Annotated in this window: 48 protein-coding genes and 1 tRNA gene (2 of these 49 cut by a window edge); 35 read left to right on the top strand and 14 right to left on the bottom strand. The window is 73.9% G+C overall.

The features are described from left to right. Window positions 1-297, top strand: the end of a protein-coding gene (locus tag ACI79Y_RS05450) for a hypothetical protein (RefSeq protein ID WP_457157491.1). Its footprint begins 369 nt before the window's first position; 297 of the gene's 666 nt are visible here — the last part of the coding sequence; its start codon lies off the left edge, out of view; the stop codon is at window positions 295-297. A gap of 64 nt (window positions 298-361) precedes the next feature. Here ACI79Y_RS05450 and ileS read toward each other — a convergent pair whose 3' ends face one another. Further along, the gene (gene ileS, locus ACI79Y_RS05445) at window positions 362-3,526 is read right to left on the bottom strand and encodes an isoleucine--tRNA ligase (RefSeq protein ID WP_457157490.1); all 3,165 of its coding nucleotides are present in this window, start codon (window positions 3,524-3,526) and stop codon (window positions 362-364) included. Window positions 3,527-3,622: 96 nt separating this feature from the next. On the opposite strand from ileS, the gene ACI79Y_RS05440 reads away from it, so the two are divergent. Further along, window positions 3,623-5,134 (top strand): potassium/proton antiporter, encoded by a 1,512-nt coding sequence (locus ACI79Y_RS05440; protein WP_457157489.1) that lies wholly within the window; start codon window positions 3,623-3,625, stop codon window positions 5,132-5,134. Between the two features lie 36 nt (window positions 5,135-5,170). Here the strand turns inward: ACI79Y_RS05440 and ACI79Y_RS05435 are convergent, their stop codons facing one another. Beyond that, complete coding sequence (locus ACI79Y_RS05435; RefSeq protein ID WP_457157488.1) at window positions 5,171-6,655, bottom strand: malate:quinone oxidoreductase; 1,485 nt, start codon at window positions 6,653-6,655, stop codon at window positions 5,171-5,173. A gap of 255 nt (window positions 6,656-6,910) precedes the next feature. Here ACI79Y_RS05435 and lspA point away from each other — a divergent pair, with 255 nt between their 5' ends. From lspA to ACI79Y_RS05405, 6 genes are all read left to right on the top strand, one after another. Beyond that, on the top strand, window positions 6,911-7,528 hold the full coding sequence (gene lspA, locus ACI79Y_RS05430) for a signal peptidase II (RefSeq protein ID WP_457157487.1): 618 nt from the start codon (window positions 6,911-6,913) through the stop codon (window positions 7,526-7,528). Between the two features lie 37 nt (window positions 7,529-7,565). Further along, window positions 7,566-8,528 (top strand): RluA family pseudouridine synthase, encoded by a 963-nt coding sequence (locus ACI79Y_RS05425; protein ID WP_457157486.1) that lies wholly within the window; start codon window positions 7,566-7,568, stop codon window positions 8,526-8,528. Between the two features lie 12 nt (window positions 8,529-8,540). Then, on the top strand, window positions 8,541-9,362 hold the full coding sequence (locus ACI79Y_RS05420; RefSeq protein WP_457157485.1) for a CPBP family intramembrane glutamic endopeptidase: 822 nt from the start codon (window positions 8,541-8,543) through the stop codon (window positions 9,360-9,362). Further along, window positions 9,359-9,814, top strand: a complete 456-nt coding sequence (locus ACI79Y_RS05415; RefSeq protein WP_457157484.1) for a GNAT family N-acetyltransferase — start codon at window positions 9,359-9,361, stop codon at window positions 9,812-9,814. Before ACI79Y_RS05420 ends, ACI79Y_RS05415 begins: the two co-directional genes overlap by 4 nt. A 225-nt stretch (window positions 9,815-10,039) precedes the next feature. After that, on the top strand, window positions 10,040-13,603 hold the full coding sequence (gene dnaE / locus ACI79Y_RS05410; protein ID WP_457157483.1) for a DNA polymerase III subunit alpha: 3,564 nt from the start codon (window positions 10,040-10,042) through the stop codon (window positions 13,601-13,603). Window positions 13,604-13,753: 150 nt separating this feature from the next. Continuing rightward, entirely contained in the window at window positions 13,754-14,440 is a 687-nt protein-coding gene (locus ACI79Y_RS05405) for a DUF2567 domain-containing protein (RefSeq protein WP_457157482.1), read from the top strand. A 67-nt stretch (window positions 14,441-14,507) separates the two neighbouring features. On the opposite strand, the gene ACI79Y_RS05400 is transcribed toward ACI79Y_RS05405, so the two are convergent. After that, a complete protein-coding gene (locus ACI79Y_RS05400; RefSeq protein ID WP_457157481.1) occupies window positions 14,508-15,425 on the bottom strand; it encodes an LON peptidase substrate-binding domain-containing protein in 918 nt (305 codons plus the stop codon). Between the two features lie 147 nt (window positions 15,426-15,572). On the opposite strand from ACI79Y_RS05400, the gene hisD reads away from it, so the two are divergent. From hisD to hisH, 5 genes are read left to right on the top strand one after another with little or no spacing between them, the layout of a single operon-like run. Further along, on the top strand, window positions 15,573-16,874 hold the full coding sequence (gene hisD, locus ACI79Y_RS05395; RefSeq protein ID WP_457157480.1) for a histidinol dehydrogenase: 1,302 nt from the start codon (window positions 15,573-15,575) through the stop codon (window positions 16,872-16,874). Then, on the top strand, window positions 16,871-17,992 hold the full coding sequence (locus tag ACI79Y_RS05390; protein WP_457157479.1) for a histidinol-phosphate transaminase: 1,122 nt from the start codon (window positions 16,871-16,873) through the stop codon (window positions 17,990-17,992). Before hisD ends, ACI79Y_RS05390 begins: the two co-directional genes overlap by 4 nt. Continuing rightward, window positions 17,989-18,585: an imidazoleglycerol-phosphate dehydratase HisB gene (hisB, locus tag ACI79Y_RS05385; RefSeq protein ID WP_457157478.1), complete on the top strand. Its 597-nt coding sequence runs from the start codon at window positions 17,989-17,991 to the stop codon at window positions 18,583-18,585. The genes ACI79Y_RS05390 and hisB overlap by 4 nt, the downstream gene beginning before the upstream one ends. Window positions 18,586-18,588: 3 nt before the next feature. Continuing rightward, window positions 18,589-18,765, top strand: coding sequence for a hypothetical protein (locus ACI79Y_RS05380; RefSeq protein ID WP_457157477.1), 177 nt, complete (start codon window positions 18,589-18,591; stop codon window positions 18,763-18,765). Window positions 18,766-18,817: 52 nt separating this feature from the next. Then, a complete protein-coding gene (gene hisH / locus ACI79Y_RS05375; protein ID WP_457157476.1) occupies window positions 18,818-19,456 on the top strand; it encodes an imidazole glycerol phosphate synthase subunit HisH in 639 nt (212 codons plus the stop codon). Window positions 19,457-19,476: 20 nt separating this feature from the next. Here the strand turns inward: hisH and ACI79Y_RS05370 are convergent, their stop codons facing one another. Genes ACI79Y_RS05370 through ACI79Y_RS05360 form a run of 3 tightly spaced genes read right to left on the bottom strand, consistent with a single transcriptional unit; the run spans window position 19,477 to window position 21,605 of the window. Continuing rightward, the gene (locus ACI79Y_RS05370) at window positions 19,477-20,181 is read right to left on the bottom strand and encodes a class I SAM-dependent methyltransferase (protein ID WP_457157475.1); all 705 of its coding nucleotides are present in this window, start codon (window positions 20,179-20,181) and stop codon (window positions 19,477-19,479) included. Between the two features lie 40 nt (window positions 20,182-20,221). Beyond that, window positions 20,222-20,989, bottom strand: coding sequence for an SDR family NAD(P)-dependent oxidoreductase (locus ACI79Y_RS05365; RefSeq protein ID WP_457157474.1), 768 nt, complete (start codon window positions 20,987-20,989; stop codon window positions 20,222-20,224). Window positions 20,990-21,005: 16 nt separating this feature from the next. Further along, window positions 21,006-21,605, bottom strand: a complete 600-nt coding sequence (locus tag ACI79Y_RS05360; RefSeq protein WP_457157473.1) for a nitroreductase family protein — start codon at window positions 21,603-21,605, stop codon at window positions 21,006-21,008. 60 nt (window positions 21,606-21,665) lie between these two features. Here ACI79Y_RS05360 and priA point away from each other — a divergent pair, with 60 nt between their 5' ends. The 3 genes from priA to hisF are packed head-to-tail and all read left to right on the top strand — an operon-like array spanning window position 21,666 to window position 23,583. After that, complete coding sequence (gene priA, locus ACI79Y_RS05355; RefSeq protein ID WP_457157472.1) at window positions 21,666-22,391, top strand: bifunctional 1-(5-phosphoribosyl)-5-((5-phosphoribosylamino)methylideneamino)imidazole-4-carboxamide isomerase/phosphoribosylanthranilate isomerase PriA; 726 nt, start codon at window positions 21,666-21,668, stop codon at window positions 22,389-22,391. Then, window positions 22,388-22,792, top strand: a complete 405-nt coding sequence (locus ACI79Y_RS05350) for a RidA family protein (RefSeq protein WP_457157471.1) — start codon at window positions 22,388-22,390, stop codon at window positions 22,790-22,792. The genes priA and ACI79Y_RS05350 overlap by 4 nt, the downstream gene beginning before the upstream one ends. Next, window positions 22,789-23,583, top strand: coding sequence for an imidazole glycerol phosphate synthase subunit HisF (gene hisF, locus ACI79Y_RS05345; RefSeq protein WP_457157470.1), 795 nt, complete (start codon window positions 22,789-22,791; stop codon window positions 23,581-23,583). The genes ACI79Y_RS05350 and hisF overlap by 4 nt, the downstream gene beginning before the upstream one ends. A gap of 137 nt (window positions 23,584-23,720) precedes the next feature. Here the strand turns inward: hisF and ACI79Y_RS05340 are convergent, their stop codons facing one another. Further along, the gene (locus ACI79Y_RS05340; RefSeq protein WP_457157469.1) at window positions 23,721-24,350 is read right to left on the bottom strand and encodes a TIGR03085 family metal-binding protein; all 630 of its coding nucleotides are present in this window, start codon (window positions 24,348-24,350) and stop codon (window positions 23,721-23,723) included. Between the two features lie 170 nt (window positions 24,351-24,520). On the opposite strand from ACI79Y_RS05340, the gene ACI79Y_RS05335 reads away from it, so the two are divergent. The 16 genes from ACI79Y_RS05335 (at window position 24,521) to ACI79Y_RS05260 (ending at window position 46,840) form a co-directional block, all read left to right on the top strand. After that, window positions 24,521-26,326 carry an ABC transporter ATP-binding protein gene (locus ACI79Y_RS05335; RefSeq protein ID WP_457157468.1) on the top strand — a complete coding sequence of 602 codons (1,806 nt, stop codon included), beginning with the start codon at window positions 24,521-24,523 and terminating at the stop codon, window positions 26,324-26,326. A 5-nt stretch (window positions 26,327-26,331) separates the two neighbouring features. Beyond that, a complete protein-coding gene (locus ACI79Y_RS05330; RefSeq protein ID WP_457157495.1) occupies window positions 26,332-28,173 on the top strand; it encodes an ABC transporter ATP-binding protein in 1,842 nt (613 codons plus the stop codon). A gap of 149 nt (window positions 28,174-28,322) precedes the next feature. Further along, window positions 28,323-28,730, top strand: coding sequence for a hypothetical protein (locus ACI79Y_RS05325; protein WP_457157467.1), 408 nt, complete (start codon window positions 28,323-28,325; stop codon window positions 28,728-28,730). Beyond that, window positions 28,714-30,369, top strand: coding sequence for an FAD-binding dehydrogenase (locus ACI79Y_RS05320; RefSeq protein ID WP_457157466.1), 1,656 nt, complete (start codon window positions 28,714-28,716; stop codon window positions 30,367-30,369). The genes ACI79Y_RS05325 and ACI79Y_RS05320 overlap by 17 nt, the downstream gene beginning before the upstream one ends. Then, window positions 30,366-31,055 (top strand): hypothetical protein, encoded by a 690-nt coding sequence (locus tag ACI79Y_RS05315; protein ID WP_457157465.1) that lies wholly within the window; start codon window positions 30,366-30,368, stop codon window positions 31,053-31,055. Before ACI79Y_RS05320 ends, ACI79Y_RS05315 begins: the two co-directional genes overlap by 4 nt. Before the next feature lie 49 nt (window positions 31,056-31,104). Next, a complete protein-coding gene (gene hisI, locus ACI79Y_RS05310; RefSeq protein ID WP_457157464.1) occupies window positions 31,105-31,488 on the top strand; it encodes a phosphoribosyl-AMP cyclohydrolase in 384 nt (127 codons plus the stop codon). Next, complete coding sequence (locus tag ACI79Y_RS05305) at window positions 31,475-32,989, top strand: anthranilate synthase component I (RefSeq protein WP_457157463.1); 1,515 nt, start codon at window positions 31,475-31,477, stop codon at window positions 32,987-32,989. Before hisI ends, ACI79Y_RS05305 begins: the two co-directional genes overlap by 14 nt. After that, complete coding sequence (locus ACI79Y_RS05300) at window positions 32,986-33,594, top strand: Trp biosynthesis-associated membrane protein (RefSeq protein ID WP_457157462.1); 609 nt, start codon at window positions 32,986-32,988, stop codon at window positions 33,592-33,594. The genes ACI79Y_RS05305 and ACI79Y_RS05300 overlap by 4 nt, the downstream gene beginning before the upstream one ends. Before the next feature lie 214 nt (window positions 33,595-33,808). Further along, the gene (gene trpC, locus ACI79Y_RS05295) at window positions 33,809-34,618 is read left to right on the top strand and encodes an indole-3-glycerol phosphate synthase TrpC (RefSeq protein WP_457157461.1); all 810 of its coding nucleotides are present in this window, start codon (window positions 33,809-33,811) and stop codon (window positions 34,616-34,618) included. Window positions 34,619-34,672: 54 nt separating this feature from the next. After that, on the top strand, window positions 34,673-36,064 hold the full coding sequence (trpB, locus tag ACI79Y_RS05290) for a tryptophan synthase subunit beta (RefSeq protein WP_457157460.1): 1,392 nt from the start codon (window positions 34,673-34,675) through the stop codon (window positions 36,062-36,064). Then, the gene (gene trpA, locus ACI79Y_RS05285) at window positions 36,061-36,861 is read left to right on the top strand and encodes a tryptophan synthase subunit alpha (protein ID WP_457157459.1); all 801 of its coding nucleotides are present in this window, start codon (window positions 36,061-36,063) and stop codon (window positions 36,859-36,861) included. Before trpB ends, trpA begins: the two co-directional genes overlap by 4 nt. Further along, window positions 36,858-37,895, top strand: coding sequence for a prolipoprotein diacylglyceryl transferase (gene lgt, locus ACI79Y_RS05280; RefSeq protein ID WP_457157458.1), 1,038 nt, complete (start codon window positions 36,858-36,860; stop codon window positions 37,893-37,895). Before trpA ends, lgt begins: the two co-directional genes overlap by 4 nt. A 394-nt stretch (window positions 37,896-38,289) precedes the next feature. Beyond that, window positions 38,290-42,954 (top strand): glutamate synthase large subunit, encoded by a 4,665-nt coding sequence (gene gltB / locus ACI79Y_RS05275; protein WP_457157457.1) that lies wholly within the window; start codon window positions 38,290-38,292, stop codon window positions 42,952-42,954. After that, window positions 42,947-44,434, top strand: a complete 1,488-nt coding sequence (locus ACI79Y_RS05270) for a glutamate synthase subunit beta (protein WP_457157456.1) — start codon at window positions 42,947-42,949, stop codon at window positions 44,432-44,434. The genes gltB and ACI79Y_RS05270 overlap by 8 nt, the downstream gene beginning before the upstream one ends. Before the next feature lie 94 nt (window positions 44,435-44,528). Continuing rightward, window positions 44,529-45,944 carry a pyruvate kinase gene (pyk, locus tag ACI79Y_RS05265; protein ID WP_457157455.1) on the top strand — a complete coding sequence of 472 codons (1,416 nt, stop codon included), beginning with the start codon at window positions 44,529-44,531 and terminating at the stop codon, window positions 45,942-45,944. Further along, window positions 45,941-46,840 carry an acyl-CoA thioesterase gene (locus tag ACI79Y_RS05260; RefSeq protein ID WP_457157454.1) on the top strand — a complete coding sequence of 300 codons (900 nt, stop codon included), beginning with the start codon at window positions 45,941-45,943 and terminating at the stop codon, window positions 46,838-46,840. The genes pyk and ACI79Y_RS05260 overlap by 4 nt, the downstream gene beginning before the upstream one ends. An 18-nt stretch (window positions 46,841-46,858) precedes the next feature. Here ACI79Y_RS05260 and ACI79Y_RS05255 read toward each other — a convergent pair whose 3' ends face one another. Both ACI79Y_RS05255 and ACI79Y_RS05250 read right to left on the bottom strand, forming a co-directional pair. Further along, a complete protein-coding gene (locus ACI79Y_RS05255) occupies window positions 46,859-48,484 on the bottom strand; it encodes a pyridoxal-dependent decarboxylase (protein WP_457157453.1) in 1,626 nt (541 codons plus the stop codon). A 123-nt stretch (window positions 48,485-48,607) separates the two neighbouring features. Then, a tRNA-Leu gene (locus tag ACI79Y_RS05250) sits at window positions 48,608-48,681 on the bottom strand. Between the two features lie 69 nt (window positions 48,682-48,750). On the opposite strand from ACI79Y_RS05250, the gene ACI79Y_RS05245 reads away from it, so the two are divergent. Together ACI79Y_RS05245 and ACI79Y_RS05240 are read left to right on the top strand one after the other, a co-directional pair. Next, on the top strand, window positions 48,751-49,362 hold the full coding sequence (locus ACI79Y_RS05245; protein ID WP_457157452.1) for an ANTAR domain-containing response regulator: 612 nt from the start codon (window positions 48,751-48,753) through the stop codon (window positions 49,360-49,362). 311 nt (window positions 49,363-49,673) lie between these two features. Next, window positions 49,674-51,014, top strand: a complete 1,341-nt coding sequence (locus ACI79Y_RS05240; protein ID WP_457157451.1) for an ABC transporter substrate-binding protein — start codon at window positions 49,674-49,676, stop codon at window positions 51,012-51,014. 338 nt (window positions 51,015-51,352) lie between these two features. Here the strand turns inward: ACI79Y_RS05240 and ACI79Y_RS05235 are convergent, their stop codons facing one another. The 5 genes from ACI79Y_RS05235 to ACI79Y_RS05215 all read right to left on the bottom strand — a co-directional run bounded on the left by ACI79Y_RS05235 (window position 51,353) and on the right by ACI79Y_RS05215 (window position 56,201). Next, entirely contained in the window at window positions 51,353-52,240 is an 888-nt protein-coding gene (locus ACI79Y_RS05235; RefSeq protein WP_457157450.1) for an ABC transporter ATP-binding protein, read from the bottom strand. Beyond that, window positions 52,237-53,280: an ABC transporter ATP-binding protein gene (locus tag ACI79Y_RS05230; RefSeq protein ID WP_457157449.1), complete on the bottom strand. Its 1,044-nt coding sequence runs from the start codon at window positions 53,278-53,280 to the stop codon at window positions 52,237-52,239. The genes ACI79Y_RS05235 and ACI79Y_RS05230 overlap by 4 nt, the downstream gene beginning before the upstream one ends. Continuing rightward, window positions 53,270-54,268 carry a branched-chain amino acid ABC transporter permease gene (locus ACI79Y_RS05225; RefSeq protein WP_457157448.1) on the bottom strand — a complete coding sequence of 333 codons (999 nt, stop codon included), beginning with the start codon at window positions 54,266-54,268 and terminating at the stop codon, window positions 53,270-53,272. The genes ACI79Y_RS05230 and ACI79Y_RS05225 overlap by 11 nt, the downstream gene beginning before the upstream one ends. A 3-nt stretch (window positions 54,269-54,271) precedes the next feature. After that, on the bottom strand, window positions 54,272-55,504 hold the full coding sequence (locus ACI79Y_RS05220; protein WP_457157447.1) for an ABC transporter permease subunit: 1,233 nt from the start codon (window positions 55,502-55,504) through the stop codon (window positions 54,272-54,274). A gap of 274 nt (window positions 55,505-55,778) precedes the next feature. Continuing rightward, a complete protein-coding gene (locus tag ACI79Y_RS05215; protein ID WP_457157446.1) occupies window positions 55,779-56,201 on the bottom strand; it encodes a PaaI family thioesterase in 423 nt (140 codons plus the stop codon). 67 nt (window positions 56,202-56,268) lie between these two features. On the opposite strand from ACI79Y_RS05215, the gene polA reads away from it, so the two are divergent. Next, window positions 56,269-57,671, top strand: partial view of a DNA polymerase I gene (gene polA, locus ACI79Y_RS05210; protein WP_457157445.1) — the 5' portion only. 1,339 nt of this gene lie beyond the right edge of the window; the window shows 1,403 of its 2,742 coding nt (coding positions 1-1,403); its start codon is at window positions 56,269-56,271; the stop codon falls past the right edge of the window.

Here is a 57,671-nt window from a genome sequence, read left to right as displayed (position 1 = left end):
ACCCGCTGGGGGGACGGGCCGCCGCCGGCCGCCCCCGCCGAGCAGGTCGCCGCGTCGGGCGAACCGCCCCCGGAGGACGTCGAGTTCTCCGACCTGCTGCTGATCATGGACCTGACCGACGAGGTGCTCGTCGTCGACGAGCACCCGCGCTACCACGTGGCGGGCTGCCCCCGGCTGGCCGCCGTGGCGACGATCCCGATCCCGTTGCTGCAGGCACGGAACGACGGGTTCACCCCGTGCGGCGTCTGCACGCCGGACCGGGCGATGGCCCGACGGGAGCGGGCCCGCCGGGGCTGACCCTGATGGCCCCCTGCAGGGCCCCCTCGCGAGCCTGCGAGCGGCGGGGGGCAGGGGGCCATCGTCAGGCCTTGGCGATCCAGAACCGCGAGCCGGCCGGGCCCTCGAGGCCCGGGCCGGTGCCGGGGACCTGCGCGTGCACCGCGGTGGCCAGCACCTCGCCGGCCCAGGTGCCGCCGGACTCGGCCAGCGCCTCGGCCAGGCCGTCCTCGCCGGTCCACCAGACCTCGATCCGGTCGCTGACGGCCAGGCCGCTGGACTTGCGGGCCTCCTGCACCAGCCGGACCACCTCGCGGACCAGCCCGGCCCGCTCCAGCTCGGGGGTCAGCGTGAGGTCCAGGGCGACGGTGAGCCCGCCGGCCGCCGCGACCGTCCACCCCTCCCGCGGGGTCTCGGTGACCACCAGGTCGCCGTCCTCGAGGGCCACCTGGGCGCCCTCGACCGGGACGGTGGCGGTGCCGGCGCGGTAGGCGGCGACCAGCTGGGCGGCGTCGGCCGCGGCGACCGCCTGCGCCACCGCCTGCACCTGCTTGCCCAGTCGGCGTCCGACGGCGCGGAAGTCGACCTTCACCGAGACGTCGACCAGCTCGCTGCCGACGGCGCCGGAGAGCTCCACGACGTCGACGACGTTGAGCTCCTCGGCCACCTCGGCCACGAGGTCCGGCGGCAGCTGCGACCAGCCGGGGGCGGAGACGAGCGCCCGGGCCAGCGGCTGGCGGGTGCGGACCTTCGACGACGTCCGCGCCGACCGGCCGAGCTCGACCAGCCGACGCACCAGGGCCACCTGCTCGACCAGGGCGTCGTCACGCGCGTCGGCGTCGACCGCCGGCCAGGAGGCCAGGTGCACCGAGTCCGGCGCGACGTCGTCGACCCGGCCGGGCAGGACGGCGCTGCGCCACACCCGCTCGGTGATGAACGGGGTGAAGGGCGCCATCAGCCGGGTCAGCCCGTCGAGCACCTCGTGCAGCGTGCCCAGGGCGGCCGGGTCGCCGTCCCAGAACCGCCGGCGGCTGCGCCGCACGTACCAGTTGGACAGGTCGTCGACGAAGGTCGCCAGCAGCCGCCCGGCGGTCTGGGTGTCGAACTGCTCCAGGGCGTCGGTGACCCCGGCGGTGACCGACGCCAGCTCGGCCAGCGCCCAGCGGTCCAGCAGCGGGCGCTCCGCGCGGGGCGGGGCCGGTGCCGCAGCCGCGTCCCAGCCGTTGGTCTCGGCGTAGAGCGTGAAGAAGCTCGCGGTGTTCCAGTACGTCAGCAGGACCTTGCGGACCACCTCGGACAGCGTCTCGTGGCCGACCCGGCGGGCCGACCACGGGGAGCCGCCAGCGAGCATGAACCAGCGGACGGCGTCCGCGCCGTGCCGGTCCATCAGCGGCATCGGCTCGAGGATGTTGCCCAGGTGCTTGCTCATCTTCCGGCCGTCCTCGGCCAGGATGTGGCCCAGGCACAGCACGTTCTCGTACGAGCTCTGCTCGAACACCAGCGTGCCCACGGCCATCAGCGTGTAGAACCAGCCGCGGGTCTGGTCGATCGCCTCGGCGATGAACTGCGCCGGGTAGGCCGCCTCGAACTCCGCCTGGTTGCGGTGCGGGGCGCCCCACTGGGCGAACGGCATGGAGCCGGAGTCGTACCAGGCGTCGATCACCTGGCGGACGCGCCGGTAGGTGCCCTCCTCGCCGGGCACGGTGAAGGTCACCTCGTCGATGAACGGCCGGTGCGGGTCCAGGTCCGAGAGGTCGGTGCCGGTGAGCTCGGAGAGCTCGGCCAGCGAGCCGACGGCGATCATCCGGGTCGGGTCGGCGTCGTTGCGCCAGATCGGCAGGGGGGTGCCCCAGTACCGGTCGCGGGACAGCGCCCAGTCGACGTTGTTGCGCAGCCAGTCGCCGTACCGGCCCCACTGGATGTTCTCCGGGTGCCAGTTGGTCCGCTCGTTCTGCGCCAGCAGCTGGTCCTTGACCTGGCTGGTGCGGATGTACCAGGACGGCTGCGCGTAGTACATCAGCGGGGTGTGGCAGCGCCAGCAGTGCGGATAGCTGTGCTCGTAGCGCAGTTCCCGGAACAGCACGCCGCGGTCGCTGAGGTCCTGCACGAGCGTCGGGTCGGCGGCCTTGAAGAAGCGCCCGCCGACCAGCGGCACCTCGGGCGTGAAGTGGCCGGTCGGGTCGATGGGGTTGACGACCGGCAGGCCGTATCCGCGGCACACCGCGAAGTCCTCGGCGCCGAAGGCGGGGGACTGGTGCACCAGCCCGGTGCCGTCGTCGGTCGTGACGTAGTCGGCCAGGACGACGTAGTGCGCGTCCCCCTCGGGGAAGTCGACCAGCTCGAACGGGCGCTGGTAGTGCACCCGCTCCCAGTCCCGGCCGGTGGTGCGCGCCAGCACCTCCACGGGGTTGTCGGGGCCGGCCTCGCCCAGCACCGCGGTCAGCAGTGGCTCGGCGACGACGAAGGTGCCGGCGGCCGTGCGGGCGACGACGTAGGTGACGTCGGGGTGCACGGCGACCGCGGTGTTGGACGGCAGCGTCCAGGGGGTGGTCGTCCAGACCAGCAGGTCGGCCCGGCCGGCCCACTCGCCGTCGGTGACCGGCAGCCGCACGTAGACCGACGGGTCGACCAGCGTCTCGTAGCCCTGGGCCACCTCGTGGTCGCTCAACCCGGTGCCGCAGCGCGGGCAGTACGGGGCCACGCGGTGGTCCTCCACCAGCAGGCCCTTGCCGAAGACCTGCTTGAGCGACCACCAGACGCTCTCGATGTAGCTGGCGTCCATCGTCCGGTAGGCGGTCGACATGTCGACCCAGTAGCCCATCCGGCTGGTCAGCTCGGCGAAGGCGTCGACGTGCCGCTCGACGGACTCCCGGCACTTCGCGTTGAACTCGGCGATGCCGAACCGCTCGATGTCGGGCTTGCCGGCGAAGCCCAGCTCCTGCTCGACGGCGATCTCCACCGGCAGGCCGTGGCAGTCCCAGCCGGCGCGGCGGGGCACGGAGAAGCCCTGCATCGTCTTGAACCGGGGGAAGACGTCCTTGAACGCCCGCGCCTCGATGTGGTGCGTGCCCGGCCGGCCGTTCGCCGTCGGCGGTCCCTCGTAGAAGACCCAGGACGGCGAGCCCGCCCTGTTCTCCATCGACCGGGCGAAGACCTTGTCGGCCTCCCACTGCTCGAGGACCTCGTGCTCGAGGGCCGGCAGGTCGACCTGCGGGGGAAGGGCCCGGTAGGGCCCGGAAGACGCACTCACGGCACCAGTGTCTCAGCTCCGGGACCCGTTCCTGCGACAGCGGCTGCACGGGCCGGTGCCCGCGGTACGGGAGACTCACCGCGTGGGGGCGCGCCGATGAACACGACGGTCACGGTCGCCCTTGCCGTCGGCGCCCTGGTGGTGCTGGTGGCGGCCGTCGCCCTGCGCCTGGCCGACCGCATCGGCCTGCCGTCGCTGCTGCTGTACCTCGCGCTGGGCGTGGCGCTGGGGGAGAGCGGTGCGGGCATCCAGTTCGAGGACGTCGAGCTGACCCAGACCCTCGGCGTCGCCGCCCTCGTGGTCATCCTCGCCGAGGGCGGGCTCACCACCCGGTGGAGCGACGTCCGGCGGGCGATCGGCCCCGGGATCACCCTCGCCACGGTGGGCGTGGCGGTCAGCGTGTCGTTGACCGCGGCGATCGCGGTCTGGCTGCTCGGCTACGGCTGGGGCTTCGCGCTGCTGCTGGCCGCGGTGATCAGCTCCACCGACGCCGCGGCGGTGTTCGCCACGCTGCGCCGGCTGCCGCTGCCCCGGCGGCTGGCCGCGTCGCTGGAGTCCGAGAGCGGCCTCAACGACGCCCCGGTCATCCTGCTGGTGCTGGCGCTGTCCGCGGGGCTCACCGGCGGGCAGGTGAACCCCTGGTACCTGGTGCTCGCCGAGGTGGTGGGGCAGCTCATCGGCGGCGCCGTGATCGGCCTGGCCCTCGGCTTCGGCGGTGCCTGGCTGCTCAAGCGGGTGGCGCTCCCGCTGGCCGGCTTCTACCCGCTGGCCACCCTCGCGCTCTGCGTGCTGGCCTACTCCGCCGCCACGCTCGCCCTGACGTCGGGGATCGTCGCCGTCTACCTCTGCGGGCTGGTGCTGGGCAACTCCGCGCTGCCGCACCGGGCGGCGAGCATCGGGTTCGCCGAGGGCATGGCCTCGCTGGCCCAGATCGGCCTGTTCGTGCTGCTGGGGCTGCTGGTCTCGCCGTCCCGGCTGCCCGAGGCGGTCCTGCCGGCGCTGCTGGTGGGCGGGGTGCTGCTGCTCGTCGCCCGGCCGGTCTCGGTGCTGCTGAGCCTCAGCTGGTTCCGGATGCCGCTGCGGCAGCAGGCATTCATCTCCTGGGCGGGGCTGCGCGGTGCCGTCCCGATCGTCCTGGCCACCTTCCCCGTGGCCGCCGGGGTGCCCCGGGCGGCCGGCCTGTTCGACACCGTCTTCGTGCTCGTGGTCGTCTTCACCGTCATCCAGGGCTGGGGTCTGCCCGCCGTGGCCCGGCTGCTGCGCATCGCCGCGCCGGTGACCCCGCGCGACGTCGACGTGGAGTCCGCGCCGCTCGAGGAGTTCGACGCCGAGATGATGCAGCTGCGGGTCTCGGACACCTCGCGGCTGCACGGCGTGTACCTGCCCGAGCTGCGGCTGCCCGAGGACGCCGCCGTGGTGCTCGTCGTCCGCGAGGGCCGGCCGTTCGTGCCCGACCGGTCGACCCGGCTGATGCACGGGGACCAGGCGCTGCTGGTCTCCGCCCGCGGCTCGCGCCAGGAGGCCGAGCGCCGGCTGCGCGCGGTCAGCCGCGCCGGGCGGCTCGCCACCTGGCGGGGGGAGTCCGGCCAGCCGACCGAGGAGGACTGACGGCCCCGCTGCCGGGTGGGGCCGCGGGGCCCTTCGTCAGCCCTGCAGCTCCAGGGTCTTCGTCGTGTCCGCGCGGACCTCGGCCAGCAGCTCCGGCTCGTCGGACAGCTTCCGCCCGTAGGAGGGGATCGCCTCCTGCAGCAGCGGTCGCCAGCCGTCGATCCGGTCGGGGAAGCAGCGCTCCAGCAGGGTGAGCATCGCCGAGGTCGCCGTGGAGGCGCCGGGGGAGGCGCCCAGCAGGCCGGCGATGGAGCCGTCCGCGCCGACGATGAGCTCGGTGCCGAACTGCAGCACACCGCGGCCGGCCTCGTCCTGCTTGATGACCTGCACCCGCTGGCCGGCGGTGATGAGCTCCCAGTCGCCCTGCTCGGCGGTCGGCACGAACTCCTCCAGTGCGCGGAAGCGCGCCTTCTCCGACTGCAGCACCTGGCCGATGAGGTAGCGGGTCAGCGGGATGTTGGCCCAGCCGGCGCCCAGCATCGAGCCGAGGTTGCCCGCCCGCACCGAGCGCGGCAGGTCCCACATCGACCCGGCCTTGAGGAACTTGGGCGAGAAGCCGGCGTAGGGGCCGAACAGCAGCGCCTGCTCCCCGTCGATGAGCCGCAGGTCCAGGTGCGGCACCGACATCGGCGGGGCGCCGACCTTCGCCTGCCCGTAGACCTTGGCCTGGTGCTGGGCGACCAGCTCGGGGTTGCGGGTGCGCAGGAACTGACCGCTCACCGGGAAACCGCCGAAGCCGCGGATCTCCGGGATGCCGGCGCTCTGCAGCAGCGGCAGGGCGCCACCACCCGCGCCGACGAACAGGAAACGGCTGCGCACGGTGCGCTTGCGGCCGGTGGACAGGTCCTTGACCGTGGTGGCCCACCGGCCGGCCGAGTCGCGCCGCACGCGCTGCACCCGGTGCTGCAGGTGCAGCTGCACGCCGCGGGACACGCCGGACTCGACCAGCAGCCGGGTCAGCGCCCCGAAGTTGACGTCGGTGCCGGCCAGCGAACGGGTCGCGGCGACGACCTCGCCGGGGGAGCGCTGCTTCATCATCAGCGGCACCCAGGAGTCCAGCTCGGCCGGGTCGTCGGAGAACTCCAGGCCGGCGAACAGCGGCTGCGGCGCCAGCGCCTCGTAGCGGTTGCGCATGTACCGGTGGCCGTCGGTGCCCGTGACGAAGCTGATGTGCGGCACGGAGGTGATGAAGGTCTTCGGCGAGTCGGTCAGCCCGGTGCGCACCAGGTGCGACCAGAACTGCCGGGACACCTGGAACTGCTCGTTGATGCCGACGGCCTTGGCCGGGTCGACCGTGCCGTCGGGGCGGGCCGGGGTGTAGTTGAGCTCGCACAGCGCCGAGTGCCCGGTGCCGGCGTTGTTCCACGGACCCGAGCTCTCCCCGGCCACCTCGCTGCCGGCCTCGAAGACCTCGACGGTCCAGTCGGGGGCGACGATGCCCAGCAGTGCGGCGAGCGTGGCGCTCATGATGCCGCCGCCGACGAGGACGACGTCGGGGTTCGCGGAACCGTCCGTGCTCAAGGTCTTCTCCCGTGCAGTGCAGATGGGTGCGTCTGTGCCCATCGTCGTCCGCCGTCCCCGGGTCGACGTCCCGCGGGGGGTGTCCACCCCGAACTGAGGGTGAGAGATGAGTCACAAGGCGGGTCGGGACGTCTCGTACCGTCCCGGTTGCCCTCCGAGCCTGACAGACGGCGCCGCCTCGCCGTCGGGCGGCGGGACGCCGCTATCGTCGTCCGGGACGTGGCCGCCCGGGCCGCGACCGGGAGGACGGCGACGGTGTCCGAGCAGCCCGAGCGGCCGACGGCCGACCCCGTCCCGGCCGCGGACCCGTCCGCGCCGGCTCCTGAGGACGCCGGGCCCCGGCGGTCCCGCGCCCGCCTGCTGGCGCTCGTCGCGGCGGGCGTGTTCGTCCTCGACCTGGCGACGAAGCTGCTGGTCGTCGCGACCCTGTCCGACCGGGAGCCGCTGCGGCTGCTCGGTGGGGCCCTCTACCTCACCGAGGCCCGCAACACGGGAGCGGCGTTCTCCTTCGCCGAGGGCGCCACGGTCGTCTTCACGCTGATCGCCGTGGCGGTCGTGGTCGTCATCGTGCGCATCGCGCGGCGGCTCTACTCGACCGCGTGGGCGGTCGCGCTCGCGCTGGTGCTCGGCGGTGCGCTGGGCAACCTCGTCGACCGGGTGTTCCGCGACCCGGGCTTCCTCCGCGGCGGCGTCGTCGACTTCATCTCGCTGTTCGACCCCTACGGCGACGTCTGGCCGATCTTCAACGTCGCCGACTCCGCGATCGTCTGCGGCGGCGTGCTCGGTGCGCTGCTGGCCTTCCGCGGCGTGGAGTTCGACGGCCGCCGCAGCGACGACCGGCCCGCGGAGGGCAGCGACGGCACCCCCGGCTGAGCGCGCTGCCGCCGGACCGTCGGCGGCAGCGGTCACAATGGACGCCGTGACGAGCAGCCCCGCCCCGGCGCCCCGGGGTGAGACCCGCGCCCTGCCGGTGCCCGACGGGCTGGAGGGGCAGCGTGTCGACCAGGCCCTGTCCCGGCTGTTCGGGGTCTCCCGTGCCGTCGCCGCCGACCTCGCCGACGGCGGCTCGGTCCTCGTCGACGGGCGGGCCCGCGGCAAGGGCGACCGGCTCGTCGCGGGCAGCTGGCTGGAGGTCGAGCTGCCCCCGCCGCCGGGTGAGCCGGTGGCGCCGCGGCCGGTCGCCGGGCTGACCGTCGTGCACGACGACGAGGACGTCGTGGTGGTCGACAAGCCGGTCGGCGTGGCCGCGCACGGCAGCCCCGGCTGGGACGGCCCGACCGTGACCGGCGGGCTGGCCGCGGCGGGCTACCGGATCAGCACCAGCGGCGCGGCCGAGCGGCAGGGGATCGTCCACCGGCTGGACGCCGCGACCACCGGGCTGATGGTGGTGGCCAAGAGCGAGCGGGCCTACACGCTGCTCAAGGCCGCGTTCAAGGAGCGGACCGTCGACAAGGGCTACACCGCACTGGTGCAGGGCCACCCCGATCCGTCCAAGGGCACCATCGACGCCCCGATCGACCGGCACCCCAAGCACGACTGGCGCTTCGCCGTCGTCACCGGGGGGCGCCCGTCGGTCACCCACTACGAGGTGGTGGAGGCGTTCCCCGCCGCCAGCCTCGTCGACATCCACCTGGAGACCGGGCGCACCCACCAGATCCGGGTGCACTTCTCCGCGCTGCGCCACCCCTGCGTCGGGGACATGACCTACGGCGCCGACCCGACGCTCGCCGCCCGGCTGGGGGTCTCCCGGCAGTGGCTGCACGCGCGGCGCCTCGGCTTCGCCCACCCGGCCGACGGCCGCTGGGTCGAGTTCACCAGCGACTACCCGGCCGACCTCGCCGGCGCCCTGGCGGTCCTGCGTGCCGAGAACTGAGCTGCCGCGCTCGTGACGACGGTGCCCGACCTCCCCGACGCCTTCGCCGACCTGGGGCCGGCGCAGCTGGCGTCGGCGATGATCGCCGTCTACCTGGTGGTGGGGGAGCCGTTCGTCGGCTGGGTCCTGCACCGGCGCTTCGAGAGCCGGCTGCGCACCGACCCGGCCGCCCGCCGCTCCTTCTACCGGCGGCTGCTGGTGCTGGAGTGGGGGCTCGCGCTCGTCGCCGCGGTCGTGTGGCTGGCCGCCCCCGGCGTCGGCGCCGCCGCGGTGGGCCTGGTGTGGCCGCAACGCTGGCCGGGCCCGGTCTCCTGGATCGCGGTCCTGGCCCTCGCCGCGCTGGTCGTGGTGTCGGTCCGGGCCCTGCGCGCCGGTGCGCTGGTCGGGCCGCCGCCGGACGTGGTCCGGCCGCACGTCCCCGGCAGCCCCCGGCACGCCGAGCCGACCGGGCAGGCGACGGGGCAGGCGACGGTCGCCCTGCTGCCGCGCAGCCGGTCCGAGCGGCGGCTGTTCGCCCTGGTCGGCGTCACCGCCGGGGTCTGCGAGGAGTGGCTGTACCGGGGCTTCTTCCTGGCCGTGGTCGCCGCCGCGCTGCCCGGGCTGCCGTTCGCCCTGCTCGTGCTGGTCGCGGCCGTCGCCTTCGGCCTGGCGCACGCCTACCAGGGGGTCTCGGGGGTGGTCACCACCGGCGTGCTCGGCGGGGTGCTGGCCGCGGTCTACCTGGAGACCGGGTCCCTGCTGCTCCCCGTGCTGCTGCACGCCCTGATCGACCTGCGGTTCCTGCTCGTGCCGGCGTCCGCGCTGCCGCCCGGCCCGGCGGTGGCGGCCCGGTGAGCGCGCCCACGGCGTCGCTGGCCACCGCGGCCGACCTCGCCGAGGTCCGCGCGCTGCGGCACCGGGTCTTCGTCCTCGAGCAGGGGGTGCCGGCCGAGCTCGAGCGCGACGCCGCCGACGCCACCGCGGTGCACGGGCTCAGCCGGGACGACACCGGCCGGCTCGTCGCCACCGGCCGGCTGCTGCCCGACGCCGCGGGCCCCGGGCGGGCGGTCATCGGCCGGATGGCCGCCGACGCCGGGGTGCGGGGCCGCGGGCACGGGGCCGCGGTGCTCGCCGCGCTGCACCGGGCGGCCGCCGAGCTGGGTCAACGGGCGGTCGAGCTGCACGCCCAGGTCAGCGCCCGCGGGTTCTACGAGCGGGCCGGCTACGTCGCCGTCGGCGAGGAGTACGAGGAGGCCGGGATCAGGCACGTCACCATGCGGCGGTCGCTCACCCCGGGCCAGCCGTGACGGAGCGGTCCGCGTCACCGAAACAAGTTCCTGTCGGTGCTCGCTGGTAGACCTCCGCGATGCGAGGATCGGAGTCGCCGGACGCCGTTCCCGAGCACCTCGACACCCCAGCACCACAGCACCGCCCGGAACGGCCTTCCCCGCCGGTCACCAGCTCGACCCGCCGCCCCTGCCCACCTGCTGGTGGTCAGGCGGCTGCACGACCCGTGAGGAGCACCCCGCACCGTGAGCAGCGCCCCGTCAGAGAACTTCGTGCACCTGCACGTGCACACCGAGTACTCGATGCTCGACGGGGCCGCGAAGCTGGGCGAGGTGACCACGGCCGCCGCCGAGGAGGGCATGCCGGCGCTGGCGATGACCGACCACGGCAACGTGTTCGGCGCCTACGACTTCTACAAGCAGGCGAAGTCCGCCGGGGTGAAGCCGATCATCGGCATGGAGGGCTACTACACCCCCGGCTCCCGGTTCGACCGCGCTCCGTTCGACTTCGGCGACAAGCTGATCGACGAGGAGGGGGACGGCGGGTCCAACCGCGGCAAGGCCGCCTACACCCACATGACCCTGCTCGCCCGCACCACCGAGGGCATGCACAACCTGTTCCGGATCTCCTCGCTGGCCAGCCTGGAGGGCCAGTACCGCAAGCCGCGCTTCGACCGCGACCTGCTGGAGAAGTACGGCAAGGGCCTGATCGCCACCACCGGCTGCCCCTCCGGTGAGGTCAACATGTGGCTGCGCGCCGGCAAGGTCGACCGCGCCCGCCAGGCCGCGGCGGACTTCCAGGACATCTTCGGGCGGGAGAACTTCTACGCCGAGGTGATGGACCACGGGCTGGCCATCGAGAAGAAGACCAAGCCCGCGCTGCTGGAGATCGCCAAGGACCTCGGCATCCCGCTGCTGGGCACCAACGACCTGCACTACACCCGCCGGGAGGACGCCGACGCGCACGACGCGCTGCTGTGCATCCAGACCGGCTCGCGGCTCAACGAGCCCAACCGCTTCAAGTTCAACGGCGACGGCTACTACCTCAAGTCCGCCGCCGAGATGCGCGCGCTGTTCCGCGACATGCCCGAGGCCTGCGACAACACGCTGCTGGTCGCCGAGCAGTGCGAGGTCAGCTTCACCGAGGGCGCCGACCTCATGCCCCGGTTCCCGCTGCCGGAGGGCGAGGACGAGACCTCCTGGTTCGTGAAGGAGGTCGAGCGCGGGCTGCACAAGCGGTACCCGAACGGCATCCCCGACCACGTGCGCAAGCAGGCCGACTACGAGGTCGGGATCATCACCCAGATGGGCTTCCCGGGGTACTTCCTCGTGGTCGCCGACTTCATCAACTGGGCCAAGGACAACGGCATCCGGGTCGGACCCGGCCGTGGTTCGGCCGCGGGCTCGCTGGCCGCGTACGCGATGGGGATCACCGACCTCGACCCGCTCCAGCACGGGCTGATCTTCGAGCGGTTCCTCAACCCCGAGCGCGTCTCGATGCCCGACGTCGACATCGACTTCGACGACCGCCGCCGCGGCGAGGTCATCCAGTACGTCTCGCAGAAGTACGGCGAGGAGCGGGTCAGCCAGATCGTCACCTACGGCACCATCAAGGCCAAGGCCGCGATCAAGGACGCCGCCCGGGTGCTCGACCGGCCCTACTCGGTGGGCGACGAGCTGACCAAGCTGATGCCCCCGGGCGTGATGGGCAAGGACATCCCGCTGTCGGGGATCTTCGACCCCGAGCACGACCGCTACAAGGAAGCCGGGGAGTTCCGGGCCCGGTACGAGTCCGACCCGGGCGCTGCCGAGGTCGTCGACCAGGCGCGCAAGCTCGAGGGTCTGAAGCGGCAGTGGGGCGTGCACGCGGCCGGCGTGATCATCGGCCGGTACCCGCTGATCGACAGCATCCCGATCATGCGCCGGGAGGCCGACGGCGCGATCATCACGCAGTTCGACTACCCGACCTGCGAGACCCTCGGCCTGCTGAAGATGGACTTCCTGGGCCTGCGCAACCTCACGGTCATCGATGACGCGCTCCGGAACATCGTCATCAACGGCAAGGAGCCGGTCGACCTCGACGAGATCAGCAAGGACCTCACCGACCCGAAGACCTACGAGCTGCTGTCCCGCGGGGACACCCTCGGCGTCTTCCAGTTCGACGGTGGCCCGATGCGGTCGCTGCTGCGGCTGATGCGCCCGGACAACTTCGAGGACATCTCGGCCGTCGGCGCGCTCTACCGGCCCGGCCCCATGGGCGCGAACTCGCACACCAACTACGCGCTGCGCAAGAACGGCCAGCAGGAGATCACCCCGATCCACCCGGAGCTGGCCGAACCGCTCGCCGAGATCCTGGGGCAGACCTACGGCCTGATCGTGTACCAGGAGCAGGTCATGGCGATCGCGCAGAAGGTCGCCGGGTACTCGCTCGGCAAGGCCGACCTGCTGCGCCGGGCGATGGGCAAGAAGAAGAAGTCGGTGCTGGACGCCGAGTTCGTCGGCTTCGAGGCCGGGATGAAGGCCAACGGCTTCTCCTCCGCCGCGGTCAAGACGCTCTGGGACATCCTGGTGCCCTTCGCCGACTACGCCTTCAACAAGGCGCACTCGGCCGCCTACGGCCTGGTCTCCTACTGGACCGCCTACCTGAAGGCCAACTACCCGGCCGAGTACATGGCCGGGCTGCTGACGAGCGTCGGCGACGACAAGGACCGCCGCCCGGTCTACCTGGCCGAGTGCCGCCGGATGGGCATCAAGGTGCTCCCGCCGGACGTCAACGAGTCCTCCTGGGACTTCACCGCGGTCGGCAACGACATCCGCTTCGGCCTGGCCTCGGTGCGCAACGTGGGCACCAACGTGGTCGAGTCGATCGTGCGGGCGCGGGAGGAGAAGGGCGCGTTCAAGGACTTCGCCGACTTCATGCGCAAGATCGACACGGTGGCCTGCAACAAGAAGGTGATCGAGTCCCTGGCCAAGGCCGGTGGGTTCGACTCGCTCGGCCACTCCCGCCAGGGCATCGCGGCGATCCACGCGCAGGCCGTCGACTCCGCGATGAGCCTCAAGCGCAAGGAGGCCGAGGGGCAGTTCGACCTGTTCGGCAGCTTCGGTGACGGGGACGGCGACGTCGCCGACCCGCTGAGCGCCGCGCTGGACATCCCGATCCCCACCGCCGACTGGTCCAAGGCCGAGCGGCTGGTGTTCGAGCGGGACATGCTGGGCCTCTACGTCTCCGACCACCCGCTGCACGGGGTCGAGCACGTGCTCACCTCGCACGCCGACACGGCGATCGCCGAGATCGTCTCCGGTGGGGTCGAGGACGGCGCGAACGTCACCATCGCCGGCATCCTCACCGCCGTCGGGCCCCGCACCAACAAGCAGGGCGCCCCGTGGGCCATCGCGACGCTGGAGGACCTGGAGTCCGGCATCGAGGTGCTGTTCTTCCCCAAGACCTGGCAGCAGGTGCAGGACAAGGTGGCCCGCGACCAGATCGTGGTGGTGAAGGGGCGGATCAGCCGCCGCGACGACACCCCCTCGCTGTTCGGCTCCGAGGTCATGATCCCCGAGCTCACCGAAGGGCCGCGGGGCCCGGTGCTGGTCTCCATGCCCGCCACCCGGTGCACCCCGCCGGTGGTGGAGCGACTGCGTGAGGTCCTGGGGAGCCACCCCGGCACCACCGAGGTGCAGCTCAAGCTGCTCAACGGTGGCCGGGAGACCGTCCTGCGGCTGGACCAGGGCCTGCGCGTGCAGCCGAGCACCGCGCTCATGGGCGACATCAAGGCGCTGCTGGGCCCCACCAGCGTCGCCCTGCTGTGAGGAAGGGGGAAGGACCCTCCTGCCTCCCACCACTCGCAGGCTCGCGGCGGGTCCCTGCCGGAGGGCCTGGCCTCATGCCTCGCAGGCTCGGCACGAGCCTCGGGACGGGGCCGTGGGGGCCGGCGGCGGGCCGCGGGTGAGGATGGATCGGTGACCACCTCCACCCCCGGCCCCGTGCCGCCGTCGTCGTCGTGGGCACCGCCGGCCGGGGGTGGCGTCCCCCTCGCGGCCCACCGGGCGGGCGTGCCCGGGCTGCGCGACGGCCGCGCCGACCTGCCCGCCGCGCTCCTCGCGGTCGGGGCGCTCGCCGTCGCCGGGCTGCCCGTGGGCGGGCTGTGGCTCTGGCTCGCCCCGCGGGCGGAGTTCCGGGTCACCGACACCGAGGTGGTGCCGGTCGGCCCGGCGCCGTCCAACGAGCTGTTCATGGCCGATGACGGCGTCTTCGTCCTGCTGCTCGCCGGGCTGGGCCTGGTCGCCGGGGTCGCCGGCTGGCTGTGGCGGCGCCGGCGCGGCGTGATGCTGCTGGCCGGCCTGGCCACCGGCACGCTCGCCGCCGGGCTGGTCGCCTGGCAGCTGGGGGAGCGGCTGGCCCCCGGGCCGACCGAGGAGGAGCTGGGCCGGGTCGGCGCGACGGTCACCACCGGCCTCGAGCTGGGGGCGACCGCTGCCCTGGCCGTGGGCCCGTTCGTCGCCGTGCTGGCCTACCTGGTGGCCGCCGCGCTCACCGCGCGCGACGACCTGGGCCGTGCCGAACCGGCCGACCAGCCGGTGGCCCAGCTGCCGCCGGGCGGCCGGCCACCACTGCCACCGGTCCCGCCACCGCGCCCGCGGGCCTGACGCCTCGCTGGCCCCGTCCCGGGGCTCGCCCCGAGCTGGCGAGGGGTGAGGTGGACGGGGTCCTTGGTCAGTTGGGGGTCATCGGGCTGGCGAACTGGGCCAGCGGTACGGGCACCGCCCCCAGCGCGCGCAGCAGGGTGAGCTCGCGGCGGAGCAGCCGGGACTCCATGGTCAGCCGGCGGCGGGTCGCCGACTCCGCGAGCAGCGCCTGGCGGTCGTCGGTGGTCAGCAGCGCCGCCGAGGCGACCAGCCAGGACAGCCCCCGGGCGTCGTCGCTGGCCTCACGCACGGCCGCCGCGGTCGGGTCGGGGTCCTCGTCCTCGCCCTCGCCCTCGTCGGCGTTCCCGGTGAGCGCGTCGAGCACGTCCTCCGGGAGCGCGCCGACGCCGCCACCCTGGCGTACCGCGACATCGGCGACGTAGCGGGCGAACAGCTCCCGGACGTTGCCCGCCAGCAGTTCCAGCGAAGCACGGGCGACGTCGGTGACCAGCTCGTCAGCGCGGTCGTCCGCGGGCGCGTCGACCGGGCCGGCAGCGGTCTGGGCCGCCGGATGACCCTCGCCGGCGGCCTCGGAGTCCCCGGCCGCCTCCTCGGCGGCCTCTTCCTCGACCAGCCACTCGACCTCGGCGCGCAGGTAGGGCGGCTCGCCGCTGTCCGGGTCGGGGAGCAGCACGTCGAGCAACCGGAAGCGCTCACCGCCCACGGCCACCACCCGGTAGCCGCCGTCGGGCCGGGGGGAGATGAGCCGGAGGACCGCGGTGCAGCCCACGTCGAACAGCGCCTCGGCCGGCGCGACCTGCTCGACCTCCCAGCCCTGGCGGATCGCGACCACGCCGAACCGGCGCTCGGGCCCCTCGGGCAGCGCGCCCAGTTCGGCGACCAGCCGGCGGTACCGCGGCTCGAAGATCTGCAACGGCAGCACGACGCCCGGGAACAGGGGGGTCCCCAGCGGGAACAGCGGGATCACCGCACGGCTCTCGCCCACACCGGGAGCCTAGGGGCACGGCGGACCGGGGACCTGACCACACCGGGCGGCTGCACCCCGGTGGAGGCCCCCGACCGGCTCCACCGGGGGCGTCGTACCCGCCGACTACGCTTGGCAGGCCGTTCACCGCTCCCCGGAGGTGCCCCCGTGCTCGCCCGCATCGACCTGCGTGGGTCCGCGCTGCCCGGGCAGCGCGAGCTCGCGCACCTGCTGCCCCGCGCCGCCACCGACATCGACTCGGTCCTCGCGGTCGTGCGGCCGATCTGCGAGGACGTGCGCCTGCGCGGTGCCCAGGCCGTCCGCGAGATCACCGCCCGGTTCGACGGCGTCGACGCCGAGGACTTCACCGTTCCGCAGGCCGCCCTCGACGAGGCGCTGGCCGGCATCGACCCCACCCTGCGCGCCGCGCTCGAGGAGTCGATCGCCCGGGTCCGCAGGGTGCACGCCGACCAGCGGCGCACCGACGTCACCACCGACGTCGTCCGGGGCGGCACGGTCACCGAGCGCTGGGTGCCGGTCCGCCGCGTGGGGCTCTACGTCCCCGGCGGGCTCGCGCCGCTGCTGAGCTCGGTGGTGATGAACGTCGTCCCGGCGCAGATCGCCGGCGTCGAGTCGATCGCGGTGGCCACCCCGCCGCAGCGGGACAACGGCGGCCTGCCCGACCCGGGCGTGCTCGCCGCCTGCGCGCTGCTGGGCGTCACCGAGGTGTACGCCGTCGGCGGGGCCCAGGCGATCGCCGTGTTCGGCTACGGCGCCGGCGACTGCGCGCCGGTCGACATGGTCACCGGCCCGGGGAACGTCTACACGACGGCGGCCAAGCGGCTGCTGCGCGGGCTGATCGGCATCGACTCCGAGGCCGGCCCGACCGAGGTCGCCGTGCTGGCCGACGACACCGCCGACCCGGTGCACGTCGCCGCCGACCTGATCAGCCAGGCCGAGCACGACCCGCTGGCCGGTGCGGTGCTGGTCACCACCAGCGAGCAGCTCGCCGACGCGGTCGTCGACCTGCTCCCCGCACAGGTGGCGGCCACCAAGCACAGCGACCGGATCACCACGGCGCTGGGCGGCAGCCAGTCCGGGGTCGTCCTCGTCGACGACCTGGACGCCGGCCTCGCCGTGGTCGACGCCTACGCCGCCGAGCACCTGGAGATCCAGACCCGGGACGCCCGCGCGGTGGCACTGCGGGTCCGCAACGCCGGCGCGGTGTTCGTCGGGCCGTGGGCGCCGGTGTCGCTGGGCGACTACGCCGCCGGCTCCAACCACGTGCTGCCCACCGGCGGCTGCGCCCGGCACTCCAGCGGGCTGAGCGTGCAGACCTTCCTGCGCGGCATCCACCTGGTCGAGTACGACGAGCAGGCGCTGGCCGAGGTGGCCGGGCACATCGACGCCCTGGCCAACGCGGAGGACCTGCCGGCGCACGCGGCCGCCGTCCGGGCCCGCGGCCGATGACGTCCCTGGACGACCTGCCGCTGCGCCCGGAGCTGCGCGGCCGCACGCCCTACGGCGCGCCGCAGCTGGCCGTGCGGCACGCGCTGAACACCAACGAGAACCCGTACCCGCTGCCCGCGCCGCTGCTGACCGACCTGGCCACCGCGCTCGCCGAGGCTGCGCCCGGGCTCAACCGCTACCCCGACCGCGACGCCACCGCGCTGCGGGCCGACCTCGCCACCTACCTGACCCGCACCAGCGGCGTCCCGGTCGACCCGGCGCAGGTGTGGGCGGCCAACGGCTCCAACGAGGTGCTCCAGCAGCTGCTGCAGACCTTCGGCGGCAGCGGGCGGACGGCGCTGGGGTTCACCCCGTCGTACTCGATGCACCCGATCATCAGCGCCGGCACCGCGACCCGCTGGGTCGACGGGCACCGGCGTGCCGACTTCACCATCGACCCCGCCCGGGCCGCGGCCCAGGTGCGCGAGGTCGCCGCCGACGTCGTCTTCGTGACCAGCCCGAACAACCCCACCGGCACCGCCGTCGCGCTGGACACGATCGCCGAGCTGTACGACGCCACGTCCGGGGTGCTGGTCGTCGACGAGGCGTACACCGAGTTCGCCCGCGCCGGCACGCCCTCGGCGCTCACCCTGCTGGCGGGGCGGCCGCGGCTGGTGGTCAGCCGCACCATGAGCAAGGCCTTCGGCATGGCCGGGCTGCGGCTGGGCTACCTGGCGGCCGACCCGGCGGTGGTCGACGCCGTCCAGCTGGTCCGGCTGCCCTACCACCTCAGCTCGCTCACCCAGGCCGCCGCCCGGACGGCGCTGGCGCACACCGACGCGCTGCTGGCCACCGTCGACGCGGTCAAGGCCGAGCGCGACCGGATCGTCGCGGCGCTGCCCGGCCTGGGGCTGACCAGCGTGCCCAGCGACGCGAACTTCGTGCTCTTCGGCCGGTTCGCCGACGCGTCCGCGGCCTGGCGGGCGCTGCTGGACCGGGACGTGCTGGTCCGCGAGGTCGGGCTGCCCGGCTGGCTGCGGGTCACCGCCGGCACCCCCGAGGAGACCGACGCGTTCCTCACCGCGCTGGGTGAGATCGCCGCCGACCACCGCACCACTGAGGGAGACTCGAGCTCATGAGCCGCACTGCACGCGTCGAGCGGGCCACCAGCGAGACCAAGCTCGTCGTCGAGCTCGACCTGGACGGCACCGGCACGTCCGACGTCGCCACCGGGGTCGGGTTCTACGACCACATGCTCACCGCGCTGTCCAAGCACAGCGGCATCGACCTGACCGTGCACGCCGACGGCGACCTGCACATCGACGCCCACCACACCGTCGAGGACGTCGCGATCGCGCTGGGCCAGGCCTTTGCCGAGGCACTGGGCGACAAGCGGGGGATCACCCGCTACGGCGACGCGACCATCCCGATGGACGAGGTGCTGGTGCAGGCCGCCGTCGACCTGTCCGGCCGGCCGTACTTCGTGCACGCCGAACCCGAGAACATGACGCCGATGATCGGGCCGGACTACCCGACGTCGCTCACCAAGCACGTCCTGGAGTCCTTCGCGTTCAACGCCCGGATCACCCTGCACGTGCGGGTGCTCTACGCCGGTCGCGACGCGCACCACATCGTCGAGGGCCAGTTCAAGGCGCTCGCCCGCGCGCTGCGCACCGCCGTGGCCATCGACCCCCGGGTCAGCGACGTCCCTTCCACCAAGGGCGCGCTGTAACCGGTGAGCTTCGGGATCGTGCTGCTGATCGTCGGCGGCTTCCTGCTCGGCGGCGCCTACAGCATCTTCAAGGCCGACTCCGACACCGACGGGCGGACCGGCGTGCAGGTGGCGTTCGCCGTCCTGCTGCTGGTCGCCGCCGTGCTGGCGACGGCCGCGGGCGTGCTCCGGCTGGTCTGACCCGCCGGGAATGCCGACGGTCCGCCCGCGGCTGCTGGGTAGCGTGAGTGCTGTGAAGAAGGTCGTCGTGCTCGACTACGGGTCGGGCAACCTCCGCTCGGCGGAGCGGGCGCTGTCCCGCGTCGGTGCCGACGTCACGGTCACCGCCGACCCCCAGGCGGCGCTGGACGCCGACGGGCTCGTCGTCCCCGGCGTCGGCGCGTTCGCCGCCTGCATGGACGGGCTGCGTGCCGTCGACGGCCCGAAGGTGATCGGCCGGCGGTTGGCCGGCGGCCGGCCGGTGCTCGGCATCTGCGTCGGGATGCAGATCCTCTTCGAGCGCGGCGTCGAGCACGGCCAGGACGCCGACGGCTGCGGCGAGTGGCCCGGCGTGGTCGAGCCGCTGCAGGCGCCGGTGCTGCCGCACATGGGCTGGAACACCGTCCAGCCGCCGGAGGGCTCCACCCTCTTCGCGGGGCTGGCGGACCAGCGGTTCTACTTCGTGCACTCCTACGGCGTCCGCGAGTTCCCGCTCGCCGCGGCCGGGGTCACCGGGCGGCTCACGCCGCCCGCGGTGACCTGGGCCGAGCACGGCGACCGGTTCGTCGCCGGGGTGGAGAACGGGCCGCTGTCGGCCACCCAGTTCCACCCGGAGAAGAGCGGCGACGCCGGGGCCCAACTGCTGACGAACTGGCTCGACACCCTCGACTGAGGTCCCCCCGACGCCGGTGCTCAGGGCAGCGCCAGCAGGCGGAGGACGAGGAACCCTGGTCGGCGGGAGAGCTTCTCGTGTTGCTCCGGCCATCGCCGGCGCATGGACTCCGGCGGCCTTGGTTCGACGAGCCGCTGGATGACGAAACCCGCGTCCGTCGCCGCCGTGCAGAGGTCGGACAGGGGCTCGCGCCAGAAGTGCACCTCGTGCTGCCCCGAGGGGAATGACCAGGTGTCGGACTCCAGCGCTCGGTCGAAGTAGGAGCCGCCCTTGCGGAGCCAGTCGGTGGTCGGGTGCTGGGTGGAGACGACGGCGGCGCCTCCGGGGCGCAGCACTCGATGGAACTCGGCCAGGGCCGCACGTCGATCCGCGACGTGGTGGATGGCCAGCGCGCAGACCACCAGGTCGACGTGGTCGTCGAGGTAGGGCAGCGGCTGATCCAGCCGGGCCAGGTCGATGCGGGCGCGGTTCCCGACCCGTGCCTGCGCGAGCTCGACCATCGCGGCGCTGGCGTCGAATCCGAGGACCTCGGCGCCTCGTTCCAGGAGCGCCTCGGTGTAGAGACCGGGGCCGCATGCGGCGTCCAGCACCCGTCGGCCGGCGACCTCCCCCACCAGATCGAGCACCGCCGGCCGGTCGTAGTGCGCGTTGTAGGCGTTGTCCTCGGCGGCGGCGCGGAACTCGTCGGCCATCCGGTCGTACGCCCGCCACAGCTCGTCGGCCACTCAGCGACCGTAGCCGCCGGCCGGCCGGATCTGCTCGCGGTCAGCTGCGCAGGTAGGAGGCGCCGTTGACGTCGATGATCGTGCCGGTGGAGAACCGGGCGCCGGGGGAGGCCAGCCACAGCACCGCGGACGCGACCTCCTCCGGCCGGGCGACCCGGCCGTAGGGCGACTGGGCGCGCACCGCGTCCCCACCCGGACCGTCGAGCACCTCACGGGCCATCTCGGTCTGCACGAAGCCGGGGGCCACGGTGCCCACCGAGATGCCGTGCGGGGCGAGCGCGAGCGCCATCGACTGGCCGAAGGCGTTGAGCCCGGCCTTGCTCGCCCCGTAGGCGGGGTTGTTCGGCTCGCCGCGGAACGCACCCCGGCTGGAGACGTTGACCACCGCGCCACCGCCGGCGGCGATCAGGTGCGGCACCGCCCGGAAGGTGGCGTTGGCCGGGCCGACCAGGTTCACGGCCAGGGTGTGCTGCCAGGCGGCCTGCCACTCGCCGTAGCCGGTCTCCAGCGGCGGGTGCGCGGTGAAGACACCGGCGTTGTTCACCAGCACGTGGAGCCCGCCGAGCGCCGCGGCGGCCTCGTCGACCATCCGCCCGACGGCGTCCGGGTCGGTGAGGTCGGCCTGGACCAGCACGTGCCCCTCGCCGGGCAGCTCGGCCAGCACCTGCTCGGCGCGCTCCCGGGAACCGCCCCAGTGCACCGCCACCCGGTCGCCCCGGGCGGCGAAGGCCAGCGCGATGGCGCGGCCGATGCCGCGGGAGGCGCCGGTGACCAGCACGGCGCGGGACTCGGTCTGCTCGTCAGCCACGGGAGGAGTCAACCAGTCACCAGCTGCCGCGGTGCACGACCTCGTCCAGGCCCCGGCGCCCCCGCCTGAGTGACGGTGACCGCCGGTCCTCTCCGCCCGGGTAACCGATCGACAGGCACCCGACCGGGGCGTGGGAGTCGGGCACGCCGAACGCGGCGCGCAGGCCGGTGACCCGCTCCGGTGGCACCCCGAAGAAGCAGGCGCCCAGGCCCTCGTCGACCGCGGTGAGCAGCATCAGCAGCGACGCCATGCCGGCGTCGACGTGCCAGTACGGCACGGGCCAGCGGGCCTCGTCCCGGTCGGTCCAGCCCTTGTCCGGCTCGGCGTAGCGGTCCAGGTACACCTCCCTCGACGAGAACGGCACGATCAGCAGCGGCGCCCGGCGCATCCGGGTCAGCCAGCCGTCGGGGGTGCCGGCGTCGGTGGTGGCGGTCCAGAACCGGTCGCGCTCCTCGGCGGTCTCCAGCACGAGGAACGCCCAGCCCTGGCTGAACCCGGCCGAGGGCGCCCGGATCGCGTGGTCGAGCAACCGGTCGCGCACCTCCGGCGGCACCGGCCGGTCGGGGTCGTAGTCGCGCACCATGCGGCGGCGCCGGACGACGTCCCTGAACTCCATGCGGACACCCTGCCGCAGCGGTCCGACAGGACCGTCGGCGGTGTTCCCTAGGCTGGACCCGTGCCGAAGCTGCAGCTGCTCCCCGCCGTCGACGTCGCCGACGGCCTCGCCGTCCGTCTGGTCCAGGGGGAGGCCGGCAGCGAGACCTCCTACGGCGACCCCCTGGAGGCCGCGCTGGCCTGGCAGCGCGACGGGGCCGAGTGGGTGCACCTGGTCGACCTGGACGCCGCGTTCGGGCGCGGGTCGAACCGCGAGCTGCTCGCCCGCGTGGTCGGTGAGCTCGACGTCGACGTCGAGCTGTCCGGGGGCATCCGGGACGACGAGTCGCTGGCTGCGGCGCTGGCCACCGGCTGCCGGCGGGTCAACCTGGGCACCGCGGCGCTGGAGTCGCCGGAGTGGTGCGCCCGGGCCATCGCCGAGCACGGCGACCGGATCGCCGTCGGGCTCGACGTGCGCGGCACCCGGCTGGCCGCCCGCGGCTGGACCAAGGAGGGCGGCGAGCTGTACGAGACCCTCGCCCGGCTCGACGAGGAGGGCTGCGCCCGCTACGTCGTCACCGACATCACCAAGGACGGCACCCTGCGCGGCCCGAACCTCGACCTGCTGCGCGAGGTCTGCGCGGCCACCCCGCGCCCGGTGATCGCCTCCGGCGGCGTCAGCTCCCTCGACGACGTCCGGGCCCTCGCCGGCCTGACCGAGGTGGGCGTGGAGGGCGCGATCGTCGGCAAGGCGCTGTACGCCGGTGCGTTCACCCTGCCCGAGGCGCTCGCGGTGACCGTCGAGTGAGCGCCCTGCGGATCGGTTCCGGTGCGCCCTGGGAGGACGTGGTCGGTTACAGCCGGGTCGTCGTCGCGGGCGACACCGCCTGGGTGAGCGGGACGACGGCGACCGTCGACGGCGTCGTGGCGCACCCCGGGGACGCCGCGGGGCAGACCCGGGTGGCCCTCGGTGGGATCCAGCGGGCGCTGGACGAGGCCGGCTTCGCCCTCGGCGACGTCGTGCGCACCCGGATGTACGTCACCGACATCAGCCGCTGGGAGGAGGTCGGGCGGGTGCACGGGGAGTTCTTCGGCCTGGTCCGGCCGGCCACCGCGATGGTGCAGGTGGCTGCCCTCATCGACCCGGCGATGCTGGTGGAGATCGAGGCCGACGCGGTTCGGGGCGCTGCGGTGCGGGGTCCGGCGTGAGCCTCGCAGTCCGCGTGATCCCGTGCCTGGACGTCGACGCCGGCCGGGTGGTCAAGGGCGTGAACTTCGTCGACCTCGTCGACGCCGGTGACCCGGTGGAGATGGCCCGGGTCTACGACGCCGAGGGCGCCGACGAGCTGACCTTCCTGGACATCACCGCCAGCTCCGGTGACCGCGAGACCACCTACGACGTGGTCCGGCGCACCGCGGAGAGCGTCTTCATCCCGCTCACCGTCGGTGGGGGAGTGCGCAGCGTCGGCGACGTCGACAAGCTGCTGCGCGCCGGCGCCGACAAGGTCGCGGTGAACACCGCCGCGGTCGCGCGGCCGGAGCTGATCGCCGAGATCGCCGACCGGTTCGGCAACCAGGTGCTGGTGCTCTCGCTGGACGCCCGCCGGGTGCGCGACGGCGCGGCCACCGACTCGGGCTTCGAGATCACCACGCACGGCGGCCGCCGGGGCACCGGCCGGGACGCCGTCGAGTGGGTCGTGCAGGCCGCGCGGCTGGGCGTCGGCGAGGTGCTGCTGAACTCGATGGACGCCGACGGCACCCGGGCCGGCTTCGACACCGAGCTGATCCGCGCGGTGCGCCGCGAGGTCACCGTGCCGCTGATCGCCAGCGGGGGAGCGGGGGCGGTCGACCACTTCCCACCCGCGGTCGAGGCCGGCGCCGACGCGGTGCTCGCCGCGAGCGTCTTCCACTTCGGGCAGCTGCGGGTGGGCGACGTCAAGGCCGGTCTGGCCGCCGCCGGGGCACCGATCCGCCAGGAGACCGACCACCCGCTGCGCTGATCCGTCCTGCGCGGGGCGCGCCGACGCACCCCGCGAGCACTGTGCGCTGAGAGCTGGTTCCGCCGCCGGGGTGCGCCATCAGTGCACAGTGCTCCGCCGGGTCCGCTCGGCCGGGCTTACCCCGACGCCCGTGGCGGTCACTCGACGGTCAGGTCCACGCAGGCGACGTCCTGGCGGCCGCTCACCCAGAGCAGCACCTCGAGCGGGGCGCCCACCACGGTCGTGGTCGGGGTGCCCTTGCGCAGCCGGCGCTCGCTGCCCGGGGCGCCGTCGGGGACGTCGCTGCGGCGCACCATCACCCCACCCTCGGTACGAGCCGCCTCCCGGCCCCGGGCCAGGAACGGCACGGCCTTCCACAGCTGGTCCTGCACCTCACGGGGCAGGTCCCGCGGCGACCAGTCCGGCTGGGCGCGCCGCACGTCCTCGTGGTGGATCACCAGCTCCGTGGTGTTCAGCAGCCGGTCCGCCACCGGCCAGGATCCCGGCAGCCACCTCGGTGGTCCGGCACGGAGCGCGGCCACCAGCTCGGGCCAGTCGCGGGCGGCGCCGGTCCGCTGCTGCACGCGCTGGGTCCACGTCGCGAACGGCCCACCGACGACCAACCCGGGCATCGAGTCCGGGCGGCGGTCGCGCACCACCAGGTGCGCGGCGAGGTCGCGGGTGGTCCACCCGGCGCACCGGGTCGGCTGGTCGGGCCCCAGTTCCTCCAGCAGGTCCGCCAGCGCCGTTCGCTCCGACCGGGACACGGGCTCGGCGGGAGGAGGCACCCCCCGAGGCTATGCCAGCTCCGCCCCGGGCGGGGCCCGGAACGAGACGGCCGGGCCCGGAACGAGACGGCCGGGCCCGGAACGAGACGGCGGGGCCCGGCAATCGATTAGGGCGGGTAAGCAACCCGGGTACGCTGCGGACACCGCCCGCACCACCGACTGGAGGCCCCGTGCCGCGCCGCAGAGACGCCGTGGTCCGCCGCGGGGTCCGTCACATCGGGCGCGCCGTCGCCGGGCAGCCGGGGATCTTCGTCCTCGCCGTGCTGGGCAGCAGCCTCTACGGCGCGATGACCGTCGCCAGCGCCTACGTGGTCGGCGGGATCACCGAGCGGGTGCTGCTCCCCGCCTTCGACGAGGGCGACACCACCGCCGGTGCCCTCTCCCTGGCCGCGCTGGCGATCGTCGTCGTCGCCCTGCTGAAGATCGTCGGCATCCTCGGCCGCCGGCTCTTCGCCGGGATCATGAGCTACCGGCTGCAGGCCGAGTACCGCCGGCGCGTCACCGGCCAGTACCTGCGGCTGCCGTTGTCCTGGCACCAGCGCCACCCCACCGGCCAGCTGCTGTCCAACGCCAACTCCGACGTCGAGGCCGCCTGGTTCTTCGTCGCCCCGCTGCCCTTCGCCTGCGGCGCGCTGGTCATGATCGCGATCACCATCGCCGCGCTGGTGCTCACCGACCCGCTGCTGGCGGTGGTCGGTTTCGTCGTGTTCCCGCTGGTCTTCGTGATCAACGCCGTCTACAGCCAGGTGATGAGCCCCCGGATGGCCCGCGCCCAGCAGCTGCGCGCCGAGGTCAGCGAGATCGCCCACGAGAGCTTCGACGCCGCCCTGGTGGTGAAGACCCTCGGCCGGGAGGCCGACGAGACCGCGCGCTTCGCCTCCCGGGCCGACGAGCTCCGGGACAGCCTGGTCGCCGTCGGCCGGGTCCGCGGCCTGTTCGACCCGCTGATGGAGGCCCTGCCGAACCTGGGCACCCTCGCCGTGCTGCTGGTGGGCGCCGAGCGCGTCGCCGCCGGTGCCACCGGCGCCGGTGACCTGGTCTCCATCGCCTACCTCTTCACCCAGCTGGCGCTGCCGATCCGCGCCATCGGCTGGGTGCTGGCCGACCTGCCGCGCGCGCTGGCCGGCTGGGACCGGGTCACCCCGGTCCTGGAGGCCACCGGCGAGATCCCGCACGGCCCGGACGCCGCCCCCGGCGGCGACCGGGGCGCCGCCGTCGGCCTGCGGGAGGTCGGCTTCGGCTACGCGGGCGCCACCCGGCCGACGCTGGACGGCGTCACCTTCGACGTGCCCGCCGGCCGCACCCTCGCCGTCGTCGGGCCCACCGGCGCGGGCAAGTCGACCCTCGCCGGGCTGCTCGTGCGCCTGGTCGACCCGCAGCGCGGGGACGTGCTGCTCGACGACGTCGACCTGCGCACCCTGCGCGAGGGCGAGGTCAGCGACCAGGTCGCCTTCGTGGCCCAGTCGACCTTCCTCTTCGACGACACCGTGCGCGACAACATCACCCTGGGCGGCGACTTCACCGACGCGCAGGTGCACGAGGCGCTCCGGATCGCCGCGGCCGACGACTTCGTCGCCCGGCTCCCGAACGGCCTGGACACCCGGGTCGGGGAGCGCGGCGCCAGCCTCTCCGGCGGCCAGCGCCAGCGCCTCGCCCTGGCCCGCGCCGTCGTCCGCCGGCCCCGGCTGCTCGTGCTCGACGACGCCACCAGCGCCGTCGACCCCGCCGTGGAGGCCCGCATCCTCGACGCCCTGCGGGCCGCCGACCGCCCGGCCACGGTCGTCGTCGTCGCCTACCGGCAGGCCACCATCGCCCTCGCCGACGAGGTGGTCTGGCTGGAGCGCGGGCGGCTGGTCGCCCGCGGCAGCCACGCCGAACTGCTCGCGCAGGTGCCCGGCTACGCGCGCCTCGTCCGCGCCTACCAGGAGCCCGACGGCCCAGCGGCCGATCGCACACCCGCGGAGGCGCAGGCGTGAGCACGATGGAGACTCCCGGGGACGGCGATGTCGTCCTCGCCGCCGACCGCCGGCCGGAGAGCGCCACCGCCACCCTCCGCCGGGGCCTGCGGATGATGCCGGAGTTCCGCCAGGGCCTGCCGGTCACCTTCCTGCTCGCGCTGATCGCCACCGGCGGCCGGGTGGTCGTGCCGATCGCCGTCCAGCAGGTGCTCGACCGCGGGCTGGGCGCGCCCGGTGGCCCGGACATCCCGCTGGTCCGGGAGCTGGTGCTCGTCTCCGCGGTCGTCGTGGTCGTCACCGGTGTCGCGGTCTACCGGATGAACGTGCGGCTGTTCCGCACCACCGAGACCGCGCTCGCCGGGCTGCGGGTGCGCGCCTTCCGGCACGTCCACGACCTGTCGGTGCTGCACCAGCAGGGTCAGCGGCGCGGGTCGCTGGTCTCCCGGGTCACCAGCGACGTCGACCAGCTCTCGGTGTTCATGCAGTGGGGCGGTGTCCTCGGCCTGGTCAGCATCGGCCAGCTCGTCGTCGCCACCGTGGTGATGGCGGTCTACTCCTGGCAGCTCACCCTGCTGGTGCTGGCCTGCTTCGTGCCGCTGGCGATCGCGGTGAAGTGGTTCGCCCGGCGGCTGGCCGCGGTCTACGGCGTCGTGCGCGAGCGGGTCGGGGACGTGCTGGCCGCCGTCGGGGAGTCCGTCGTCGGCGCTCCCACGGTGCGCGCCTACGGCATCCGGGCCCGGACGGCGGCCCGCATCGACCGCGCCATCGACCGGCACTACCGCGCCTCCGTCGACGCGCAGAAGGTGACCGCCGGCGTCTACGTCAGCGGCGAGCTCGTCGCCGCGATCGCCAACGCCGCGGTCGTGGTGGTCGGCGTGCTGCTCGGCATCGCCGGGGACATCAGCGCCGGCACCCTGGTCGCCTTCCTCTTCCTGGTCACCCTCTTCGTGGCGCCGGTGCAGACCGCCAGCGAGGTGCTCAACGAGGCGCAGAACGCCGTCGCCGGGTTCCGCCGGGTGCTCGACGTGCTGGACACCGAGCCCGACGTCCGCGACCCCGAGGGCGGGCGGTCACTGCCCCCCGGCTCCCTGGACGTGCGGTTCGAGCACGTCTCGTTCGCCTACGCCGCCGGCGGCGCCAAGGCCCTCGACGACGTCGACCTCACCATCGCCGCGCGCACCCGGGTGGCGATCGTCGGGGAGACCGGCTCGGGCAAGACCACCTTCGCCAAGCTGGTCACCCGGCTGATGGACCCCACGGAGGGACGCGTGCTGGTCGGCGGGGTCCCGCTGGACGAGGTCGCCTTCGCCTCGCTGCGCCAGCGGGTGGTGATGGTGCCCCAGGACGGCTTCCTCTTCGACGCCACGGTGGCCGACAACGTCCGCTACGGCCGGCCCGGCAGGACCGACGCCCAGGTCGCCGCCGCCTTCGACGAGCTCGGCCTGGGCGACTGGGTGGCCGGCCTGCCCGACGGTGTGGCCACCCCGGTCGGCCAGCGCGGGGAGTCCCTCAGCGCGGGGGAGCGGCAGCTGGTCGCCGTCGCCCGCGCCTACGTCGCCGACCCCGACCTGCTGGTGCTCGACGAGGCGACCAGCGCCGTCGACCCGGCCACCGAGATGCGGCTGACCCGGGCCCTGGACGCGCTCACCGACGGGCGGACGACGCTGACCATCGCCCACCGGCTGTCCACCGCGGAGCGCGCCGACGAGGTGCTCGTCGTCGACGCCGGCCGGGTCGTGCAGCGCGGCACGCACGCCGAGCTGGTCGACGCCGAGGGGCCCTACGCCCGGCTGCACGCCTCCTGGCGGCGCAGCTCCGGACGCCAGCCGGAACCGGCAGCCGCCGTCCAGCCGCTGCCCAGCTGAGCGTCAGGGGGTCGTCCTGCCCTCCGGGCATGCCGTCGTCCCGGCCGCAGGCCCGCTCCCGTCAGCCCCAGCCTCGCCGGCCGGTCGGCCGTGGCTTCACCGTCGCGCCCGTCGCACCCACCCGGCCGCAGGCCGCACCGTTCGCGGCGGTGTTCGGCCTGCTCGTCGCCGTCGAGGACGCCTGGCTGGGCTGGCTGCTGTGGGACGCCGACCCCGGCTGGGGCTGGTACCTGCTGGTGCCGGTCGCGCTCGCCGCCCTCGCCGTCCTCGGGGCCGTGCTGGTCTGGCGCGGCACCGGCCTGGGACGCCTGCCCGGCTGGCTGGTGCTCGTGATCGCCTGCGCACTGCCGATCGTCGGGCTGCTGCTGCTCACGGCGTTCTTCGGGGTCCTCGGCGGCGGCTCGGCGGTGTGGACGCCGCTGCTGCTGGCCGTCGGGCCGCTGGGTGGGCTGGTGCTCGCCGCGCAGCAGCCGGTGCGGGAGTGGGCCCGTGCGGGTCGTCGGGCGCCCTCCGCGCCGCGCGCCCGCTACCGTCGCGGTGGTGAGCACCGACGCTGACGTCATCGTGGTGGGGGCGGGGCTGGCCGGACTGGTCGCCACCGCCGAGCTGGCCGAGGCCGGCAAGCGGGTGCTCCTGCTGGACCAGGAGCCCGCGGCGTCGCTGGGCGGGCAGGCGCACTGGTCCTTCGGCGGGCTGTTCCTCGTCGACACCCCCGAGCAGCGCCGGCTGCGGGTGCGCGACTCCCTGGAGCTCGCCCGGCAGGACTGGTTCGGCACCGCCGGGTTCGACCGCGCCGAGGACCACTGGCCGCGGCAGTGGGCCGAGGCCTACCTGCAGTTCGCCGCAGGGGAGAAGCGGGCCTGGCTCCACGGCCTGGGCGTGCGCTTCTTCCCGGTGGTCGGCTGGGCCGAGCGCGGCGGCTACACCGCCACCGGCCACGGCAACTCGGTGCCCCGCTTCCACGTCACCTGGGGCACCGGCCCCGGGCTCGTCGCCCCCTTCGCACGACGGGTCGCCGACGCCGCCGCCCGCGGGCTGGTCGACGTCCGCCACCGGCACCGGGTCGACGGGCTGGTCGTCACCGACGGCGCGGTCACCGGCGTCCGGGGCGCGGTGCTCGAGCCGAGCGACGTCGCCCGCGGGGTGGCCAGCTCGCGGGCCGAGGTCGGGGAGTTCGACCTCTCCGCGCAGGCCGTCGTCGTCGCCGCCGGCGGCATCGGCGCCAACCACGAGCTGGTCCGGCGCAACTGGCCGGCCCGGCTCGGCCCGGCACCGCGGCGGCTGCTCTCCGGCGTCCCGGCGCACGTCGACGGCCGGATGCTGCAGGTCACCGAGGCGGCCGGCGGCAACGTGATCAACCCCGACCGGATGTGGCACTACACCGAGGGGATCGCCAACCACTCGCCCGTCTGGGAGCGGCACGGCATCCGGATCCTCCCCGGCCCCTCCTCGCTGTGGCTGGACGCCACCGGCACCCGGCTGCCGGTGCCGCTGTTCCCCGGCTTCGACACCCTGGGCACGCTCGCGCACATCGGCACGACCGGCCACGAGCACACCTGGTTCCTGCTCACCCGGAAGATCATCGAGAAGGAGTTCACCCTCTCCGGCTCCGAGCAGAACCCCGATCTCACCGGCAAGGACCTGAAGCTGCTGCTCACCCGGGTGCGCAGCGGCGCCGCCGCGCCGGTGCAGGCCTTCCTGGACCGCGGCGAGGACTTCGTCGTCGCCCCCACGCTGCCGCAGCTGGTCGCCGGGATGAACCGGCTCACCGGCGACACCCCGCACGTCGACCTGGCGACCGTCGAGCGGGAGGTCGTCGCCCGCGACCGGGAGGTCGCCAACCGGTTCACCAAGGACGCCCAGGTCACCGCCATCCGCCAGGCCCGTTCCTTTCTCGGCGACAAGCTGATCCGGGTCGCGGCCCCGCACCGGCTGCTCGACCCCGACGCCGGCCCGCTGATCGCCGTCCGGCTCAACCTGCTCACCCGCAAGACCCTGGGCGGGCTGGAGACCGATCTCTCCGGGCGGGTGCTGCGTGCCGACGGCGAGCCGTTCCCCGGCCTGTACGCGGCCGGGGAGGTCGCCGGCTTCGGCGGGGGTGGGATGCACGGCTACCGGTCGCTGGAGGGCACCTTCCTGGGCGGCTGCCTGTTCTCCGGCCGGGTCGCCGGCCGGGCGCTGGCGGCGAGCCTGTGAGCTCTCCGGACTGGGACGCCGTCCCCCCGCCCGGGCAGCCGCCCCACGGCCCGTCGCCCTACGGTGGGCCGCCGCCCACCGGGCAGCCGTGGGACCAGCAGCCGTGGGGGCCGCCGCAGCAGTGGGGGCCGCCGCAGCCGTGGGGGCCGCCGCAGTGGGGCGCTCCACAGGCGCCGCCGCAGTGGGGCGCGCCGCCGCACCCCGGTCAGCAGCCGCCCCCCGGCTGGGGCTGGGGCGGGTACGCGCCGCCGTTCGCCCGCGGACCCCGCCGTCCCGGCGTCGTCGTCGGCGCGGCGGTGCTCGCCTTCGGCTCGGCGCTGCTCACCCTCGTCGGCACCGTCTACGCGATGGCGTTCAGCGCGCTGCTGGCGGTCACCCGCGGGCCCTCGGCCGGCATCGGGCCGTGGATCGCCCTGGTGCAGCTCCTCGTCGTCGCGCTCTTCGTGGTCGGCGGGCTGACCGCGCTGTCCGGCGGACGCCGGGAGTGGCTGTGGGCGGCGGCTGCCGGCCAGCTGTGCCTCTCGGTCTACTGGGTGGTGGTGCTGACCAGCACCACCGCGCCGATCGGTGAGGCCGTGGTGGTGCTGCCGGTGGTCTACGGCGCGCTCGGCCTCGCTGCCGCCGGGCTCACCGTCCTCCCCGACGCGGTCGCCTGGCAGCGGGCGGCCGCGAGTCGCGAAGGCTGATGCGCAGGGGCTGACGGCGCGCTCGCGGACGGGTGGGACGATCAACGGCATGTCCGCCCCCTCCGGTCCCCGGCTCGACCCGGCGGTCGCCGATCTGCTCCGCCGCGACCCCGCCGGCCTGGTCGCCGCCGTCGTCCAGCAGCACGACACCGCCGAGGTGCTCATGGTCGCCTGGATGGACGACGAGGCGCTGCGCCGCACGCTGACCACCGGCCGGGCCACCTACTGGTCGCGCAGCCGGCAGGAGTACTGGGTCAAGGGCGAGACGTCGGGCCACCGGCAGTGGGTGCGCGAGGTCCGGCTGGACTGCGACGGCGACGCGCTCCTGCTCCTGGTCGACCAGGAGGGGCCCGCCTGCCACACCGGCGAGCGCAGCTGCTTCCACCGTCCGCTGGAGGTCACCGGAGCGGAGGCGCAGCATGCGGCTGGGTGAGACGACGCCGACGCGGGACGAGTTCGCGGCGCTGGACGCTGCCGTCATCCCGGTCACCCGCCGGCTGCTGGCCGACGGGGAGACCGCCGTCGGCCTGTACCGGAAGCTGGCCCGCAACCGGCCCGGCACGGTGCTGCTGGAGTCGGCCGAGCAGGGCAAGCAGTGGTCCCGGTACAGCTTCGTCGGGGTGCGCAGCGCCGGCACGCTGACCGAGCGCGACGGCGCCACGACGTGGGTGGGCGACCCGCTGCCCGGGCTCACCGACGACCTGCCCGCCGACCCGCTGGCCGCCGTCCGCACGCTGGCCCGGCGGCTCCGCTCGCCACGCAGCTCCACCGCCGACCGGCAGGGCTTGCCGCCGCTCACCGGTGGCCTGGTCGGCTACCTCGGCTACGACGTCGTCCGCCGGCTGGAGCGGCTGCCGGAGACCAGCACCGACGACCTCGGCATGCCCGAGCTCGCGCTGATGCTGGTCACCGACCTCGCCGTGCTCGACCACACCGACGGCACGGTGCTGCTCATCGCGAACGCGCTGGCCGCCGGACCGGACGCCCACGACGACGCCGTCGCCCGGCTCGACGCGATGGCCGCGGACCTGACCTCGGCGGTGCCGCCGTCGGTCGCGACGCTCACCACCGCCGACGCCCCGCCGGTCAGCAGCAACATGGCCCCGGGGGAGTACGAGGCCGGCGTGGAGCGGGTGCGGGAGCACGTGCGGGCCGGTGACGTGTTCCAGACCGTCCTCGCCCAGCGCTTCGAGCTGGCCACCGACGTCGACGCGCTGGCCCTGTACCGGGTGCTGCGGGCCAGCAACCCCTCGCCGTACATGTACCTGCTGCGCTTCGCCGGCCGCGAGTCGCCGTTCGACGTCGTCGGCTCCTCACCGGAGGCGCTGGTGACGGTGACGGGCGAGCGGGCCGTGGTGCACCCGCCGGCCGGCACCCGGCCCCGCGGCGCGACGCCAGAGGACGACGTGCGGCTCACCGAGGAGCTCCTCGCCGACCCCAAGGAGCGCGCCGAGCACGTCATGCTGGTCGACCTGGCCCGCAACGACCTCGGCCGGGTGTGCGTGCCCGGCTCGGTGGAGGTGGCGGACTTCATGCGGGTGGAGCGCTACAGCCACGTCATGCACCTGGTCTCGACCGTCGCCGGGCAGGTGTCCCCGGGCCGCGACGCCCTCGACGTCTTCGACGCGACCTTCCCCGCCGGCACCGTCTCGGGGGCGCCCAAGCCGCGGGCGATGGAGGTCATCGAGTCCCTGGAACCGACCCGGCGGGCGCTGTACGCGGGCACCGTCGGCTACGTCGACGCCAGCGGCGACATGGACATGGCGATCGCCATCCGCACCGCCGTGCTGCACGACGGCCGCGCCTACGTGCAGGCCGGCGCCGGGATCGTCGCCGACAGCGACCCGGCCACCGAGGAGGCCGAGACCCGGCACAAGGCGCGCGCGGTGCTCTCGGCGATCGCGACGGCGGAGGGGCTGCGGGAGCTCCCGTGAACAGCACCTCCGGGGCGCGGCGGGAGCTCACGGTCGCGGTGCTCGGCAGCGCGCTGGCCGGCGGGCTGGCGCTCTCGGCGTCCGGGCAGCCGTGGGCCGACGTCACGATCGTCCGGGAGCCGCCGCTGCCGCCCGTGGCCGCCGTCCTCACCGGCTCCGACGCCGCCCCGCTGGTCGCCGCCTGCGGGCTGCTGCTGCTCGCCGCCGCCGTGGCGGTGATCGCCGTCCGCGGTGTGGCCCGTGCGGTCGTCGGCCTGCTCGTCGCCGCCGCCGGGGGTGCGCTGGCCTGGTCCGGCGTCCGGGCGCTGGGCGGTGGGCTCGAGGAGGCCTCGACCGAGCTGCCCGCGGTCGGCCAGGGAGGGGGCCCGGTCACCGTCGACGTGGCGGCCGGCTGGCCGGCGGTCACCGTCGCCGCGGGCGTCCTGGCCCTCCTGGTCGGGGTGCTCGTGGTGCTGCGCGGGAGGAGCTGGCCGGGGATGGGCCGGCGGTACGAGCGCACGGCACCGGGTGCGCCACCGGCGGCGACGGCCCGCCCGGTGACCGACGAGGACCGCCACCAGGCGGCCTGGAAGGCGCTGGACCGGGGCGAGGACCCGACGGAGTGAGGAACCCGGCGCCCCTCGGGCCCCGGCCCGAGGCCCGCCCCGAGCTCGCGAGGGGTGAGGAGGCCGGGGTCCTCCTTCTACACCGGGGCCGCTCCGGCACGGCAGGCAGCCCCCGGATCGGAGCCCCTCAGCGCCGCCTCTACAGTGATCTCACCGACTCCGAGTGGTGGGGATGCGGTCCGTGGCAGACGATGTGGGGTTGCGAGGAGGGGTCATGAGCGTCCTCGACGACATCGTGGCGGGCGTCCGTGAGGACGTCGCCGCGCGGCAGGCCGCCGTTCCGCTCCCGGAGGTGCAGGCCGCCGCCCGCGACGCCCGCCCGGCGCTGGACGCCCTCGCGGCGCTGCGCGCACCCGGGGTCGGGGTGATCGCCGAGGTGAAGCGCAAGAGCCCCTCCAAGGGTGCGCTCGCCCAGATCACCGACCCGGCGGCGCTGGCCGCCCAGTACGCCGCCGGCGGCGCCCGGGTGATCAGCGTGCTCACCGAGGGGCGTCAGTTCGGGGGCTCGCACGCCGACCTGGCCGCGGTCCGCGCCGCCGTCGACGTCCCGGTGCTCAACAAGGACTTCGTGGTCAGCAGCTACCAGGTGCACGAGGCCCGTGCCCACGGCGCCGACCTGGTGCTGCTGATCGTCGCGGCGCTGGAGCAGCCGGTGCTGACCGGCCTGCTGGAGCGGATCGAGTCGCTGGGCATGACGGCGCTGGTCGAGGTGCACAGCGAGGCCGAGGCCGACCGCGCGCTCGCCGCCGGCGCCTCGGTCATCGGGGTCAACGCCCGCGACCTGACCACGCTGTCGGTCGACCGCTCCACCTTCGAGCGGATCGCCCCCGGGCTGCCCAGCGAGGTGGTCAAGATCGCCGAGTCCGGCGTCCGCGGGCCGCACGACCTGATCAGCTACGCCGGGGCCGGTGCCGACGCGGTGCTCGTCGGCGAGGGCCTGGTCACCGCCGGTGACCCGCGGCAGGCGGTCGCCGACCTGGTCACCGCCGGTTCCCACCCGGCCACCCCGCGCACGACCCGCTGACCCGCCCCGGGGACCCGCGCCCGGTTCGCGCACCTGTCGTGTCAAGCTGGGCACGTGACCCTCTCCGCGCACCCTCCGGCCCCTGACGTCAGCACTCGTGCTCTCGACGCCGCGGCGCGCCCGGAGTGGCCGGACGCGACCGGGCACTTCGGTCCCTACGGCGGCCGGTTCGTCCCCGAGGCGCTGATCGCCGCCCTCGACGAGCTCACCGAGGCCTACGAGGCGATGCGGGTCGACCCCGCGTTCCTCGCCGAGTTCGCCGAGCTGCAGCACGACTACACCGGCCGGCCCAGCCCGGTCACCGCCGTCCCGAAGTTCGCCGAGCACTGCGGTGGTGCCACCGTGCTGCTCAAGCGCGAGGACCTCAACCACACGGGATCGCACAAGATCAACAACGTGCTGGGTCAGGCGCTGCTGACCAAGCGGATCGGCAAGAGCCGGGTCATCGCCGAGACCGGCGCCGGCCAGCACGGCGTCGCCACCGCCACCGCCGCGGCGCTGATGGGGCTGTCCTGCACGATCTACATGGGCGAGGAGGACACCCGGCGCCAGGCGCTGAACGTCGCCCGGATGCGGCTGCTCGGCGCCGAGGTCGTCCCGGTGACCACCGGCTCGCGCACCCTCAAGGACGCCATCAACGAGGCGTTCCGCGACTGGGTCACCAACGTGGAGACCACCAACTACGTCTTCGGCACCGTCGCCGGCCCGCACCCCTTCCCGGCGATGGTCCGCGACTTCCAGCGGGTGATCGGCGACGAGGCGCGCGGGCAGCTGCTCGAGCGGCTGGGCCGGCTGCCCGACGTCGTGCTGGCCTGCGTCGGCGGCGGCTCCAACGCCATCGGCATCTTCACCGCCTTCGTGCCCGACGAGGGCGTGCGGCTGGTCGGCCTGGAGGCCGGGGGCGACGGCGTGGAGACCGGGCGGCACGCCTCCTCCATCACCGGGGGCGACCCCGGGGTGCTGCACGGCGCCCGCAGCTACCTGCTGCAGGACGCGAACGGCCAGACCATCGAGTCGCACTCGATCTCGGCGGGCCTGGACTACCCGGGGGTCGGGCCGGAGCACTCCCACCTGCACGACATCGGACGGGCCGAGTACCGGCCGGTCACCGACGCGCAGGCGATGGAGGCCTTCGCGCTGTTGTGCCGCACCGAGGGGATCATCCCGGCGATCGAGTCCGCGCACGCCCTGGCCGGCGCGATGCAGGTCGGCCGCGAGCTGGCGGCCCAGGGGGCCGGTGGGCGGGGAGGGGAACCGCCGGTGCTGCTGGTGAACCTCTCCGGCCGCGGGGACAAGGACGTCGAGACCGCCTCCCAGTGGTTCGGGCTCGGCGACCGCGAGGAGGTCGACCCCGGCCCCGGCATGGACACCGACCAGCACACCACCGAGGGCGCGGTCGCCAACCAGGAGGCCGTCGCCGGGCAGGACGCGGGGGAGCAGGCATGAGCAGGCTCGCCAACCGCATCACGGCCGCCCGGGCCGAGGCCCGGGCCGCGCTCATCGCGTACCTGCCGGTGGGCTACCCCGACGTCGACGGCTCGATCGAGGCGATGGTGGCCGCGGTCGAGGGCGGCGCCGACATCGTCGAGATCGGCGTCCCGTACTCCGACCCGGGCATGGACGGGCCGGTCATCCAGCAGGCCGTGGACGTCGCCGTCCGGGCCGGGGTGGGGATGGCCGACGTGCTCCGCGCCGCGCGGGCCGTGGCCGACGCCGGTGCGGTGCCGGTCGTGATGAGCTACTGGAACCCGATCGAGCGCTACGGCGTCGACCGGTTCGCCGACGACCTGGCCGCCGCCGGGGGAGCCGGGGCGATCACCCCCGACCTGATCCCCGACGAGGCCGGCCCCTGGATCGCCGCCACCGACCGCACGGGTCTGGACCGGGTGTTCCTGGTCGCGCCGTCCTCGACCGACGCCCGCCTGGCGACCACGGCCGCGGCCTCCCGCGGGTTCGTCTACGCCGCCTCCACGATGGGCGTGACCGGTACCCGGGCGACGGTGGGCGACACCGCCGAACGGCTGGTCGCCCGCACCCGCGAGGTCGCCGAGCTGCCGGTCTGCGTCGGCCTCGGCGTCTCCGACGCCGACCAGGCCGCGGAGGTCGCCGGCTTCGCCGACGGCGTCATCGTCGGGTCGGCCTACGTCCGTGAGCTGCTCGAGGGCCGCGGCCCGGAGGGCGTCCGGCGGCTGTCGGTCGAGCTGGCCGAGGGCGTGCGCCGCCGCCCGGTGGTGCTCTCGTGAGCGTGCTCGCGGCGATCCCGAGCCCCACCCAGGCGGTCTGGTACATCGGGCCGTTCCCGCTGCGCGGCTACGCGCTGGCGATCATCGCCGGCATCGTGCTGGCCGTCCTGATCTCGGAGCGACGCTGGGTCGCCCGCGGCGGCGCACCCGGTGACGTCCTCGACATCTCCGTCTGGGCGGTGCCGTTCGGCATCGTCGGCGGCCGGATCTACCACGTGATCACCACGCCGCAGCCCTACTTCGGCGAGGGCGGCGACCCGCTGCGCGCGATCGCCATCTGGGACGGCGGCCTCGGCATCTGGGGTGCCATCGCCCTCGGCGGTGTCGGCGCCTGGATCGCCTGCCGCCGGCGGGGCATCCCGCTGCCCGCCTACGCCGACGCCATCGCCCCCGGCATCGTCGTCGCGCAGGCGGTCGGCCGGCTGGGCAACTGGTTCAACAACGAGCTCTACGGCCGGGCCACCGACCTGCCCTGGGCGCTCACCATCCACCGCTGGGACCCCTCGGTCGGCCGCGCCCTGACCGGGCCCGACGGTCAGGCGGAGGTGCTGGGCACCTTCCACCCGACCTTCCTCTACGAGCTGCTGTGGAACCTCGGCGTCGCGGCGCTGGTCGTCTGGGCCGACCGCCGGTTCCGGCTGTCCCACGGCCGGGCCTTCGCCCTGTACGTGGCGGCCTACTGCGCCGGCCGGCTGTGGATCGAGATGCTCCGCATCGACACCGCCCAGCAGTTTCTGGGCCTGCGCCTCAACGTCTTCACCTCGATCATCGTGGGCCTGCTCGCGGTGGCCTACCTCATCTGGCAGCGCGGCCGCCCCCGCGAGGTGATCACCCGCGGCCGGGATGCCCGCGCGGCCGACGGCGGCACCTCGGCCGCCGACGCGACCGGGGCGAGCGCCGGCCCCCCGGCTGCCGACAGCACCTCCGCGTCCACCGGCGACCCGGTGGGGGAGGACCCCCCGCCGGCGGCCGGGACCGGCTCCACGGCCACCCGGGCCGGCGGGGACGAGACCCGGGGCCCGGCACCCGGCTGACCGGTCTCGCGGAGCTCGTCGGCGTCGCCGGAAGAGAGATGTGCGACATCAGATCGACATGTCCCGCAGGTGACGTCGCTGTGTACGCTCCTTGTCGGCCGACCAGTGATCCTGGGCCGGCCGGCGACGTCGGAACCGGGCCAGCGCTGCCCCGCACACGACCTCCCCGCGGACACCCGCCCGCGGGACCGCGGGTCCGCAGGCCGTCCGGACGAACCGAGTCCACCCGGCCTGGGCGACCCCACCCGTCGGACCGCCCCGGTCCCCCTGCATCGCTCCTCCCCGCACCACCCACCCGCTCTGACCACCCGGCGGGGTCCTCGTGACCCCCCGCACCGCGCCCGGGACCGGCTCCGCCGGCCGGGCGTCGCGGCCAGCCGACGACGGGAGTGACATGTCTGACCTCGCCGCCCCCAGCACCTCCGCCGGCACCGATGCCCCGGTGGCCTTCTCGGCGCTCCCCGCCGCCGCCGGCCTCTACGACCCGGCCCGTGAGCACGACGCGTGCGGCGTGGCCTTCGTGGCCGACGCCCGCGGCCGCCGGTCACGGTCGATCGTGGCCGCCGGGCTGACCGCCCTGCACAACCTCGACCACCGCGGCGCCGCCGGCTCCGAGCCGAACTCCGGTGACGGCGCCGGCATCCTCACCCAGGTGCCCGACGCGCTGCTGCGCGCCAGCGTCGACTTCGACCTCCCGCCGCTGGGCGAGTACGCGGTCGGCATCGCCTTCCTCCCGGCCGACGAGGCCGAGCGGGCCACCGTCGTCGACGGGGTCGCCGCGCTCGCCGCGCAGGAGGGGCTGACCGTCCTGGGCTGGCGCGAGCTGCCGGTCGACCCCGACGGCGCCGACCTCGGCCCCACCGCGCGGCGGGTCATGCCGTACTTCGCGCAGCTGTTCGTCGCCGAGACGATCGGCGCGCGGGCCGACGCCCAGGCCTTCGGCGGCACGGCCGCCCCGCACGGGGTCACCCGGCTGGAGCGGCGCTCGTTCGTGCTGCGCAAGCGCATCGAGCGGGCCGCCCGGGACGCCGGCACCAACTGCTACATCGCCTCGCTGTCGGCGCGCACCATCACCTACAAGGGGATGCTGACCACCGACCAGCTGCCGGCGTTCTTCCCCGACCTGCGCGACGAGCGCTACGAGTCGGCGATCGCCCTGGTGCACAGCCGGTTCTCCACCAACACCTTCCCGAGCTGGCCGCTGGCCCACCCGTTCCGCTTCATCGCGCACAACGGTGAGATCAACACGATCAAGGGCAACCGCAACCGGATGCGCGCCCGTGAGGCCAAGCTGGAGACCGAGCTGTTCGACGGCCCGGCCGGCCCGGCCAGCGAACTCGGCCTGGAGCGGATCTTCCCGGTCACGGCCAGCGACTTCAGCGACTCGGCGACCTTCGACGAGGTGCTCGAGCTGCTGCACCTGTCCGGCCGCTCGCTGCCGCACGCGGTGCTGATGATGATCCCCGAGGCGTGGGAGAACCACGCCGAGATGGACGCGGCCCGCCGGGCGTTCTACCGCTTCCACTCCTCGATCATGGAGCCCTGGGACGGGCCGGCCTGCGTGGCCTTCACCGACGGCACGCTCATCGGGGCGGTGCTCGACCGCAACGGCCTGCGCCCGGGCCGCTGGTGGCGGACCAAGGACGACCTGGTCGTGCTGGCCAGTGAGGCCGGGGTGCTGGACATCCCGGCCTCGGAGGTCGTCGCCAAGGGCCGGCTGCAGCCGGGCCGGATGTTCCTGGTCGACACCGCCGCGGGCCGGATCGTCTCGGACGAGGAGGTGAAGGGCGCGCTGGCGAGCGAGCAGCCCTACGACGACTGGCTGCACGCCGGCCTGGTGCACCTGCCCCAGCTGCCCGAGCGCCGCCGTGCCCGGCCCAGCCACGAGTCGGTCGTCCGCCGTCAGCTGCTCTTCGGCTACACCGAGGAGGAGCTGCGGATCCTGGTGCAGCCGATGGCCGCCAGCGGCGCCGAGCCGATCGGCTCGATGGGCACCGACACCCCGATCGCCTCGCTGTCGGACCGCTCGCGCTCGCTGTTCGACTACTTCACCCAGCTGTTCGCGCAGGTCACCAACCCGCCGCTGGACGCGATCCGCGAGGAGCTGGTCACCAGCCTCGGGCGCACCTTCGGCCCCGAGCAGAACCTGCTCGCGGCGACCCCGGCGTCCTGCCGGCAGGTGTTCCTGCCGTTCCCGGTGATCGACAACGACGAGCTGGCCAAGATCTTGCACATCGACGACGACGGCGACCTGCCCGGGTTCGCCGCGGTGCGGATCACCGGGCACTTCGACGTCAACGGCGGCGGCACGGCCCTGGCCCAGGCGATCACCGAGCTGCGCACCAAGGTGAGCAAGGCGATCGCCGCCGGCGCCCGGGTCATCGTGCTGTCCGACCGCGACTGCGACGAGAACCGCGCGCCGATCCCGTCGCTGCTGATGACCGCCGCCGTCCACCACCACCTGGTGCGCGAGCGCACCCGGATGGAGGTCGGCCTGGTCGTCGAGTCCGGTGACTGCCGCGAGGTGCACCACGTGGCCCTGCTGCTGGGCTACGGCGCGGCCGCGGTCAACCCCTACCTGGCCTTCGAGAGCGTCGAGGACCTGATCCGCTCCGGTCAGCTCACCGGGATCGAGCCCGCGCAGGCCGTGCGCAACGTGGTCAAGGCCATGGGCAAGGGCGTGCTCAAGGTGATGAGCAAGATGGGCATCAGCACCGTCGGCTCGTACACCATGGCGCAGATCTTCGAGACCGTCGGCCTGTCCGAGGCCCTCGTCGACGACTACTTCACCGGCACTTCGGCCACCCTCGACGGCGTCGGGCTCGACGTGCTCGCCGAGGAGGTGGCGATGCGCCACCGGAAGGCCTACCCGAGCAACCCGACCGAGCGCGCCCACCGGCGGCTGGAGACCGGCGGGGAGTACCAGTGGCGCCGCGAGGGCGAGGTGCACCTGTTCAACCCCGAGACGGTGTTCCTCCTCCAGCACGCCACCCGTTCCCGGCAGTACGAGGTCTTCCAGCGGTACGCCGACACCGTGGACGGCCTGTCGGCCGAGGCAGCGACCCTGCGCGGGCTGTTCCGGTTCAAGGCCGCCGGCCGCCCGGCGGTGCCGCTGGAGGAGGTCGAACCGGTCAGCGAGATCGTCAAGCGCTTCCAGACCGGAGCGATGAGCTACGGCTCCATCTCGGCCGAGGCGCACGAGACGCTGGCGATCGCGATGAACCGGCTCGGCGGGCGCTCCAACACCGGGGAGGGCGGCGAGGACCCCGACCGCTTCACCCCCGACCCCGACGGCGACCTGCGCCGCAGCTCCATCAAGCAGGTGGCCAGCGGGCGGTTCGGGGTGACCAGCGAGTACCTGGTCAACGCCGACGACATCCAGATCAAGATGGCCCAGGGCGCCAAGCCCGGCGAGGGTGGCCAGCTGCCCGGCAGCAAGGTCTACCCGTGGGTGGCGCGCACCCGGCACTCCACGCCGGGCGTGGGGCTGATCAGCCCGCCGCCGCACCACGACATCTACTCGATCGAGGACCTCAAGCAGCTCATCCACGACCTCAAGAACGCCAACAACGAGGCGCGGATCCACGTCAAGCTGGTCTCCGAGACCGGCATCGGCACCGTGGCGGCCGGGGTCGCGAAGGCCAAGGCCGACGTCGTCCTGGTCTCCGGGCACGACGGCGGCACGGGCGCCGCGCCGCTGACCTCGCTCAAGCACGCGGGCACCCCGTGGGAGATCGGCCTGGCCGAGACCCAGCAGACGCTGCTGGCCAACGGGCTGCGCGACCGGATCGTGGTGCAGGTCGACGGCCAGATGAAGACCGGTCGCGACGTGATCGTGGCCGCGCTGCTGGGCGCGGAGGAGTTCGGCTTCGCCACCGCCCCGCTGGTGGTCGAGGGCTGCGTGATGATGCGCGTCTGCCACCTGGACACCTGCCCGGTGGGCGTGGCCACGCAGAACCCCGAGCTGCGCAAGCGGTTCACCGGCAAGCCGGAGTTCGTGGTCACCTTCTTCGAGTTCATCGCCGAGCAGGTGCGCGAGCACCTGGCGCAGCTGGGCTTCCGCTCCCTCGACGAGGCGGTCGGTCACGCCGAGCTGCTGGAGGTCGCGCCGGCGGTCGACCACTGGAAGGCCGCCGGGGTCGACCTGTCCCCGATCCTCGCCGTCCCGGAGCTGCCCGAAGGGGCGGCCCGCCGGCAGGTGGCCACCCAGGACCACGGCCTGGACGTCGCGCTGGACCAGACGCTGATCCAGCTGTGCGAGGGTGCGTTGCTCGATGCCCGCCCGGTGCACCTGGAGCTGCCGGTCCGCAACGTCAACCGCACCGTCGGCACCATGCTCGGGTCGATGGTGACCCGCCGGTTCGGTGGCGCCGGGCTGCCCGACGGCACGATCGACCTGACCTTCACCGGGTCGGCGGGCCAGTCCTTCGGCGCGTTCCTGCCCCCGGGCATCAGCATGACGCTGCTCGGCGACGCCAACGACTACGTCGGCAAGGGCCTGTCCGGGGGGCGGATCGTGGTGCGTCCCGCGCCGGAGTCCGCGTTCGCCGCCGAGGACAACGTCATCGCCGGCAACGTCATCGGCTACGGCGCGACCCGGGGGGAGCTGTTCCTCCGCGGCCGGGTCGGCGAGCGGTTCTGCGTACGGAACTCCGGTGCGCTGGCGGTCGTCGAGGGCGTGGGCGACCACGCGCTGGAGTACATGACCGGCGGGTCGGCGATCATCCTGGGCCCCACCGGCCGCAACATCGCCGCTGGCATGTCCGGGGGGATCGGCTACGTGCTCGACCTCGCCCGGCACCGGGTGAACCCGGAGATGGTGGAGGTCGAGCAGCTGGACGGCGAGAGCTCGCTGTGGCTGCGCGACGTCCTCACCCGCTACCGGGAGGCGACCGACTCCACGGTGGCCGCCGCCCTGCTCGCCGACTGGGGCCGGTGGTCCGAGCGGTTCAGCGTGATCATGCCGCGTGACTACCGGCGTGCCCTGGAGGCCCGGCGGGCCGCCGAGGCCGCCGGGTACGACGTGGACCGAGCTGTGATGGAGGCCGCACGTGGTTGATCAGACGGGTTTCCTCAAGTACGACCGGCAGCTGCCGCCGCGGCGGCCGGTCGACCTGCGGCTGCTGGACTGGAAGGAGGTGTACCTCAACCGGGACACCGGTGAGGACGCCGTCTTCCCCGTCGCCGCACTGCGCGAGCAGGCGGCGCGCTGCATGGACTGCGGCATCCCCTTCTGCCACCACGGTTGCCCGCTGGGCAACCTCATCCCGGAGTGGAACGACCTCGCCCGCCGGGACGACTGGCAGGAGGCGATCGAGCGGCTGCACGCCACGAACAACTTCCCGGAGTTCACCGGGAAGCTGTGCCCGGCGCCGTGCGAGGCCGCCTGCGTGCTCAACCTGGAGAACTCACCGGTCACGATCAAGCAGATCGAGTGGGAGATCATCGACCAGGCCTTCGTCAACGGCTGGGTCACCCCGCAGCCGCCGGCGGAGCTGACCGGCAAGAAGGTCGCCGTCGTCGGGTCGGGGCCGGCGGGGCTCGCTGCCGCCCAGCAGCTGACCCGGGCCGGGCACGAGGTCACCGTCTTCGAGCGCGACGACCGGGTGGGCGGGCTGATCCGCTACGGCATCCCCGAGTTCAAGATGGAGAAGCGCCACCTCGACCGGCGGCTGGACCAGATGCGCGCCGAGGGCACCCGGTTCGTCGTCGGGGTCGACGTCGGCGGCGAGGGCCCGGACGACGTCTCGGTGGAGCAGCTGCGGTCGGACTTCGATGCGGTCGTGCTGGCGATCGGCACCCCGGTGGCCCGCGACCTGCCGCTGCCCGGCCGGGAGCTGCCCGGCGTGCACTTCGCCATGGAGTACCTGCCCGACGGCAACCGGCAGGCGCTCGGCGAGCTCGAGCACCCGGCGATCGACGCCCACGGCAAGCACGTGGTGATCATCGGTGGCGGGGACACCGGCGCGGACTGCCTGGGCACCGCCCACCGGCAGGGCGCGGCGTCGGTGGCCCAGCTGGACTACAAGCCGGCCCCGCCCGGCACCCGGCCGCAGGACAACCCGTGGCCCACCTACGAGATGATCCTGCGGGTCTCGCCGGCCCACGAGGAGGGCGGCGAGCGGCTGTTCGCCGTCAACACCGAGGCGTTCGTCGCCGGCGACGACGGCCGGGTCGCCGGCGTCCAGGTCTCCGACGTCCGGCTGGTCAACGGCCGCCGGGAGTCCGTCGAGGGCACCACGCGGGTGCTCCCGGCCGACCTGGTGCTGCTGGCGCTCGGTTACACCGGCCCGCAGACCGCCGGGCTGGTCGAGCAGCTGGGCTGCGCGGTCACCGAGAAGGGCGCGGTCGCCCGCGACGACGACTACATGTCCACCGCGCCGGGCGTCTTCGTCGCCGGTGACATGGGCCGTGGCCAGTCGCTCATCGTGTGGGCGATCGCCGAGGGGCGGGCCGCCGCGGCCGCCGTCGACACCTGGCTGACCGGCGCCTCGATGCTGCCCCGCCCGGTCACGCCCACGGCGGTTCCGCTGCGCTGACCTGCGCAGACGTCCCAGACGACTGCGACCCCCCGGAGGGACACGGCCGACCCGTCCGGCGTGTCCCCCCGGGGGGTCGACTAGTTTCAGGGGCATGTCTCGCCGCGCCAAGATCGTCTGCACGTTGGGGCCGGCGACCGGCACCCCGGAGCAGGTCACCGCCCTCGTCGAGTCCGGGATGGACGTCGCCCGGCTCAACTTCAGCCACGGCAAGCACGCCGACCACGAGCAGGCCTACCGCCTGGTCCGGGAGGCCTCGAACAAGGTCGGCCGCGCCGTCGCGGTCCTCGCCGACCTGCAGGGCCCGAAGATCCGCCTGGGCACCTTCACCGAGGGCAAGGTCGAGTGGCCCACCGGCGCCCGGATCTGCATCACCGTCGAGGACGTCGACGGCACCGCCGAGCGGGTCTCGACCACCTACAAGGACCTCGCCAACGACGTCCGCGTCGGTGACCGCCTGCTGGTCGACGACGGCAAGCTCGCCCTGACCGTGGCCGAGGTCGACGGCCCCGACGTGTGGTGCCTGGTCCTCGAGGGCGGTCCGGTCTCCAACAACAAGGGCCTGTCCCTGCCCGGCGTCGCCGTCAGCGTCCCGGCCATGTCGGACAAGGACGAGGAGGACCTGCGCTTCGCGCTCTCCCTGGGGGTCGACTTCGTCGCCCTGTCCTTCGTCCGGTCGCCCCGGGACGTCGAGCTGGTCCGCGAGGTGATGGCCCAGGAGGACGTGTTCGCCCCGGTCATCGCCAAGCTGGAGAAGCCCGAGGCGGTCGAGAACCTCGAGGCGATCTGCGACGCCTTCGACGGCGTCATGGTCGCCCGCGGTGACCTCGGGGTGGAGCTGCCGCTGGAGCAGGTGCCGCTGGTGCAGAAGCGGGCCGTGCAGGCCGCCCGCGAGCGCAACAAGCCGGTCATCGTGGCCACGCAGATGCTCGAGTCGATGATCGAGAACTCCCGGCCCACGCGGGCCGAGGCCTCCGACGTCGCCAACGCCGTCCTCGACGGCGCCGACGCGGTGATGCTGTCGGGGGAGACCTCCGTGGGCAAGCACCCGATCGCGGCCGTCCGGACGATGGACCGCATCATCGCTGCGGTCGAGGTCGACGAGATCCTCGCCCCGCAGCTGCTCAAGGCCTCCCACTCGCGCCCCGGCGCCATGGTGCGTGCGGCCAAGGACGTCGGCGAGGCGCTGGACGTGTCCGCGCTGGCGGCCTTCACCTCCACCGGCCGCAGCGCCCAGCGGCTGGCGGCGCTGAAGACCCGGCTGCCGATCCTCGCCTTCACCAACGACCCGCGGGTGCGCAGCCGGCTGGCGCTGTCGTGGGGCGTGGAGACCTTCATCGTGCCCCAGGTGGAGCACACCGACGACATGGTCGCCCAGGTCGACTTCTCGCTGCTCTCCATCGGCCGGCTCCGCGAGGGCGACCAGGTCGTCGTGGTGGCCGGCTCCCCGCCGAACACCGCCGGCACGACCAACCTCGTCCGGGTGCACGAGGTGGGAACGCAGGCGTGACCGCAGCAGCGACGTCGTCGGGGGAGGGGCCGGCCCCGACGCCGGCGGCCGAGCTCATGGTCGTCCTCGACCTGGAGGAGCGGGCCCCGGACCTGTTCGTCGGCACCACCCCGACGACGCCGCTGCAGCGGATCTTCGGCGGCCAGGTCGCCGCTCAGGCGCTCGCCGCGGCGAACGCCACGGTGCCGGCCGAACGGCCGGTGCACTCCCTGCACTCGTACTTCCTCCGGCCGGGTGACCCGCACGAGGAGATCCGCTACGAGGTGGACCGGATCCGCGAGGGCCGGTCGTTCAGCACCCGGCGCGTGGTGGCGCGGCAGACCCGCAAGGGCGAGGACGTGGCCATCTTCGCGCTGACCGCCGACTTCACCGCGGGGGAGCGCGCGGTGGTCGAGCACTCGCTGCCGATGCCCGAGGTGCCCGGCCCCGACAGCCTGCCCGGGCTGCCCGAGGTGCTCGCCGCCCACCCCGACCGGGCCGAGGGCGCCCGGGCGCTGAACCGTGCGGTCGACTCCCGTTACCTGCGCGACCCGTACGACCCCGAGCCGCGGACGTCGGGCGACACCGCGTTCCGGGCGTGGTTCCGGGTCACCGGGCGGCTGCCCGACGACGACAACGTGCACGCCGCCGCGTTGACCTTCGTCAGCGACCTGACGCTGCTCTCCGCCGGCCTGGCACGCATCGGTGGCGGCTGGGGCGGGTCGATCGTCGGCGCGAGCCTGGACCACGCGGTGTGGTTCCACCGGCCCGCGCGGGCCGACGAGTGGTTCCTCTACGAGACCGACAGCCCGGCCGCGGCCAGTGGCCGCGCGTTGTGCTTCGGGCAGATCTGGTCCGCCGACGGCACGCACGTGGCGACCGTCGCCCAGGAGGGGCTCATCCGCTCGCTCGGCTGAGCCCCTCCCCGTGGCCGGTCAGTCCCGGGTGGGCCCGCCGTCCAGGTCGGCCTGGGTGGTGGCCTGCTCGGCGGTCTCGTCCTGGGTGGCCGGGGTCTCGGCCGCAGCCTGCTCGGCGGCCCGGCGCTCGGCCTCCTCGCGCTCGCGCCGTTCGGCGTCCTGCCGCTCCCGCGCCTGCTCGGCGAAGTCGTTCGCCAGCCAGTCGTGCCCGTCCGTGAGCAGCGCCCAGACCCGCTCGACGTGCTGCCGGTTGGTCGACGGTGCCCCGATCGCCACCCGCAGCACCGCGGCGCCGGCCACGGTCGTGTGGGTGAGGAAGACCTCGCCGCCGTCGTTGAGCCGCTCCAGCAGGGTCATGGTGGCGACGTCGGCGTCCACCCCGTCGGCCCAGCGGGGGCGCAGGCACACCAGCGACAGCGGGTGCGGGGCGACGACGTCGAACCGGTCGTCGGCCTCGGCCCAGGCCGCCAGCTCCTGGGCCATGGCGACGTGCCCGCGGACGTGCTCGCGCAGCCCCTCCGCGCCGTACCAGCGCAGCACGAACCACAGCTTCAGGGCGCGGAACCGGCGGCCGAGCTCGATCTGCCAGTCGCGGTAGTCGACGACGCCGCCGGTGTCGGTGGCCGCGTTGCGCAGGTACTCCGGCAGGATCGACAGTGCGCCGGTGAGGGCTGCCCGGTCGGCGACCCAGAACAGCGTGGCGTCGAAGCCGGTGAGCAGCCACTTGTGCGCGTCGGTGGTGTAGCTGTCGGCCCACTCCACCCCGGCCTGCAGCGCGCGCAGCTCGGGGACGACCGCGCTGACCCCGGCGTAGGCGGCGTCGACGTGCAGCCACACGTCGAACCGCTGGCACACCGGCCCGATCTCGGCCAGCGGGTCGATCGCCGTCGTCGACGTCGTGCCCACGGTGGCGCAGACCAGCACGGGGGTGAACCCGCGGGCGACGTCCCGCTCCAGCCGCGCGGCGAGCGCCCCGGGGCGCATGGCCAGCTCCTCGTCGACCTCCACGATGCGGATCGCCTCGGTGCCGAGGCCGGCGATGCGCACGGCCTTCTCCATCGAGCTGTGCGTCTGCGCGGAGACGTAGACGGTGTACTCGTCGGGCAGCACGCCGTGGCGCAGTGTGGCGCCCTTGCTGGCCCGGTGCAGGGCGGCGAGCAGGGCCACCAGGTTCGCCCCCGAGCTGGAGTCCTGGACGACGCCGCCGCCGGTGCCGGTGGACCGGAAGGACCCGGGCATCCCCAGCAGGTCGGCCAGCCAGTCCATGACGTGCTGCTCGAGCTCGGTGGCGGCCGGGCTGGTCACCCAGGACATGCCCTGCACGCCCAGGCCGGCGCTCACCAGGTCGCCCAGCACCGAGGGCCCGGAGGTGTTGGCGGGGAAGTACCCGAAGAAGCCGGGGTGCTGCCAGTGGGTCAGCCCGGGCATGACGACGCGGTCCAGGTCGGCCAGCACCGCGGCGAACGGCTCGCCCTGCTCGGGCGCCTGCGGGGGGAGCGCGGCGCGGACGTCGCCGGGGGCGACCTGCGACCGGACCGGGAGCGACGTCGGGTCGTTCTGCAGCCGGGCCCAGTAGTCGGCGATCCAGTCGACCACCTCGTGGCCGTGCTGACGGAACTGCTCGGGGGTCATGTGGCCGGTCACAGCGCCACCGTATTGACCTGGGCAGCGAAGCGCTGACGCCGGGGGCGGCGTGGCGATGGCTCGACGGCGGCCGGGAACGGCACCTGGCCGCGGTGCGGCGCGGAAGCGTCGCGATGAACAGAGTGCCCCCGGTGCGACTCGAACGCACACTGCGCGGGTTTTGAATCCGCTCCCTCTGCCGATTGGGGTACGGGGGCCAACTCGACTGGGTGGCCCGCAGCCTATCCGGCGCGGGATCCGCGTCTGCGGTCGATAGGATGATCTCCGTGAGCAACGAGCCGACCCGGGTCCTCATCGCCGAGGACGAGGCGCTGATCCGCCTCGACCTCAAGGAGATGCTCGAAGAGGAGGGGTACGTCGTCGTCGCCGAGGTCGGTGACGGGCAGGCAGCGGTCGACCAGGCCCAGCAGCTGCGCCCCGACCTCGTCGTCCTCGACGTGCAGATGCCCGTGCTCGACGGGATCGCCGCCGCCGAGCAGATCGCCAGCGCCCGCATCGCGCCGGTCATCGTGCTCACCGCCTTCAGCCAGCGCGAGCTGGTCGAGCGCGCCCGCGACGCCGGCGCGATGGCCTACCTGGTGAAGCCGTTCTCCAAGAACGACCTGGTCCCGGCGATCGAGGTCGCCGTCGGCCGGTTCCAGGAGATGCACGCCCTGGACGCCGAGGTCGCCGACCTCAAGGAGCGCCTGGAGGCCCGCAAGGTCATCGAGAAGGCGAAGGGCCGGCTGATGACCGAGCGCGGGATGACCGAGGCCGAGGCCTTCCGGTGGATCCAGCGCACGGCGATGAACGAGCGCACCTCGATGCGCGCCCTGGCGGAGGCGATCATGGCCACCGAGGTCGACGACGCCCCGGCCGGGGGACAGGCCACCACCTGAGCTCCGCTGCGCGCCTCCCACGGCCGTCGGCTCCGCGATCTCGCGGACCGGCGGCCGTCGCGTCTCCCCGGCCGGTGATCGTGGTCACGTCCTGAATGTGTCGCGTACCACCCGCGTGTCGCGCGTGTGTCGGCGTGTCCCACCATGTGGCACAACAGAGTCGCCCAGGTCACAACGTCATCACGGTGCACTGAGCAGGGCTGGTGGCCGTCGGCGCGGCGGTTAGGTTCTCCGCACTGACCGGCCGGTCGGTGGGCTGATCAGCCCTCCGGGTCCGGCGCCCACGCACGCACCCCACTGGGAGTTCCTTGATGCGCACCCGCACCACTGCTCGCGCGGTCGCCCTGTCCGGTGCCGCCCTGCTCGCGCTGACCGCCTGTGGCGGCGGCGACGACGGCGGCGGCTCCGGCAGCGGCGGTGGCGACGCGAGCGGCGAGAAGCAGGTCAACGTCTACGGCACCGACGGCAACATGGGCGACCCGCTCGGGGAGGACTTCTCCGACCAGGGCGCTCTGGCCGGCATGAAGGGCACGCTGCCGCTGACGCAGCTCTCCGGTGACTTCCAGGACCGCCTGCTGGCCGTCGACCCCGACCTGGGGACGACGTTCAACTACGCCGGAGAGACCTACGACGCGGTCATCCTGACCGCGCTCGCGGCCCAGGCTGCCGGTACGAACCAGGCGACGGAGTTCGCCCGCTACATCAACGGGCTGACCTTCGGCGGCGAGACCTGCGAGTCCTACGCGGCCTGCCTGGAGATCATCAACGCCGGCGGCAACGTCGACTACGACGGTGTCAGCGGTCCGCTGAGCTTCGCCGACCCCGGCGAGCCGGCCCAGGCCAGCTTCGGGCTGCAGCAGTTCGGCGACGACAACACGATCGACAACGACGCCACCCAGTTCGTGATCGCCGGTGACGAGGCGAACGCCGCCACCGACGAGGGCCCGGCCTACGCCCCGCCGGGCGCCACGGGTGACCCGCTGGTCATCGGCACGCTGCTGCCGCTCACCGGCAACCTCGCCTTCCTCGGCCCGCCGGAGGTCGCCGGCGCCCAGTTGGCGATCAACGAGATCAACGAGGCCGGCGGTGTGCTGGGCCAGCCCGTCCAGCTCATCGAGGGTGACTCCGGTGACGCCTCGACCGACACTGCCACCCAGACGGTCGACCGGCTGCTGCAGTCCAACGTCAACGCCATCATCGGTGCGGCGTCCTCCGGGGTGAGCCTCACGGTCATCGACACCATCACCGGTGCCGGCGTCGTCCAGTTCTCCCCGGCGAACACCTCCGACCAGTTCACCGACTACGACGACAACGGGCTGTACTTCCGCACCGCGCCCCCGGACACGCTGCAGGCGCGCGCGCTCGCCGACCTGATCGCCGAGGACGGCAACAACACCGTGGGCATCCTCGCCCTCAACGACCCGTACGGCACGGGCCTGGCCGAGAACACCCGGGACAACCTGATCGCCGGCGGCCTGTCCGAGGACAGCATCCGCTACCTGACCTACGACCCGCAGGCGGCGAACTTCGACTCCGAGGTCCAGCAGATGGTGGACTTCAACCCCGACGCCATCGTCGTCATCGGGTTCGAGGAGTCCTCGCGGATCATCCAGGGCCTCAACGCCCAGGGCATCGGCCCGGCCCGCGGCTGACGCTCTCCGCACCACCTGCGGCCCGGTGCCCCCTCGGGGGCGCCGGGCCGCAGTGCTGTGCGGGGCCGGCCCAGCGCGACCGACCCGGCCGCCAGCACGTCAGCCGGTGGCGACGGCCCGCCCGGGCGGCGCCCATCCGGACCAGCCGGTCGTGCACGGCGGGCGGGAAGCCGCGGCCCAGGCGGCGTTGCCGCGGCACGACGCCGAGGGCGGCCAGCGGCGGGACTGCGGCCGACACCGGCACCGGGGCCACCGGGGTCCCGACGGCGCGCTCCCGGGACGCACGACGGCGCCGCCCCCGGGGGAACGGCGCCGTCCGGCTGCGAGCGGAGCTCGGGCTACTGGGCCTTGGCGAGGGTGCCCAGGTAGAGCTCGATCACCTTCGGGTCGTTCATCAGGGACGTGCCCGTGTCGGTGTAGGCGTTGCGCCCCTGGTCGAGCACGTAGCCGCGGTGGCAGATCTGCAGACAGCGGCGGGCGTTCTGCTCGACCATGATGATCGAGACGCCCGTGGCGTTGATCCGCCGGCAGCGGATGAACACCTCGTCCTGCAGCGCCGGGGACAGCCCGGCGGACGGCTCGTCCAGCAGCAGCACCGACGGGTCCATCATCAGTGCGCGGCCCATCGCCACCATCTGCCGCTCACCACCGGACAGCGCGCCGGCCTTGCCCTTGCGCCGCTCGCCGAGCAGCGGGAACAGCTCGACGACGTAGTCGAAGCGCTCCTTGAAGGTCTTCGGCCGCAGGTAGACGCCCATCTGCATGTTCTCCTCGATGGTGAGGGAGGGGAACACGTTGTTGTTCTGCGGCACGTAGCCGACGCCCATGGACACCAGCCGGTGCGCCGGCGCCGAGGTGATCTCCTCACCGCGCAGCGTGACCGAGCCCGAGCGGACCGGGATCAGCCCGAACAGCGTCTTGAGCAGCGTCGACTTGCCGGCGCCGTTGGGGCCGATGATCCCGACCAGTTCGCCGTCCTGCAGGTAGAAGTCGCACCCGTTGAGGATGTTGACCCCGGGGACGTAGCCGGCGACGAGTTCGTCGGCGCGCACCAGCGCGCCTTCGGCCAGGCGCTCGTGCTCCTCCCGGGTGGCCGCTCTCTCGGCCGGGGAGAGCTGCGCCGCGGTGCCCGCGCCGGGCTCCTCGGCGACTGGCGCGTCCTGCTCGGACTCCGGCGCCAGGAACCTGCGGTCCTCCGGCGGACCTGGTAGGTCCACGCTGCTCATCGTCCTGCCCCTCCCTCGCGGCCCCGGTCGGAGCTGATGACGTCATCGCGCCGGGGACCCTCGGCCGCCCGGTCCTCGGCGAGGAAGCGGTCCTCCTCCTCGGCGGTCAGCGGCGCGTCGTGGTGCGCGCCGAGGTAGGCGTCGACGACGGCCTTGTTCTGGCTGATCGACTCCGGCGCGCCCTCGGCGATGACCTTGCCGGCGGCCATGACCACCACCCAGTCGCTGATGTCCCGCACGACGTCCATGTCGTGCTCCACGAAGATGACCGTCATCCCCTCCTCGCGGAGGTCCTTGACGTGGCCGAGCAGGCTCTGGGTCAGGGCGGGGTTCACCCCGGCCATCGGCTCGTCGAGCATCACCACCTGCGGTTCGCTCATCAGGGCGCGGGCCATCTCCAGCAGCTTGCGCTGGCCTCCGGACAGGCTGCCGGCGAAGTCGTCCTTCTTGGCGTCGAGCTTGAACCGCCGGAGCAGGTCCATGGCCCGCTCGGTGTTCGCCTTCTCCTGCGCCCGCCAGGTGCCGGGCACCAGGGCACGCAGGAAGCTCTCCCCGCGCTGGGCCTGCGCGCCGAGCAGCATGTTCTGCAGGACGGTGAGCCGGGAGAGCGCCTTCGTCAGCTGGAAGGTCCGGACCACCCCGAGCCGGGCGACCTGGTGCGGGCTGAGCCTGCCGAGGTCGCGGCCGTTGAACGACCAGGTGCCGGTGTTGGGCTGGTCGAACCCGGTGAGCAGGTTGAACAGCGTGGTCTTGCCGGCGCCGTTGGGCCCGATGAGCCCGGTGATGCCGCCCCGCTGGACCTCCAGGTGGTCGACCGACACCGCGGTCAGGCCGCCGAACGTGCGGGTCACGTGGTCGACCACGATCGCCGGGTCGGGTTTGGCGACACCGACCTCCCAGGGGACGTCGCGCAGCGCGGCCTGGGCCAGCCGCTGGGGTGCCGCCCGGTGCGCGCCGCCGCCCGACGGGGCGAGCTCCTCGGGCCGGGCGGCGTGGGCGCCGTGGGGCTGGCCCTCGTGGGACAGGGGGTCAGCGGGCATCGAGCATCACCTCTCGTCGGTCACCGAAGATGCCCTGGGGCCGGAAGACCAGCAACAACATGAGCCCGATCCCGACCAGCACGTAGCGCAGCTGCGCGACGTCGGTGGAGGAGAGCAGCTCCGTGGGGATGACCCCGTTGGAGATCAGCGAGCGGAGCCCGGTGTCGGCGAACTGCAGGATGAACAGCAGCAGCATCGAGCCGATGACCGGCCCGAGTACCCGGGCGGCGCCGCCGAGGATGAGCGCCGCGTAGGCCAGGAAGGTGTTGGCGTTCTGGTACTGGTCGGGGATGGCCGAGCCGGTGCCGACGGCGTAGACCATGCCGCCGAAGGCGCCGAACACCCCGCCGAGCACCAGCGCCTGCATCTTGTAGGCGTAGACGTTCTTGCCCAGCGAGCGGACGGCGTCCTCGTCCTCCCGGATGGCCTTCACCACCCGGCCCCAGGGAGCGCGCATCAGCGCCCACACGAGCAGGGAGCACAGGGCCACCAGGGCCCAGCCGACCGCGCAGACCCACAGCTCGCCGCCGCTCCAGGTCGTGCCCAGCAGGTCGTACCGGCGTCCGGTGTCCCACGGGGCGAGCGCGATGAAGTCCCGGTTGAACGCCGACAGGCCGCGGGTGCCACCGGTGACCGGGGTCGCGGAGACCGACCGGAAGACCAGCCGCAGGCCCTCGGCGGTGGCGATGGTGACGATGGCGAGGTAGTCGGCGCGCAGCCGCAGCGTGGGCAGGCCCAGCAGGAGGGCCAGGAACACCGCGGCGAGCACCCCGACGAGGACACCGACCCAGAAGGGCAGCCCCCACTGGCTGACCGAGATGGCGATGCCGAACCCGCCGAGCATGGCGAACGCGATCTGACCGAAGTTGAGCAGGCCCGTGTACCCGAAGTGCACGTTGATGCCGATGGCCAGCAGGGCGAAGAAGATCGCCTGGAACCCGAAGAACGCCTTGCCCGCGATGGCGAACGCGTTGAGGAGGTCGGCCATCGGTCAGCCGATCCTGGCGCGGCTGCCCAGGATGCCCTGGGGACGGACGACGAGGATGACGATCAAGAGGAGCAGCCCTCCGACGTACTTCATGTCATTCGGGATGACGAGGGTGGACATCTGCACGAAGACGCCGACGATGAGGCTGCCGAGCAGGGCGCCGTAGGCGGTGCCCAGCCCACCGAGGGTGACCCCGGCGAACATCAGCAGCAGCAACCGGAAGCCCATGTCCCACTGGACCTGGTCGGAGAGGCCGAGGAGCACCCCGCCGAGCGCGGCGAGCGCTCCACCGAGCACCCACACGAAGAGCACGACCCGGTTGACGTCGATGCCGGAGGACGCGGCGAGGTCTCGGTTGTCCGACACCGCCCGCATGGCCTTGCCGATCTTGGTGCGCTGCAGCATGAGCGCGACCAGCACCAGGACCACGACCGCGATGACGATCGAGGCGATGTCCCGGTCCTGGAGGGTGAAGGCGCCGTAGCTCCGCGCCCGCTGGCCCTGGTAGTCGGCGTAGGGGTTGGAGAACCCGCCGTAGAAGATCTGGTAGCTGTACCGCAGCGCCAGGGACAGGCCGATGGAGACGACCAGCGCGGCGATGAGCCCGGTGCCGCGGCGCCGCAGCGGCCGCCAGATGGCCAGCTCGTTGAGGGCACCGACGACCCCGCCGACCGCCATGGCGAGCAGGGCCGCGGGGATGAGCGGCACCCCGCCCTGCACGTTGATGTACCAGGCGGCGATGGCGCCGATGGTGACCAGCTCGCCGTGCGCGAAGTTGGTCAGCCCGGTGGTGCCGTAGATCAGCGACAGGCCCACGGCGGCCATGGCGATCAGCAGCCCGAACCGGAGGCCGTCGACGAACAGCTGGACGGCCCGGATGGTGCCGCCGCCGTCGTTGCGGCTGCCGTCGTTGAGGCCGATGTTGACCGGCTGCTGCCGTCCGGTGTCGACGGTGACGGTCCGGCTGGGCTCGCCGTTGAGCTCGACGCCGTCGGGCAGGTCGTCGGGGTCGATGCTGACGACGTACTGGCCGGCGGCCGGCAGGTCGACCTCCCACCGGCCGTCCTCGTCGGTCTGCACGGTGTCGACGGGGTCGCCGTCCGGCGTGGTGACCTCGACCGTGGCGCCCTCGATGGGCCCGCTCACGCTGGTCCGCAGGGTGCCGCGCACCTGCTCGCCCTCGGCGGAGGCGACCCCCGGGACGAGGGTGGCCAGGGCCATGGCGAAGGCGGCCACCAGCAGGGCGAGGGTCAGGGGACGGCGCCCGCTGCGCCACCGCGGGGACCGGGGGCCGCTCGCCGGTGGTGCACCTGAGCCGTACCGGGCGCTGCTGCGTTCCCCGCGCCGTGCGGCACGGTGGGGCGCGTGCGTCACTCGACCTCCCAGCCGTTGGATGTGAGGCGGGACAGTAACCCAGGGTTGTTACGGGGATCGACCTGCTGGGACGCTTCGTGACCCATCTGCGACACGCCGGTGTGCTACCGATCGGTCGCACCACCGGTCCGGGTGCTCAGCTGCCCGGTGTGGCGCGCGCACTCCGGATCATGCAGGTCAGCCGCGCACTGGCCGTCGGCCGCCCGGCGTCGTCGGAGATCGAGATGAGGAAGGTGGCCAGGGTGCGACCGCGCCGCACCGGCGTGCACACCGCGGTGACCACGCCGGACCGGGCGGCGCTGAGGTAGCTGGCGTTGAGCTCGATGCCGACCACCGAGCCCCCGGGGCCGGCGTGCAGCACCGCCGCGTACGACCCGATGCTCTCGGCCAGCGCGCAGGTCGCGCCGCCGTGCAGCAGGCCGAAGGGCTGCTCGTTGCCGGCCACCGGCATGGTGGCGACCAGGCGGTCGGGGTCCCACTCGGTGACCCGGATGCCCAGCTTGTCGTCGAGCGGGCCCTGGGTGTCGGCCGGCAGCCAGTCGGGTCGGGTGTGCGTCACGCTGCTGCACGCTAGCCACCGCGCGTGGGGAGCCGGGTCGTCGGTGCGCGGACCTAGGATCGCGGTGATGTCCGCTCCGGTCTCCGCCCCCGCGCCCGCCACCTCCTCGACCACCGAGGGCACCCGCCCGCGGTTGCTGCTGCTCGACGGCCACTCCCTGGCCTACCGGGCCTTCTTCGCGCTCCCGGTGGAGAACTTCTCCACGACCACGGGGCAGCCGACCAACGCGGTCTACGGCTTCACGTCGATGCTGATCAACGTGCTGCGCGACGAGCAGCCCTCGCACCTGGCGGTCGCCTTCGACGTCAGCCGGAAGACCTTCCGCAGCGAGATCTACGCCGACTACAAGGCCAACCGTGCCGAGAGCCCCACCGACTTCCGCGGCCAGGTCAGCCTGGTGCAGGAGGTCCTGGGGGCGCTGCACGTCCCGGTGATCACCGCCGAGGGCTACGAGGCCGACGACGTCATCGCCACACTGGCCGTCCAGGCGGTCGAGCAGGGCATGGACGTGCTCATCTGCACCGGTGACCGCGACGCGCTGCAGCTGGTCGACGAGCACGTGACGGTGCTCTACCCCCGCAAGGGCGTCTCCGACCTGACCCGGTTCACCCCGGAGGAGGTCGAGGCCAAGTACGGCCTGAGCCCCGTCCAGTACCCGGACTTCGCGGCGCTGCGCGGCGACCCGAGCGACAACCTGCCCAGCATCCCGAGCGTGGGGGAGAAGACCGCGGCCAAGTGGGTGCGCGAGTACGGCTCGCTCGACGCCCTGGTCGACCAGGTCGACACCGTCAAGGGCAAGGTCGGGGAGAAGCTGCGCGACCACCTGTCCCAGGTGCTGCAGAACCGCCGGCTCACCGAACTGGACCGGCAGGTGCCGCTGGAGGTCGGTCCCACCGACCTGGCTGTCCAGCCCTGGGACCGCAACGAGGTGCACACCCTCTTCGACAACCTGCAGTTCCGGGTGCTGCGCGACCGGCTGTTCGCCACCCTCTCCAGCGCGGAGCCGGAGGTGGACGGCGGCTTCGAGGTCACCGCCGACGAGGTGGCCCCCGGTCGGCTCGGCGACTGGCTGGCCGCGCACGCCCGCACCGGGCACACCGGCATCGTCTTCCGGGGCACGTGGGGCCGCGGCACCGGCGAGCTCGCCGGCCTGGCGCTGGCCGCGGCCGACGACCACGCGACCTTCGTCGACGTCGGCCCCGGCCTGGACGCCGCCGACGAGCAGGCGCTGGCCACCTGGCTGGCCGACCCGGCCGCCCCCAAGGTGGTGCACGAGGTGAAGGGCCCGCTGCTGGCCGTCTGGGCGCGCGGGTGGGAGGTGCGCGGCCTCGTCAGCGACACCGCGCTCGCGGCCTACCTGGCCAACCCCGGTCAGCGGTCGTTCGACCTCGGCGACCTGGCCGTCCGCTACCTGCGCCGGGAGCTCAAGGACGCCGCCGCCCCCGAGGAGCAGCTGACCCTCGACGGGCT

The organism is Modestobacter sp. SYSU DS0875 (assembly GCF_054050915.1).
The sequence above is the reverse complement of the archived record's forward strand: the minus strand, read 5'-3'. Positions and strand labels throughout refer to the sequence as shown.

Excerpts from the sequence above, each read along its gene's own strand:
- ACI79Y_RS05440 (WP_457157489.1), top strand. The coding sequence starts at position 3,623 with ATGAACACGACGGTCACGGTCGCCCTTGCCGTCGGCGCCCTGGTGGTG.
- ACI79Y_RS05425 (WP_457157486.1), top strand. The coding sequence starts at position 7,566 with ATGGACGCCGTGACGAGCAGCCCCGCCCCGGCGCCCCGGGGTGAGACC.
- ACI79Y_RS05390 (WP_457157479.1), top strand. The coding sequence starts at position 16,871 with ATGACGTCCCTGGACGACCTGCCGCTGCGCCCGGAGCTGCGCGGCCGC.
- hisB (WP_457157478.1), top strand. The coding sequence starts at position 17,989 with ATGAGCCGCACTGCACGCGTCGAGCGGGCCACCAGCGAGACCAAGCTC.
- ACI79Y_RS05360 (WP_457157473.1), bottom strand. The coding sequence starts at position 21,605 with ATGGAGTTCAGGGACGTCGTCCGGCGCCGCCGCATGGTGCGCGACTAC.
- ACI79Y_RS05330 (WP_457157495.1), top strand. The coding sequence starts at position 26,332 with ATGGAGACTCCCGGGGACGGCGATGTCGTCCTCGCCGCCGACCGCCGG.
- hisI (WP_457157464.1), top strand. The coding sequence starts at position 31,105 with ATGTCCGCCCCCTCCGGTCCCCGGCTCGACCCGGCGGTCGCCGATCTG.
- ACI79Y_RS05305 (WP_457157463.1), top strand. The coding sequence starts at position 31,475 with ATGCGGCTGGGTGAGACGACGCCGACGCGGGACGAGTTCGCGGCGCTG.
- trpC (WP_457157461.1), top strand. The coding sequence starts at position 33,809 with ATGAGCGTCCTCGACGACATCGTGGCGGGCGTCCGTGAGGACGTCGCC.
- trpA (WP_457157459.1), top strand. The coding sequence starts at position 36,061 with ATGAGCAGGCTCGCCAACCGCATCACGGCCGCCCGGGCCGAGGCCCGG.
- gltB (WP_457157457.1), top strand. The coding sequence starts at position 38,290 with ATGTCTGACCTCGCCGCCCCCAGCACCTCCGCCGGCACCGATGCCCCG.
- pyk (WP_457157455.1), top strand. The coding sequence starts at position 44,529 with ATGTCTCGCCGCGCCAAGATCGTCTGCACGTTGGGGCCGGCGACCGGC.
- ACI79Y_RS05240 (WP_457157451.1), top strand. The coding sequence starts at position 49,674 with ATGCGCACCCGCACCACTGCTCGCGCGGTCGCCCTGTCCGGTGCCGCC.
- ACI79Y_RS05235 (WP_457157450.1), bottom strand. The coding sequence starts at position 52,240 with ATGAGCAGCGTGGACCTACCAGGTCCGCCGGAGGACCGCAGGTTCCTG.
- ACI79Y_RS05230 (WP_457157449.1), bottom strand. The coding sequence starts at position 53,280 with ATGCCCGCTGACCCCCTGTCCCACGAGGGCCAGCCCCACGGCGCCCAC.
- ACI79Y_RS05225 (WP_457157448.1), bottom strand. The coding sequence starts at position 54,268 with ATGGCCGACCTCCTCAACGCGTTCGCCATCGCGGGCAAGGCGTTCTTC.